The following is a 57,671-nucleotide window of genomic DNA, read 5'->3' as shown; positions in this document are numbered from 1 at the left end:
TCCTATTCTAGTTTACAGCATCTCTTGGATTCCTCACCTGCACTTTAATCCAACTCCCAATTTCTGGCAGATGCAAACGGAAATTTTGACTTATCACCAGCGGATTAAAAGCGGGCCAGATGTACATCCTTACTGTTCCACGTGGTACAGTTGGCCTTTGATGCTGCGCCCCATAGTTTACTTCTACAAAACTGCTAGCAGCAATGCCCAACCAGATCCGGTTTTGCCGCCTTTACCTGAAGGTGCAACTCAGGCAATTTTTGACGTTCACGCGATGGGAAATCCCTTCCTTTGGTGGCTGTCAACCTTAGCTTTACTGTTAGTAATAGGAGTTTTAGTTCACCGGATTTCGGTGTGGTTGAAAACGCGCAGCGAGGCTTCTGTTGACACGCTCGAACAGCAGCAGCCGATTTTGTTTCCGCCGACTGCCCAAATGTGGCTGGCGTTGTATTTAATAGTTAATTGGGCTGCTAATTTACTGCCTTGGGTTAAGGTGACTCGCTGTGTATTTTTGTATCATTATATGGGCTGTTCCGTGTTTGCAGCCTTAGCGCTTGCTTGGTGGGTTGACAGGTGGCTGCACAGCCCTCAAACTAGACTCCGAGGGATGGGAGTAACAATTATTTTTCTGGTTTTGGGTGCTTTTATTTTCTGGATGCCTATCTATTTGGGACTGCCTTTGTCGCAAATGGAATGGAATCTTCGGATGTGGCTGCCGTCTTGGGTTTAAGTTAGAAATAATTCTTTTATTAACGGGCAAGATGCCCGTTCCACAAGAAAATTAAGTTTTGTGGAACAGGCCGGAAAGCCGTTCCACAAGAAAATTAAGTTTTGTGGAACAGGCATCTTGCCTGTTCCTAACGGGCAAGATGCCCGTTCCACAAGAAAATTAAGTTTTGTGGAACAGGCATCTTGCCTGTTCCTAACCAAGGTGCAAGATGTAATTTATAACATTTATGACAAAGGTGAGTTGGCAAAAGCGAGCATTATTTTTGATAGAGTGCTCGATAAACTGGTTCGCCGCGTTTGAGAGTAGCGATTTCTCTTTCTGTAGCCACAGGCAAGGGATTTTCGGCTAACCATTCGCCACCGTTTTGACGTTGAAAACTGGGGTGAGATGAAAAGCGATCGCACATTTCGCTTTCTACTTCTTCAATATCTGACTGGATAAAAACTTCGCCGCCAATTGCCAGATAAGCTGCCAATTCGTTGACTAATTCCTGCTGCACCACCCGCCGTTTGTGGTGCTTTTTCTTGAACCACGGATCGGGAAATTGAATGCTAACTCGCTGCAAAGTGCCTGCGGGTAAAGTTTCTAAAATTGGTTTCAGGGAACTATTAGCATTGCAAAACAAATAGTGCAAATTTGTCAAGCCTTTTTCGTCCCGCCAAAGATTCGCCTCCTCTACCAGCGGTTCCCGAATTTCTAATCCGAGAAAGTTCCAGTCTGTTTGGATTTGCGCCATGTGCCACAAAAAACGTCCTCTGCCGCAGCCGATATCTAAATGCAGCGGTAAATTTAAGTTGGCATAGATTTTAGTCCAATCCGGGGGACTTGCAGATGCTTGATATCTAATTGATAGGGGATTGACGTGTTCCCGCACTCTTACTCTTGCCAATTTTGCTGTCTCCTGAATGTATTTTTTAACCGCTGATGAAGACTGATTAACGTGGATTAACGCAGATCCATATGGATTTTTGCGAGGTTATCTAATACTTTTTAGTTAATGAGCCATTAAAAATTGTTCCTCTGCAATTTTTAATGGCTCATTATTGCATTAGGGTTCTGGTTCAATGCCTGCTGCTCTTAATTGCGCGGCTAGTCGATCGGCTCGCTGTTGAACATTTGCTTTTTCCTGCCGTTCCCTTTCTACCATTTCTGATCCCCACAATAACATCTCTCCCCTCTCATCCCACCACCGCAACCAATATCCTGTTCTTTCGGCTTTTGTTCCCTGCCAAACCCCCAGAAACAACCCAACTCCTGCGATCCAATAACGGTCGTTTAAATCTGGTGGTTGTACTTCATACTTTCCTGCTGAATCCAACTGGTAGACTTCTAACACTCCAGCGGCTGGCTCAAAAAGTGCATAGATTGGAACTCGCAATACTTGTTCGTAAAAAAACCATTTTCCCGGCGGATAAGTTTGTTTACTAGAATATTCATCGTTGGGACTAGCTGATAAAAATTCCATCACGATCGCCGGGACTTCCCCTTCTAAGTTGGGAGTGTAACTGCGGCGAATTTCTGGACTAGAAAGCGGCTGGACGTTGCGGGCATAAAACCAATCTGGAGCTTTGATAACTAGCTTGCCGTTTAATGTAGCGCAAATTCCCATGTTTGGGGCAACTAATATTCCTGTTAAAATTAGCCCTGCGATTTCTAGGATTTCGCGCAAGGCGGCGGCTAGCAAGGGTTGGTCGATATTTTCCACAGGTTCCTCGTCTAAAATAAAATCGTCTGGCAATTTTTCCCAGGTAATTTTTAAGTCTGCTGTACTGACTGTCATTGTATTTCACCTCTCAATGAGATTACTGGAGCGCGGCTCGCAATACTTCGCGATGAAAGAGCGATCGCCCTACTATAAATTTTATCCTGTCTGACGATAAGGCGTCGCCGTTAGCATAGTGTTCGATCCAGGTTTTGCTGATTAAATAAGGATCGTCTGGCAATTCTGATAATAAGTATCCCGGCATTTCTAACTCTTCCATTAACTGGCTGACTTTCGGGTCGTAGCTGAGGGCAAAACAGCGGCATTCTTCGGATGCTGCCATAATTAAACTGTGGTAGCGCATTCCGATCGCCATTTCGACTCCCCGGAACACTCCTTTCAATTTTCTCGGATCGTCTAAACTGAGGATGCGGCTCCTTTTCGGCAGGGCTTCGTGCAAATGTTGGGCAATTTCTAAGTCGTGAGACGCTTGAAAAGGCAGCAGCAAAATTAAGGTGCGAGTTGCTTTTTGAAAGTCAACTAAAGCTTGAGTTAAGATTGACAAACGCGCGGGAGTTAGTGTAGGATGAGAACGCAAACAAACAGCAACTCTGGGCGCAGGTAAATCCCACAAACCCGACACGGGGGAATTCTCTAAAGCCCACACCGGATCGGGCGCTAAAGTAAAGGGAATTTTCCAATCTGCAAGTAAAGTAGCTGAACCTTTATCCCGCACGCTGACGGCGGTGCATCCAGCAAAACACCGCTGAGATAACTTGCGAGTCATTTCGCGCTTCAAAGGCCCAATTCCCTGGGCCCAGGCAACAGTTTTTAAGCCCATCCGCTGCGCTAATCCCATCAAACCCCCATAATAGAAAGGGCTCGCAATGCTAGTAGCGTCTTGGATTAAACTACCGCCGCCCCAAATTAGTGCGTCGGATGTGCGGAGTGCTTCGAGAACTTGGAACGCATTCATGCGATCGCGCGCAGCTACCCCGTACCGCTGATTTGTCTCGACAGGATTGCCAGACAGGACGATCGGCGTCACGCCATCTGGTAACATTTGCAGTAGCGATGCCAACAGCGCCTCGTCGCCGCCGTTGCCTTTACCGTAATAGCCGCACAAAATTGCTCGCATTTCTACTCTTTTGTTTGTTTATGATGGGAATATAACTATTACAATATCTAATTGTTGCGATCGAGCCATAAATTATTTTAACAGTTAACAGTAAACAGTCAACAGTCAACAGTCAACAGTCAACAGTTAACAGTTAACAGTCAACTGCCTTAAACAAATAAATACATCTTCGTTCACCCTACAAAAAATGCACGCTTTGTCAATTCCCACCTGGATTATTCACGTCTCTAGCGTCGTCGAGTGGATTGCCGCCATCTGGTTAATTTGGACTTACGGCGAAGTCACTCAAAACCGAGCTTGGTGGGCCCTTTCCGCCGGAATGCTGCCCGCTCTTGTCAGCGCTATGTGTGCCTGTACATGGCACTATTTTGACAACTCTCCCGCCCTAGAATGGATCGTTACCCTGCAAGCGGCGATGACTCTCTTCGGCAATTTTACTTTGTGGGCTGCAGCTTGGTGGATTTGGCGATCGGCGCAGCCAGCAGAGAAAATTAAAGATTAAAAAAGGGAGAAACTAAGTGAAAAATAGCACTATTTCGGTAAAATTTGTCGCGAGTTTGCTGTTGTTGACAGCCGGATTTTTGCTTCCCAGCAAAGCCAGCAACATTCCCCTGCAAGTCGCCCAACAGCCTAACTGCAAAAATCCTCAAACCACGCTAGACATGAATATGTGTTCTAGTCAAGAGTTTGAGGCTGCCGACAAAAAGCTCAATCAAGTTTATAAGCAACTGCAAGCAAAAATCAGCAGTAGACAAAAGCAGAGATTGACGGTGGCACAGCGTACTTGGATTAAATTTCGGGATGAAAATTGTGATTATGCAAAAGGACAGTTTGAAGGCGGTAGTTTGGCTGCTTCTACCTACGGTTATTGCAGGGCTAGAGTGACGCAAGAACGGATTAAAGATTTGGAAGGTTATTTGAAACAAGCAAATTTGTAAAAGTTCGATCGCCAGCGAGAATAATTTACCCATTAAATCATCTATACCGCAACAACCTCATCTTTTGCACTTCTAGAAGCCCCAGGGTAAACCAGCTCAAGAGTGATATAAAGCTTTGTTTTTTATTTTACCCTTTGACACGCCAATGGTGTAAAATCTAAATTCTCAAATCTTATATTTTAAATCCCTATGTCCTTCGTTGGTTTGCACATTCACAGCGATTATAGCTTACTAGATGGGGCTTCTCAGCTACAACAGCTCGCAGAACGGGCGGTGGAATTGGGGATGCCCGCGATCGCCCTTACAGACCACGGGGTGATGTACGGCGCGATCGAGCTCATCAAAGTTTGCCGAAATAAAAATATCAAGCCGATTATTGGCAATGAAATGTACGTCGTCAACGGCGACATTGAAGTAAAAGTTCGAGGTAGAAGAAAATACCATCAAGTTGTCTTAGCTAAAAATACCCAAGGTTATAAAAACCTCGTCAAACTAACCACAATTTCCCACTTAAAGGGAATGCCTGAAAGAGGTATTTTTGCCAGACCTTGCATCAACAAGGAACTGCTAAAACAATACTCCGAAGGTTTAATTGTTACCAGTGCTTGTTTGGGCGGGGAAGTTCCCCAAATGATTCTGCAAAACAAGCTAGATACTGCCCGTGAAGTAGCCACATGGTATAAAGAAGTATTTGGGGAAGATTACTATATAGAAATTCAAGACCACGGTTCCCCGGAAGACCGGATTGTTAATGTTGAAATCGTCAAAATTGCCCGCGAACTCAAGATTAAAATAATTGCCACCAATGATTCTCACTATATTTCCTGCAACGACGTAGAAGCACACGATGCTTTGCTGTGCATTAACACAAACAAATTGATTGAAGAAGACAAGCGGATGCGCTACAGCGGCACTGAATATCTTAAGTCTGCTATGGAGATGGCGCAACTGTTTCGAGACCATTTGGACGATGAAACAATCAAAGAGGCGATCGAAAATACGCTAGAAGTCGCAAATAAAGTATCGAGATACGAGCTCACAGGAGAAGCTCGGATTCCCACAATTCCAATTCCCCCAGAACATACCGCCGATACCTATGTAGAAGAAATATCTTGGATCGGACTATTAGAACGCCTCAAAGCTCGTACCAGAAATGAAATCCCCCCAGTCTATAAACAAAGACTAGAATACGAGCTGAAAATGCTTCAGCTGATGGGCTTTTCAGAATATTTTTTAGTAGTTTGGGACTACATGAAATATGCTAGAGACAACAATATTCCCGTCGGACCCGGACGTGGTTCGGCCGCAGGTTCTTTAGTTGCCTACGTCCTCAAAATTACCAATATAGACCCTGTACATCACGGATTACTATTCGAGCGATTTCTCAATCCCGAACGCAAATCTATGCCAGATATCGATAGCGATTTCTGCATAGAAAGGCGCGACGACATGATTAAATACGTTACTGAAAAATATGGCGAAGACCGAGTAGCGCAAATTATTACCTTTAACAGAATGACATCAAAAGCTGTCTTGAAAGATGTTGCCAGAGTTTTAGGTATTCCCTACAAAAAAGCAGACGAAATGGCAAAAATGATTCCCGTGTCGCGGGGGAAACCGGAAAAACTAAAAGTGATGATTTCCGATGCAACACCTGCACAGGAATTTAGAGACAACTACGAAAATACAATTTGCATAAATGCAGAAACTGGCACCGAAGTCCCAGTGCGTCAGTGGATTGACATGGCAATTCGCATTGAAGGAACTAACAAAACCTATGGTGTTCATGCCGCCGGTGTGGTAATTTCTTCCGTCCCCCTTGATGAAATTGTACCATTGCAAAAGAATAATGAAGGCGCTGTAATCACCCAATATTTCATGGAAGACTTGGAATTTTTGGGGCTACTGAAAATGGACTTTCTGGGACTTAAAAATTTAACAACTCTCCAAAAAACAGTTGATTATGTTAAGCACACGCAGGATATAACTATCGATGCCGAAGGCTTGCCTTCTAATATAGAACGCAGAGCTCAAGAGACATTTACTAGGAATAACAAGTTGCCCCCTGATGTAGCAAAAACTTATCAACTATTAGAAAAAGGAGATTTAGAAGGTATTTTTCAGCTAGAATCTTCTGGGATGCTGGATGTAGTAAAAAAAATTAAACCTTCCTGTCTGGATGATATTTCTTCTATTCTGGCGCTTTATCGTCCCGGTCCGCTGGATGCTGGTTTGATTCCACAATTTATCGATCGCAAACACGGTAGAGAGGTGGTTAAATATGACCATCCGCTGTTAGAGCCGATTTTAAAAGAGACTTATGGAACGCTTTGTTTCCAAGAGCAAATTATGCGGATGGCTCAAGATTTGGCGGGCTATTCTTTAGGTCAAGCTGACTTGCTGCGTCGCGCAATGGGTAAGAAGAAGGCTGATGAAATGCAGAAGCAAAAGGAAATATTTATTGATGGGGCGACTAAGAATGGTGTCACTCAAAGAATTGCCGAAGACTTGTTCGGGCAAATGCTTCAATTCGCAGAATATTGCTTTAATAAATCCCATTCAATGGCCTATGCCTATATCACTTATCAAACTGCTTATTTAAAGGCAAATTTTCCTGTAGAGTACATGGCTGCATTGCTGACTGCTAACAGAGGCGACCAGGAGAAGGTACAGAGATATATTGCTAATTGTCTCAAGCTGAAGATTGACGTTGAGCCGCCTGATATTAATGGTTCTGAACTAACTTTTACGCCATTGCCGATGGAGATGACTAAAGCTGAAAAACATAAAATTTTGTTTGGAATTTCGGCGGTTAAAAATGTGGGTGAAGGGGCTATTGAAAATATTTTGGAGGCGCGGCAGGAAGGGGGTAAGTTTAAATCGCTTGCTGATTTGTGCGATCGCGTAAATCTCCATTCAGTCAACCGCCGCGCTTTAGAAGCATTAATTCACTGCGGTGCTTTTGACAAAATCGATCCGAACCGCAAGCAATTAGTAAACGACCTTGAAGGGGTGATGAAATGGGCCGGAGACCGCAAGAAAGATAGAGAAAGCGGTCAAGGTAATCTGTTTGACTTGTTAGGTGGGAATAGTTTCGGAAAGTCTGCAAGTACCTATGACTCTGCCCCCAAATCAAAAACTGTCAATGATTATGACAAACAGGAAAAATTGCGTTTAGAAAAAGAGTTGCTTGGCTTTTATGTATCAGAACATCCCCTAAAGTTTCTCCTGCAAGTAAACCCCGATCCAGATGTGGTGACTCTCGAACAGTTAGCAGATAAAAAGGGTAAAGTATCAGTTATTGTCATGCTCAGCGCTATCAAAATGGTAGTGACCAAAAAAGGCGATTCGATGGCAATTTTGCAATTAGAAGATTTGACAGCTCAAATAAAAGCTGTGGTGTTCCCCAAGGCTTACGAACAAGTGAAACCTTACATCGTAGAGAATGCGATCTTACTGATTAGTGGAAAAATTGAGAAAGATGGGGAGGAAATTCAGATAATTGTAGACACTGCTAAGCCGGTGGAAACAGTACAGGTTGCAGAGGAAATTGAGACAGTGGAACCGGAAATAAATAACCATTGGCCAGCCGAACCACTCAACGTTGTACGATCGACAAAACCTGTGGAAGTTTTAGAAATGGTGATTGTCAAGCTGACACCGCAGCAAGTACAAGACGGGAAAAAACTCAATTCCCTCAAAGCTATTTTACAAGAACTTTCCAATCGTGGAGAAGGTGCTAGCGTTTCTGTGGGTGGAATTGTTGTCGGTGAATATTCCTGTCAGCCGCTTCGCATTAACCCTCAATTGTGGGTGCAAGATGGCGAGGGAACTGTTAGCCGTCTAAAGTCGGCTGGATTTGATGCTTGGGTTTTTCCTCTAGACAATCGCGGTGATGCTGCGGTGTTTCGAGAAATGCGATCGCAACTTAATGTACATTCTTGGGCCAGTCGCTTACTTGACACTAACACCGATCGCCTTCACCAGTATCTCAATTATCTCGCCCAATTAAACCGACGCTAGTCAAATGAAAGTTTCGCATTAATCCCGACTACCCTCTCAAGTTTATTCTTGTGAGGATTCTTTGGCTTTAATCACCGCTTCTCTAAAGCCTAAAACTAATAAAATATTGGCGATTGTTAAGAAGAGTTCCGCCGAACCGTGTAGCCAATCGACATTTGCTAGCGACTCGTTGTAAGCAACTTTTGCGTAAATTGCGGCGGGAATCGTCACTCCTACAAAAACGAGAGTCCCGTAAAACCCCATCAGAGCTAAACGGGGTGTTTTTCCCGATCGAGTCAAAAACCAGAGAAATCCCAAGTAGGGAAATAGAGATAGAACAAATAAAGTTTCTTTGGAAATCATGAGTAATTGGTGAGCGACCAGATACTATGATAAATTAAAAAATCAAATATTAGTGTGAATAATTTTTAAGTTTTTATTTTCATAGTATTTTTGCAACTGGCACACGACCATCGACTGGTAGAGAGCATCTCAATGAAAGCAGGCAAGCTAGAAATTGGAGTTTTGAGGCAGGAGTTTTGAGGCTCTCTTGCTGCGGGGAAAGAGTCAGAAGGAAGAAGCCAGAAGAAGTATTTTTACAAATATGAGATGCTCCCGACTTGTAGGGCGATCTACTACTTTGATTATGAAAGGATTATCAAGGTTTTCGGATAGTAGATCGCCTTACTAATTGTGACACGCTTGCCTTAGTTCTGTTTGAATTTTTAATATTTAATTCTACAGATCCACCCGTTTCTATTTAACTGCTATAGAGTCACCCAAGACCATAGCTCTTAACCCAAACCGCAGCAGGTTGGCAGTATTCAAAACCCCTCACCCACGCGGAGACAAAACCCGTAACTTTCCCCTAACACCGTTTTTAGCATAACACATTTTTCACCGTGCCAGTCTGTTAATTGTCTCTCACTCCAAAGCTACACAGCAATTAGAAATAGAGACGGTTCCAAAATTTTATGTCTGCTAGGCATCAAGCAAGCATCGTTCAAAACCTCTAAATCGAAGCCGCCTTTTCTATCTGCTGCCAGAATTTCCTTCAGCTTAGCCTGAAAATCAAAACACGGGCCACAATCCCAAACTTTGAGTTCCAACCGTCCATTAAACACCGTAATTTCCAGTTGAATAGGAGTTTCTACTGGCAGATTTTTGTGAGCGTGGCGAACTGCATTAGTGAAACCTTCAGCCAACGCCAACTGAAACCTCCACCAAACTTCATTGGGGAGCGATAAATCTTTCAACTGCTCAAACCACAACAAAACTTGAGTTAAAGCATTGACATCTGTGTTGACTTGCAGGCTAATGTGTTGAACACAAGTTTCATGCAGCTCTTGTTGCTGCTGTGTTTCAGTCTGCCAATCCCAGGTGTTTAATAAATTCATTAACTCATCTAAAACGCTAGCTTTTTTTATATTTTGGGATCGATTGCGACCTTCTACTTCGTAAGTTTTGCTCAGCGACAAACAGTTTCGATTGTCGAGAGTCCGAGTGTAACTGATCTCGTCTGCAATCTGCCACATGAGTTTGATCCCCCTGCCACCTTCTGCAAGTTGATCTATGCTGTTCGACATCTATTTTCCTCGTCTGAAAGTATTAGCTGTACCCTATTTTCCCACCCGCCGAGACATTTGGTATTTTTTTTATACTTGCTGGCTCGGTATTATTTCGGGGATCACACAAAAATGCTATCTTCTTTATAGAAGGTAGCGCATCAGCAATATGTCTTAAGAGTCTAAGCCAATTGGCTTATTTACCGATCGCCTGTACGGAGAACGATCGCCCTCGGCAGCAAAATCCAACTGCATCGATTACAAATACTTATCCGTTGTCGGAGTCAGCCACTTGCCACAGCCGTCGCCAGCTCCAGAATCCCTGGTATTCAGGGACTCTGGCCCTTCGCTGTTCGCTGCAAGGGAGCCTTGATGTGTGGGCTTTCATCCCCAACGCGTAAGTAATATCCGTGAGCGCGATCGAACCTTACACTGTCGAGTCGCGTCCATCCACTAGACTAGGACTTACGCAAAAACCCAGTTTCTGCTTAGAATATTGGGTTTGACAGCGAGGAATTAACGAGGAAACCGGGTTTTTGGTCCCCCGCACGTAAGTCCAGCAGACAAATCCGTGATGAAAGGCAGTTACAGAACTTACCCAGACTATGACCAAAATCAAACTCAAAATTCTGACTGCAGCGATAATGCTACTCCCATTTTGCGCCGCACTTCCCTTACAAGCTCAAAATCTGTCTCTAGTCAAGCGGTTGCTAGAAACCAGAGGATGTCCCGGATGCGACTTATTTGGCGCTTCCTTGAGCCGTGCAGATTTGTTTGGGGCTTCCTTGAGCCGCGCCACTCTCAGCAGGGCCGACTTAGTTGATGCCGACTTGACTGCGGCTGACTTAATGGAAGCTAACTTAAACAACGCCAACATGAGAAACGCCTTTTTGGCTGACGCCGACCTCAGCAAAGCCGACATGAGCAGGGCAGACATCAGGGGAGCTAACTTAGAAAATGCTAACCTCAGCGAGAGTTTTCTGCGAGACGCATCCCTCCAGTTTGCTAACTTAAAATGCAGTAATTTGAGCGCCGCTAAACTAAGTAGAACCGACCTGAGAAATGCCGATTTAAGCGGTGCAAATCTCACCGGTGCAGACCTCAAAGAAGCCGATTTGAGCGGTGCAAATCTCAGCGGTGCAGACCTTAGATCTGCCGACTTGAGGGATGCGAGATTAAACAAAGCTAATCTCACAGATGCGAATCTCTGCGGAGCCCGGATGCCGAACAGAAAAACATCTCGGCGAGGCTGCGAAGTTAAGAAAGAACCAGCGATCAGCACGAACAATTACTGTAATTACTGCTATGCTTTGAATGACTGGTGGCTGAATGTATTAAGGTTCTACTAAGCAGTATCATCCCCATCACTACTATGTTTAATATGTACTGTTAGAAGTGCGAGTAGGCGGTACAGATATCAAACTCAACCTGTTACCGCCAAGAGCTTTTATCTACTTTGAAGAACCTAAAAACTGGCTCAGTATTTGCAGATATTCTGTGCCCCCGATCTGTGCCACATTATTGTGACCTCCATCAGGAACTATGTACAACTGTTTGGGTTCAGGTGCTGCATCAAACATTTTTTTGCTCATTTCCACTGGAACTACATTGTCAGCAGTCCCGTGAATAAAGAGCACGGGCATTTGCAGGCGATCGACTTTTGAAAGAGAATCAAACCGCTGTGTCAGCAAAAAATCGATCGGAAACATCCAAAACAAGCCTTTTTGGAACTCCACCATCGCCCGCGTCGAAGTAAAAGAGCCTTCTACAATTAACCCGGCCGCCTCCGGGTGACGCACGGCTAGATCGATCGCGATCGCGCCTCCCAAAGAATGACCGTAGATATAAATTTGATTCGGGTTAATCCCCCGCTGTTTCACCAAATAATCCCAAGCAAGTTGAGCATCCTCATAAACCTGAGATTCACTCGGAAAATCGCCCTGGCTTTTTCCATAACCACGATAATCCATCACAAATACCGACAAACCTAATCGATGAAATCGATGAGCGTGTTCGACATTTGCTCCCACATTTGAAGCATTGCCGTGCAGGTACAAAACTACCCCCCCTAACCCCCCCTTAACAAGGGGGGGAACCGGAGCGACGGCTCGTCTCTCACTTTGCCGGGACGTTCCGACTCCTCTAGCTCCCCCCCTTGGCAAGGGGGGGCTGGGGGGGGTATCCGAGTCTCCGGTGTTAACAGAGGGAACAGCCTCCCCCTTTCTTGCTCCACCCCTTGCTAAGGGGGGGCTGGGGGGATTTTCCGAGGCAGGAATCCACCACCCGTGCACGCTTTCCACCGCGCCTGTTTTAGTTGGAATTGGCAGCCAGACATCTTGATATTTCAACTGAAAATCATCTGGCGTAGTTTCGATCGCCCGCGCCGGAAAAAAGATAAACTTACCTTGCGCTACAAATAGGAATACACAAGCAGCAGAATAAGCAACGGCCAAAACTATCCCAAAAGCTATTAGCGATTTAGACAAAAGGAATACTAGCAACTTGTTCATAGATAGAGCACGCGGGAAATTAGAGATCGCTCAAAAGCTAATGGCAAATGATTAATTCAGACAATTAGCCAAGATCGATTACTAACTTCCGCCGCAGCATTCCGCCGATTTTCAAAAATTAATGCAATTCCGGGTGGTGTAAGTGCCAATTCGTAGACTGTTCGTAAGCATGAGCCACCTGAAACAACCGAGATTCTTGCAAAACATTACCAATCAGTTGTATACCCACGGGCAGTCCTTTATCATCAAATCCGCAGGGCAAACTCAAAGCTGGCAAACCAGCAAGATTCACGGGAATAGTCATCAAATCTGACAAATACATACTCAGGGGGTCATTGAATTTTTCGCCTGCCTTAAATGCGGTAGTAGGAGCAGTGGGACAGACTAAAACATCAACTTGAGAAAAAGCTTTTTCAAAGTCTTCTTTAATCAAAGTCCGAACTTTTTGAGCTTTTAGATAATAGGCATCGTAATATCCAGCCGACAATACGTAAGTGCCGATCGCAATCCGGCGTTTAACTTCCGCACCGAACCCTTGAGAGCGGGTTTTGGCATACATATCCAAAAGATTATCGGGATCGGGAGCTCGGAAACCATACTTAACTCCATCATATCGCGCCAAATTTGCCGAAGCTTCCGAGGGAGCAATGATGTAGTAAGTGGGCAAACCGTAGCGGAACCGGGGACAAGAAATGACTTGAATTTCTGCGCCCAATTGTTGAAATTGCTCGATCGCCTTAGTAACCGCTTCTTTAACCCCCGAGTCCAGCCCTACACCAAAAGTTTCTTTAATTACACCAATTCTCATCTGACCCTTCGGTCGCAAACTGGGTCTTAAAGCTTGAGCGTAGTCAGGAATTGGGACATTAAGACTCGTGGAATCTCTCGGATCATAACCGGCGATCGCCCCCAACAAAATCGCCGTATCCTCAACAGTCCGGCCAAAGGGCCCGATTTGATCGAGAGAAGAAGCATAGGCCACCAAACCGTAGCGAGAAACCAACCCATAAGTCGGTTTCAGCCCTACCAACCCGCAAAAAGCAGCAGGTTGGCGGATTGAGCCCCCAGTATCAGAACCCAAACTCACGACGCATTCTCCCGCGGCTACCGCTGCGGCAGAACCGCCAGAAGACCCTCCGGGTACGCGCTCCAAGTCCCAAGGATTCGCGGTAACTTGATAGGCAGAAGTTTCTGTCGAGCTCCCCATTGCAAACTCGTCCATATTCGCCTTACCCACAATCACCGCACCGGCTGCTTGGAGTTTGGAGACGACGGTGGCATCGTAGGGAGGAACAAAATTCTCCAAAATCCGAGAGGCGCAGGTTGTGGGAACGCCCTCGGTACACATATTATCTTTAACGGCGATCGGGATGCCGGCCAACAGGCCAAGTTGCTCTCCGGCTGCGATTTGGGCATCCACTTTATGGGCCTGCGCCAATGCGCTGTCTGCCGTCACGCACAGAAAGCTTTTCAACTTCGGCTCTAGCTGGGTAATTCGGTCTAATGCTTCTTGAGTAATTTCCACAGCAGAGCGTTCTTTATTGACCAGTTGTCGGTGCAACTCGCGGATGGATGGCATGCTCGTACCTTTATCATTTCTACTTTGAGACAATACAGTTAATATAACTGGCAATTGTACCTGCTTACAGCCCGAAGGCAAAGTCGGCTATTTTTGTGGCGAAAGTTCGAGCCTCGAAGAGGGCTCCGCTAACGCGCGATCGGTCATTTTATCTACAATAGATTAAATTCCCAAAATCCCACCAGACACAAAATAGCGATCGAGTTTTTTACCTAATCTTTTAACAAACCAAGAATGCAACTGTATCAAAACTTATGCAACAAGTGGTTGGACGCGCGAATTATATGAGTAAGAGGTAAGGTGTGCAATGCGGCCCCTACATAATTAGGTTCTGCCTCTAAGAATGTGTATGCAAGCTCACAATCATTAGGAAATCAGTCATTCCCAATTCTGTAATCTCAATTCTAAAATATTAGAACCCAGCTTATCTTCGACGCAAGCCAGGATTTATGGGAGAAAAAGATGGCATAAAAAATAAACTAATTCCTGGTTATAACTGCTTTATTTCGGGGAATATTCAGACTACTATAGTTGTCATAAAATACATACCTGTTAGAATTCATTGGTTTTAAAAAGGCTAATTACCAGCATTTAAAGGAAATTATTTCTGAGATGAATCGTATCCTAAAAGTCCAGAAATAAATGAACTGGAAATAGAAAATTATGATAATAAAAAATTAGATTATGGCGGTCTATACCCTAAGAATTAGGGTCAGATTATGAAGATCACTTTTTTAGTCAAAAATGACTGAAAGTTATCAGTCATCCAAGTGAATTAATGGGGGCTGCGCGATCGCAGGAAATAGCGATCGACCTTTTCCGATCCACGCCCCTTGTGCCAGAGGTCAACAAGCCTGTCAGAAATCTGGGGTTCACAAAAAAGCTCGAAACGCTCACCGCCACGCCGAGGTCTTTTGTTGCGCGCACCTGCAAAAAAACAGCAGTCCTTCCTCAAATGTGACTAGCTGCCTGCATCTGCGGTAAAAAAAGCTACTTATTTGCCCGAACGATCCCCAGGAAAATAATTTCATCCGGAATTATCCCCAAAACCCAAGATATATGCTAAGAAGTTCCCGATGCCCCGTTGGAGGAATGCCACCTAAAGCTCACTTAGAATCCCACCTGACGGCAGAGGAACTTAAAATTCGCTACCGGCAGGCACAAAACACCACAGAGTCGCGCCGCTGGCACTTGCTGCTCTTAGTTTCCCGAAATTGGACTATCAAACAAGCAGCCCAAGTCGTAGGCCTCAACTACGACTACGCCAAAGAAATTGTCCAGCGCTACAACCGAGAAGGGCCTAACTCTGTGAGAAACCGCAGCGGAGACCGCCAGCCCCCTCCTGCGAAATCCTTGCTGAATCCTGAACAGCAAGAAGAACTGCGACAAGCGCTGCAAGGATCTGCCCCCGACGGCGGAGACTGGACAGGCCCCAAAGTCGCTCGCTGGATTGCCGAAAAAATCGGTAGCGATCATGTCTGGCCCCAACGCGGCTGGGATTACCTCAAGCGGTTGGGTGCTGACTGGCGACGGCGGCGCAGAAAGTAGATAGTTCGCAATATTTAGAGGGGGTTGATTGCCTTCGTGCGATCGCTCCCTTTATTTTGGTTATTTTGCCACATTGGCGCGATCGAACTATTTTAGATTTTAGATTTTAGATTTTAGATTTTAGATTTTAGATTTGTTCTCCTATCTAAAATCTTAAACCGTTTGACTGATGTAACAATAGCTGCTTATATAGAATTTGGTTGTGTTGAGGATGTTAAATATGCGAGGGATCAGGCGTTTTTTGTCGATCGCCAACAAGATGGCGGCAGTAGTAGCCGGCATTGGACTGGTTCAGATGTTAACCATCGCAAGTTCATTCTCTCAATCATCTAACCCGCGTTCCCTAGACGAACTCTACAAAATTCGCGATCGGCTGATCACCGAATTAGAACAACCCTCATCTCCCTCCCCAGAACCAAGCATCCTTTCCGGCTTAGTTCCCTTCGCAGCTAATCCTCAAGAACAACTGCTACAGCAGTTGCAAGCGGTGGAAGCTCAAATATTAGTAGAACAGAGGGCTAACGACAACTTACAGCAAGCAGTGCGTTTAGCCAACAGAGCGGTAGAAAGTAAACAGCAGCCAAATAAGTCGATCGAATCTTCGCAGCAAACTCAATTTTTCTGGCATCAAGCCCTCAACAACTTGCAGGAAGTTCCTCAAAATTCATTTTTAGCTTCCCTCACCGCCTCAAAAACTCAAGAATACCGGGAAAATTTAACAGCAGCAACCTTTCAAGTGCAGCAAGCAAAATCTGATTTCTTGGGTGTGCTTGCCCGGGAAAGCGGTTTGTCGGCTCAAGCTTCGATCGGCATTTGCAACCTTTCTAGAGAATGCGTAAACCTGCGGGGCGATGTACCTCCTGTCAGTCCAGCCAGCTTAATTAAATTGCCGATTGCTGTCGCCCTGATGCAAAAAGTCGAAAAAGAAAAAATTAGTCTGAACCAGGAAGTATTAGTCACTCGCGGTAATTTCACCGAAGACGCATCGGCAAAGATTAGGTCCAATCGCAATTACCCGCTACAGCTACTGTTAGAAGAAATGATCTATCGCAGCAGCAATATCGCCACCAATCAACTAATCGATTATTTGGGTTCGGATTACATCAATCAATATTTAGATAATAGTGGCTACGAAGTCACCCGCGTCAACTTCAAATTAATGGGGGAAAGAATTATGCCCTCCAACCCCGGTTCTGGTCGCAACCGCCTGACTGCTAACGAACTCACCGAAATGATGGTGCAAATTTACAACGGCGAAACACCCGGTGCTAAACTGTTAATAGAAACTCTCAACCGCCAGTACGATCACGCTCTGGGATTTGCCGCCTTGGAAGGAACTAAAGCTCAGTGGTTGGGGGAAAAAACTGGTCAAAATTCCTGGGTGCTCGGCACAACTTTAGCGATGAGCATTGACGACGAGGCCTATGTGATTACTGTGATTGACAGCCGCAGCGGCGAGCTACAAATGCGCCAGTCTATTTCTAAAATTGCAGATTACATGGTCCGAAACCCCAGCTTTTAATCGCTGGAATATACAATTTATAGCGGGGGAAAACGCACCGCCCAAACAGTTAAAAAATGCCGCATCAAAAACTCAGTGTTTCCGTCAAAGGCAAAGGATTTCCTATTCTCTGCTTGCACGGCCATCCAGGTTCCGGCGATTGTATGTCGGTATTCACAGAACACCTCTCAAAACGCTTCCAGACGATCGCCCCAGACTTGCGCGGCTACGGCAACAGCCGCACCTCAACTTTCTTTGAAATGACCGATCATCTGGTCGATTTAGAAGCACTATTAGACAGATTAGGAGTCGATCGGTGTTTGGTGATCGGATGGTCTTTGGGAGGGATTTTAGCCCTGGAATTAGCCATGAAATATCCCCAGCGAGTCACAGGTTTGATTCTCCTTGCATCCGCAGCCAAACCGCGAGGAAGTCATCCTCCCATTTCTTGGCAAGATAACCTTTACACCGGTTTAGCCGGAATTATCAATTGGGTGATACCGGGTTGGCAGTGGAATATTGATACTTTTGCGAGGCGATCGCTCTTTCGCTACTTGATACAGCAGCATAACGCCACCCCTTACCGCTACTTAGCACAGGCAGGTACCCCCGCCTACCTCAAGACTTCCAACACGGCCACCAAGGCGTTAAATACCGCTCTGAGGGCTGGATACGATCGACTGCTGCACCTGGGCGACATTCAATGTCCCAGCTTGGTGTTGGCCGGAGAGGGCGATCGGCACATCACCTCAGCATCCAGTTTAGAAACCGCCCGCCACCTCCACGATTGTCAGTGGCAGTGCTATCCCAATACAGCCCACTTGTTCCCCTGGGAAATTCCCGATCGGGTAATCGCAGACATCGATCGCTGGATAGAGAGTCACCCCGAAGCAGTGGGCAATTGCGAGTGTTGAGTTTGGAGTTTGTCAGAAGCAATTAATCACCCAACACTCAACAGTGTTGAAGTTATAACTCACAACTCAAAACCGCACAGCGTTGCTAGGGAAGCGTAGGCCTCTCAAAACTCAAAACTCCCCTGTTTCTACTGACCGCTCAAAACCGGCCACAGCCCTCCATCACCAAACTTTCCCAAATCTTCTGCAACAGTCAAAGTAATTGGTTTGCAGCGGTAAATCGAAACACTAACACCTTCTGCCCCTTCATTTTCTATGTCTTCTACATATCCTGCTTTTGCAGCTTCCGCCTCTCCATTGGTTAAGAACGGGCCAAAATAGTAAATGCACCGCGGCGCTGAAGTTTTAACTTCAACCCACCAAGCCAATCCGAAAAAATTGAGCAAGCTAATCAAGAATTCTTTCATGTGCTTTTCTAATGTATTTGACGGTGTTTTCAGGGTGCTGCGAACACGCCTAGGCTTTTGTTATTTACACGTGGCTGACTGCTGCCAAGAACCGATCCAAAACTATTTAAAGCTGATATTTAAATAGATGGGTGTCGAATTCCTGTTTGAACCTAGGGGCAAGGCCCCTTCTATTTTCGCCTGAACAAGTAACGACAGTCGATCGGCTATCCTTACTTGTTCCCGGTGTGGTGCCACTCCATTCTGGGCGACATTCACAATAAGCTACTCTGTTGTGCTCTTTTTTTCAACCACCTTTACGATCCGTGTACGTGAAACTTTTTGGGCCCGCGCTGGCGGTAAATTTCGTATAAAGCCATCCCCGTTGCTACGGAGACATTCAGGCTAGGAGTATGGCCCCTTAAAGGAATTGAAACTAATCCGTCACATCCGCGCTGTATCAAAAGGCTCAAACCGTCAGCTTCACCACCAACCACTAAAACAGTGGGCCCGGAGAACTTGACTGTCTCTACCGATTGACCGACACCTGCTGCAGTGCCATAAATCCAGAATCCAGCCTCTTTGAGTTCTTCCAGCGCCCGGTTAAGATTGACAACCCTCGCCACGGGCAGGCTTTCCAATGCCCCTGCTGCCACTTTTCTCACTGCCGAGGTAATCCCAACAGCCCGTCGCTGCGGAATCACCATGCCCTGAGATCCCAATGCTTCTGCGGTGCGAATAATCGCCCCCAGATTGTGCGGGTCGTTGAGTCCTTCTGCTACCACAATTACTGGATCTTCGCAAGCCGACTTAGCCTTGGCGATCAGTTCGCTCAAATCCAGGTATTCGTAGGCTGATACTTGAGCGGCTACGCCTTGGTGGTTTGCTTTGCGCGTGATGTAGTCGAGGCGCAAATCGTCAACTTCGTCAATGATGCTGCCGTTGGCTTTGGCTTCGGTTAGCAAGCTGTGAAAGCGGGGATCGTAGCGCAGGTGGGGAACAACCCAGATCCGGTTGAGGACTTGGTTTGTTTCTAAAGCTGCTTGCACCGCATGGCGGCCGTAAATCATGTCGTCTGTGTCTGCGTCTGGTTGCACGACTGTATTTGAGGCACTGTCCACAGGGCGAGTGTCTCTGTCCTTGTCTCTGTCTCTGAAATGGTTGCCCCGGAACTCCTGCGGGCTATTGTCTTTGTCTCTGTCTTTGTAATAATTGCCCCTGGATTCCTGCGGGCTGCTGTCTCTGTTTCTGTCTCGGAAATTGTTGCGGGCCGGCTGCGGGCTGCTGTCTCTGTCTCTGTCTCGGAAATTGTTGCGGGCCGGCTGCGGGCTGCTATCTCTGTCTCTGTCTTGGTAATAATTGCCCCTGGATTCCTGGGGGCTGCTGTCTCTGTCTTTGAAATGATTATTTCTGCGAATTTCCGGTTGGCCGTCGGCATCGACTCTCCGTTTGAAAATTGCTCTCACGGGCATTTCTCGCGATTGCGGGGCGAAGGTTGATCGCTTTTGAGGCGCGTCTACTCCGCGAGTGTCGGGACGGGGCTTGCGTTCAAAGCGGGGAGATGATGGTTGTGAGTCCTGACGGCGGCCTTCGCTTTTGAATGGCTTGCTGTCGGAATTCGATCGCGAAAAGTTTGGTTTGGTAAATTTTCTCATTGGTTTCTTGTGGTCAAAACGTTTGGGCTGAAGGCTAGTCGATTGTAGAAGATTGGAGATGTGAGATTATTGATTGAGGGAGCAATCTTTGGGCTTTGAGATTTGAGATATTCTAGGGAGGGAGCAAGGATTTTGCTGTGTTCAAATTGCTAGTTAATAACTGATAAATCCTATTTGCCCGATCGAGATTTTTGCGGTTTTATGTTAGCCGTGCCAGGATGGTTAATTAATCCCTCCCCATTCCCAACTCTTAACTGCTAAATCCTTTAAGTCTCAAGATCTAAAAGTGCCAGAAGTTCGGTCAATCTTTCGGGATCGGTGAGATACAAATATCCGACCAAGGTTTCTAAGCTGCTGGCTTGTTGGTATATCTCTGGATCTGCTCGCTTAGAACGGCCCGCTGCAGCATTGCGGCCGCGCTTGACAATTGCTAATTCTGTACTGTTCAAGTAAGGAGAGAGCGATCGCAAATGACGCGCTTGAGTTTCGGCTCGTACTTGCCCCACCACTAATTCGTGATAAGCTTGCAATCTTCTGGGTGGCACTAAGTAGGAACTCCGAACGTAGAGTTCGTATACTGCATCTCCCAAATATGCCCAGGCTGCGGGCGAAATTCTTTCTATTTCTGCTGGTGTAGCCCTCGCAGGATGCACTCGATTTAAACTGATATCCGTCAGACTCAGTTTGAGCCCGTCATCTGCGATCGGCGACATACTTTTTTAAATAAAACTTCCGCACAGCTTGGTTTTTCTAGTCACTTACTTACTTATTTAGTCTTTCGTCACTTCCGCAATTATAGCTTTTACAGGACTGTTCGCTCTCAGAGCACGAAGCGAGATATATAGGCAAAGCTTGGCGCGACGATCGCACTCCTAAAAAAGGCTTTTTACCAAATCGGGATGCTCTAATTTTTATACCATTTTTCCGCGTGTTTGCCACACATATTTTACTGCCCCTCCACCGAAACTCTAAGCATCGGGGAAATAGCCGCTGGCGCGTGTCGCAGCTTCTGGGACAATCGGTATTATTTTAGCCGCAAAAAAATAAAAATTTGCTATCCAGCGTTGAGAACCGGATAGCTAATTTAATCCACTTTGGCGTCAAGCATCCTTGACGTTTTTTACCGCCTCATCAACCGAAGGCTGCAAAGACAAAAATTTCTCTAAGCGAACCAGTTTAACAGTCTGAGTTACGCGGGGATTTGAGACAATTTGCAATGTCCCTTCCAAGGTTTGGGCTTTTTTGACAAGTTGCACAAGTGCGCCCAAGCCTGAACTATCCACAAAGTCTATCTGAGACAAGTCCAAAATTACGTGTTTTGGGCCCTCGTCAATACATTTGCTTATTACCTTCCGAAAAGTGGCCTCAGAAAAAGCGTCCAGCAGGCCCGTCAGGCGAAATAACTGACAGTTATTCCTGACTTCGCGAGTGCCTCTGAGGCTAACGGTCAGGGTCAATGACTCAGAAATGACACCCTCCTAGCTAGATATGGCTTAAAGTCGAGGCTTCATTATAGGAGTTTTTTGGTCTTTTGTCTACAGTTTTTTAGTTATTAGTCATGAGTCATTAGTCATTAGTCAGAAGCGATCGACACAAACAGCCTCTGATGACTACTGACTAATGACTGCTGACTGCTGACTACTTGCTGCTGGCTACTTTCTGATTGTCTCGCATTGACTGCACGAATCGATCGAATAAATAATCGGCGTCGTGCGGGCCCGGACTGGCTTCTGGGTGGTACTGCACTGAGAACAGTGGCAGAGTTTTATGCTTCAATCCGGCTACGGTGCGATCGTTCAAATTGAGATGAGTAATCTCTACTTCGGGGGCTAGGGAATCGGGGTCGATCGCAAAACCATGATTTTGGCTAGTAATTTCTATTTGCTCAGTTAAACCCGCTGGATGATTCAATCCCCGATGGCCGAACTTAAGTTTAAAAGTTTCTGCACCCAAGGAAAGTCCCAAAATTTGGTGTCCCATGCAGATGCCGAATACGGGTTTGTCCGACTTTAACAAAGCTTTCGCAGTCGCGATCCCTTCCGTTACCGCCGCCGGATCTCCGGGGCCGTTGGACAGAAAAATGCCGTCCGGGTTGTATTTGAGGATTTCCTCCGGCGACGTGTCAGCGGGGACAACGATGACCCGACACCCGTAACTCGCCAGACGCCGCAGGATGTTGCGCTTGATCCCAAAGTCTAGCGCTACCACAGTCCACATTTGGCCGTTAGCAGGTTTGACTGTAGGACTGAACTCCCAAACCGAGTCCGTGGCTTCAGACCACTCGTAAACCTCGCGAGTGGTGACTTCTTGGACTAGATTCAGCCCGTCCATGCTGGGGGCGTCTTGCACTAGCTCCAAAAGCTCTGCCTGGTCGAGAATCGTGGTCGAAATGCCACCGTTGATCGCTCCCACCGTGCGAATTTTGCGAGTGAGGGCGCGGGTGTCGATCCCGTAAATTCCGGGGATATCGTACTGTTTCAGGTAGTCTTGCAGAGATTGCGAGCAGCGCCAGTTGCTGGGGCGGCTGCATACGTTCCGGGCGATCGCACCTCGAATTTGCGGGCCCGAGGATTCTTCGTCTTCAAGATTTACCCCGGTATTGCCCAATTCTGGATAAGTAAAAGTTACAATTTGACCGCAATAGCTGGGATCAGTCAATACTTCTTGGTAGCCCGTCATTCCCGTATTAAATACTACCTCGCCAACGACGGTGGCGTCAGCGCCAAACGACCAGCCGCGGTAAGCAGTACCGTCAGCCAGGACTAGGAGAGCGGGTTGTGCAGTTGAAAGTGACATGGCATCCTTAATTACTTTCGTTTGGTTTAATTCTTACCACTGCCAGGGATTTGATGCTAGCCGGCAATATACAGATATTATTTGAATTTGTGCAATGGTTCGGAAAAGCAAGGCACTTATGCCCGAAGCCCGATGCCGGAGGCACTTATGCCACAGGTAATCAAAAAGCAGCAATAAGTGCAAATTCTTCATCTCCCCCTGGGCCATAAATTTATTTGCCAGCAGCTTAGGAGGGCCCAAAGTCTAAATCTATACCAAAAGGCAGTTGTCGCTGTTACGATCGAGCTACAGCGTTTAACGAAACTATGGCTAGTAAATCTCCCTTGCCTTTACTCTCAAACTTATACAAGCCTCTACAGAACTCTCAAAAACTGTGCAAACCGTTACTGGTTGTAACAACAGTTATTTCTGTGAGCAGTTCAATTTTAGTAGGGACTGTTGCCAACTCCTCGCGAGCAGTGGCTCAAGAAAGTGAGGGATGCTTCATGCGGAGCTCGTCAGGCCGAACCCTCAACCTCAGCCAATCAGTCTGCGGTTTTCTCCCCGAAGCATTGAATCCCGCTACTTCGCCCTCCGCCAAGTCTGGAGTATTTCAGGCAAAAATTAAACGCCGAGAGGCTAATATCCCGGTCATAGAAGTCACATTTAACGGCAAACAAAAGTTCGAGATGATGGTAGATTCTGGAGCTAGTGGCACAGTAATTACACCAGCAATGGCTAAAGCCTTGGGCGTTGTTCTCCAGGGAACAGTGCAAGCACAAACTCCCAACGGAGTAGCTACTTTTCCCCTCGGTCGTTTGACTTCTATGGAAGCAGGTGGTCTGGCGGTTAACAATGTAGTTGTTGCCATCTCGCCGTCGCTAGATATCGGACTATTGGGTCACGACTTTTTTGGTAATAAAGATGTGACTATTAAGCAAGATGTGATTGAATTTCGATCGCGATCTTAAACAGAGGGAAGAAGGAAGAAGGAAGAAGGAAGAAGGAAGAAGGATTTTTTTGAATAACCAACAAGAAGAGAAAAGAGAAAAAAGTTTCCCAACTTGAAAAAGTATGAATGCAGAAAGAAGGCTGAGTTGTAGACGGTTTGAGCGGGAAGATTTTGGCATTCTAAATTTTTCTTTCCTTGTTCCTTCTTCCCTCTTTCCTTCTTCCCTCTTCCCTCTTCCTTGTTCCTTCTTCCTTCTTCCCTCTTCCTTCTTCTTTCATTTCAAAAACTCAATCAACTGCTGCAACTTCAACCAAGATTCACCGCTCAATAAAATCTCCTTAGCCAGAGAAACTCCTGCTGCGTGGGAACCCATAGGAATTGCACCTCCCACCTGAAAAGCCAAAGACGCATTCAAAGCTACAACATCCATTTGTGCTGGGGTACCTTTGCCTTGCAAAACGTTCCGCAAAATCTCGGCGTTTTCCTCAACATTTCCGCCTTTTAACGAGCCGATCGCACTTGGTGTCAATCCTACCTTTTCCGGGTCTAAAGTAGTGAGTTCCACTTTGCCATCCGACAAAACCGCCAAATCAGTCACATCACCCAACCCCGCCTCGTCCAATTTTTCTCTGCCGTGAACGACTACAGCTAACTCAGTCCCCAACTCGCCCAAAGCTTGAGCAATAGTTGATACCAGACTAGGATCGAACACCCCGATTATCTGCCCTGTAGGGCGCATGGGATTCACAAGGGGCCCTAAAAGGTTAAAAATAGTCCGCACCTTCAAAGTTCGCCGGAGCGGCGCTACAGCCTTAAGTGCGGGATGCCACCCAGGCGCAAATAAAAAGGTGATGCCCACAGAGTCTACCGCAGCTTTTACCTTCGCGGAATCGGCGTTGAGGTTGACTCCGAGTGCTTCCAACACGTCAGCAGAACCCACTTTGCTCGATGCGGAGCGATTTCCGTGTTTCGCGACTCGAACTTTGCCGGCGGCGGCCACAAAAGCTACAGCAGTGGAAATGTTAAACGTGGAAGCGCCGTCGCCGCCTGTGCCGCAAGTATCAATTAATTTGAGATTGGAGATTGAGGATTTGGGATTGAAAATGCTCTCCGACTCGCCTGCAAGGGACTGAGAATGCAATACCTGAGCCATTCCTGCCAATTCTTGAGCAGAGATGCCTTTGGCTTGGATAGCCGCTAAAATGGCTCCTGAGAGGACGGGGGGAATAGCTTCTGCTAGCCATCCCTGCATCAAGTCGGCTGCTTGGGTGCGTGAGAGAGATTGTCTGTCTAATAGTTGTTGCAGGAGGGCTGGCCACACAGGAGAATCCGCCGTCTGGGTTGAAGCAGGGGATAACTCTGGCGTTGCTAGTAGAGGAGAATCTGTCATTAATATTAGTTTCTAGTCAAATTTAGCTCGATCGAGCTTTGTGGCCAAACTGAGAATCGATCGGGATTTTACCAGACTTGCCGACCACATTTTGCGCGATCGGGCCCAGATTTTTGCCTAAATGCCAGCACCGCTACAGCATTTTTCCGCCCGCAGTAGCAGAATATGAATTTTTTGATACAACAATTACCCTATTGTTGTGCCAACTTTACATAGAAACCCCCGATCGTACAACTGCTAGCACTCTGCTGTATTATCTATCAGCAATAATACTTAACACTAACTCAGAGCAGCCAAATACCGATAAAAGTTTCCGACAGGAGTTGTGGAGACCAAAAAATTTTAGACATTAGGGAGCCCCAGATTCATCTGTGGAGTCAATTCTTTAATCTAAAATCTCAAATCTCCAATCGACTGACAGCAAGGACAGCGAGCGTTTAGCTCATGCAGGCGGGTTTGTGGCATTGGGTAAGAGTCGATCGTACTCTCACCCAAATCCTAAAAATAGGTTCTTGCGGTTGTAGAATTGGCTGCCTTTTATTGTAAAAACATCCTTGCTACTAACTTATTTCAGGGTATTCAACTGCTAATATATTCAGGGAGATTTCAAGGAGCGGGTTTTGCTAGAACACCTGCACCGCAAGCCGATCGATGTGCCAATGCGATCGTGACAGCCAGTCAAGCATCAAATAAATACCGGATTAGCTAAACTTTCCGCAACAATCACTAATAACTAACAGTCCAGTAGGACAGAGGAATAAACACACTCGTCTCCGGCTGTGACACAACATCTTTTAGCCTAAATAACGGCTCAAATTTAACAGGCGGTAGACCAAAAATATTCAACTCACACACAAGAGCAGGGTATTCACAAGTGGGAAATCAAAAATTAGGAAATAAAGCGATAGAATGCCTGAATGTCGCGGAGGCACTGCACCAAATGGAAGCAAAATATTATAGTATGTTTGAAAATGCTGTGTCGGGTATTTTTCAAACAACCCAATCCGGTCGCTACATCAGCGCTAACCCAGCTTTGGCTCGCATCTACGGATATAATTCCGCCGAAGAATTAATGGGCTGTCTGACTGATATCAGCGATCAGCTTTACGTCAATCCCAATCGGCGCGATCAATTTGTTTCTGCCTTGCAAGAACAGGGCGTCGTGTCGGATTTTGAGTCGCAGATTTATCGCCGAGACGGAACAATAATTTGGATCGCTGAAAATGCGCGGGCTGTCTGCGATGAAGCAGGGAAATTGCTCTACTACGAGGGTTTTGTAGAAGATATCACCCAGCGTAAGCAAGCAGAATCGGGACTTCGAGAAAGCGAAGAACGCCTGCGCTTAATAATTGAAGGCGTTAAGGATTACGCTATATTCATGTTAGATCCTGATGGGTATGTAGCTAGCTGGAATTCTGGTGCAGAACGCATTTTTGGATACAGATCTCATGAAATAGTCGGCAATAATTCGGAGTGTTTTTTCACTAAAGAAGATCTTGAAATCGGCAAGCAAAAAGAAAAATTAATCCTGGCGGTGGCAGAAGGTCGATACGAAAATGAAGGCTGGCGGCTTCGTAAAGACGGATCGCGATTTTGGGCGAATATTATTGTTACTCCTTTGCGTGATGAAAGGGGAAAGTTGCAGGGCTTTTCTCAAGTAATGCAGGATATTACTGACCAAAAGCGGGCGGCTGAGGAAAAAATGCAGTTGATTGCTTCTTTGCAGGCGTCGGAAAAAAAGTTTCGCACTTTGTACGAATCGACGACTGATGCGGTAATGCTGCTAGACGAAGAGGGGTTTTTGGATTGCAATCCGGCTACTTTAAAGTTATTTGGATGCAGCACTGAATCCGAGTTTTGCGGCAAGCATCCTTCGGAGTTCAGCCCGCCGTTGCAACCGGACGGACAAGATTCTAGGAGTCTTTCTCAAGAGCGAATTAATACGGCTTTGCGATCGGGAAATTGCCGTTTTGACTGGCGGCACTGCCGTTTGGATGGTTCTGAGTTTCCGGCGGAAGTGCTGCTAACTTCTATGGATATCGGCGGCAAAATAGGGCTGCAAGGCGTGGTGCGCGATATCACTTACCGCGTGCAGGCTGAGGAAGCCCTGAAGCAGGCTAATGAGGTATTGGAATGCCGGGTTAAAGAGCGGACAAGTCAGTTGGAAGAGGCTATTAAAAAATTGAGTTTATCGGAAGAAAAGTTTTCTAAGGCTTTTCGATCAAGCCCAGATCCGATGATTATTACTACTTTTGCTGAGGGTCGTTTTATTGAAGTTAATGATAGTTTCTTGTCGATGACTGGTTACGATTTAGAAGAAACGACCTGGAATACAGTACCGGGGTTAAATATTTGGGTAAGGCCTGAAGACAGACTTAATTTTAGACAAAGTTTGTACGAACAAGGTGTTGTTCGCAATCAGGAATGCGAGTTTCGGATGAAGTCGGGATCGGTGGTGGTATGTTTGCTGTCAGCAGAGTTGATTAATTTGGACGGCGAACTCTGTATGCTGGCGGTGATGACGGATATTACCGATCGCAAACACGCCGAAGAAGCCCTACGGGAAAGTCAGCGGGCCTTGGCGACGCTGATGAGCAATTTGCCGGGAATGGCCTACCGTTTTCGCAACGATGCCGATCGCAGTATGGAGTTTGTCAGCGAAGGTTGCTATCAGTTAGCCGGCTATTCTCCTGAAGAATTTATCGGCACTCGGCAAGTTTCTATATCGGAATTGACTCACCCGGACGATCGCGATAATTTGTGGAATGCCGTGCAAGTTGCTTTGCAAGAAAATCGACCCTATCAGCTAAATTACCGAATTACTTCTAAAAATGGCGAATTAAAATGGGTTTGGGAGCAAGGTTTGGGAGTGTTTTCAGACTCGGGAGAATTGATAGCTTTGGAAGGGTTAATTACTGATATTTCCGAGCAGAAACGCAGTGAAGAAGCTTTACTGCGATCGCAAACAGAGTTAACCCAACAAAAACTTCAACTCGAAAATACTTTGCACGAATTGCAGCAAACTCAAGCTCAATTGATTCACACTGAGAAAATGTCTACTCTCGGTCAAATGGTAGCCGGTGTCGCTCACGAAATTAACAATCCTGTTAGCAGCGTTTGTGGCAATCTCGTCCACGTCGGCCACTACACGGAAGATTTGCTGAATTTGCTCGATATGTACCAGAAGCACTGCCCGCAGCCGCCGGCAGCAATTCAAAATAAAATTAAGGATATCGAATTAGAGTTTCTGCTAGAAGATTTGCCGAAAGCAATGTCTTCGATGCAGGTTGGGGCCGATCGCATTCGGGAAATCGTGCGATCGCTCAGAAATTTCTCCCGCAAAGATGATTCTCAAATGAGCAAAGTTAACCTGCACGAAGGGATTGAAGGAACGCTGCTGATCCTGCAAAGCCGCCTGAAAGCCAGAGGCAACTATCCCGAAATTGCGGTAATTAAGGACTATGGAAATTTGCCTTTGGTTGAGTGTTATGCTGGGAAAATCAATCAGGTATTTATGAATTTGATCGGAAATGCGATCGACGCGATCGAGGAATACAACGAAGGGCGTTCAGTTGCCGAAGTCAAAGCTAACCGCAGCAAGATTAAAATTAGGACAGAAGTCCAAAATTCCAATGCTGTAATTAGGATTTCTGACAACGGCCCGGGTATGCCAGAAGAAGTTTCCCAGCAGTTATTCGAGGCTTTTTTTACCACCAAACCCGCCGACAAAGGCACCGGTTTAGGCCTGTCAATTTCCTACAAAGTTCTCCAAGAACACGGTGGCAAACTGAGCTGCGTGTCTGCACTAGGCCACGGAGCCGAGTTTATCATAGAATTGCCGATCGAACAATCGATCGAACAACCGTAAAGTGCGATCGGGGCGATCGCATCGAGATAACGAGTCGAGGTTTGTAGTGAGGACTAAAGTCCTCATAAAACTCGATCGGACTAAAGCGGTAAGGTGCCGTGGGTATGGCCCCTACATAGAGAAGTTTTGCTTATGTTCTGTATTGCTGAAACCCTGGCTTTTATCACAATTAGAATTACTGCCCGCACTGACGATTGGTAATGATTGAGAAAGCGACTAATAATACTGGCACTTACTGTTTAAAAATGGTTAACATTGACCTATCTGATGGTTTATACGCCCTTTCTTTCACATTTTGGGATAAAATTCAAGGGCTAGTTGAGAATGGTGCAAGATGTGAGATACAACTGAGATATTGCACCATTCTCGCTTAACAGGCTTTTCGGCCTGTTCTACAAGGAAATTCACTCTTTGTGGAACAGGCCGAAAAGCCTGTTCATAAAAGCTTATTGACATTGGTGCAACATTTCAGATACAACTAACTATTTTTGACAAGGACTAAAAGATTGTCGGTGAAAGACAGATACACCCCAGCGTTCCAAAGCCAATTTATGTTTGGCTGTTCCATATCCCTTGTTATTTGTCAAGTCATATTCAGGATACTTAACAGCCAAACGTACTATTAATTCATCGCGCCAAACCTTCGCCACAATACTAGCAGCGGCAATCTGAATCGATCGCGCATCACCCTTGATCATTGTCTCTTGCTCGATCGCCAAATGGGGAATCCTTTGATTCCCATCAACCAAACACAAATCCGGCGTCACCTTCAACTTCAAAATCGCCCGTTTCATCGCCAATAAAGAAGCCTGCAAAATATTGAGGCGATCGATCTCCCGCACCGAAGCCACACCAATTTGACAGTCAACAGCCACAGCCCGGATTTTCACAGCTAACCGACTCCGGGCTGCGGCACTCAACTGCTTGCTGTCGCGCACCCCGCAACTTGCTAATTCATCGAGAACTTCGTCGGGCAAAATGCAGGCGGCAGCCACTACCGGCCCGAACAAAGCCCCTCGTCCGACTTCATCCACACCCGCAATTACCAGAGCGTTCGAGGGAGAGGGGGAAAGGGGAAGATGGAAAGATGGGAAGAGAGTAAAAATTTCTACTTCTTCCTTCTTCCTTCTTCTTTCTTCCCTCTTCTCTCTTCCCTCTTCCTTCATAACTATTCATCCAAAAGGGCAGATGAGCGGCGGCGGCGGCGGCGGTTGATAGCAGGCTCCTCGGGTTCGCTTGATTCGATCGGCTCCTGAGATTCGATCGGCTCCTGAGATTCGATCGGCTCATGGGATTCGATCGGCTCATGGGATTCGATCGGCTCATAGGATTCGTCCATCACATCGCTGGGTTCCTCAATCCGATCAAAATCATCAGTTTCGTCGATCAAACTCTCGCCATAAATTTGGACATCATCATCATCCTCATCATCATCCTCATCATCATCCTCAGAAAAAACAGGCTCAACTACCGACCTTTCTGGATAATAATCCCGTTCCTCATCCTCAACATTCTGTGGAGGCGTCGTCGCTTCAAACTCAAATTCGAGCTGCTCGAAAGGCGGCTTGTTCGGGGCCGCTCCCGGGAGAGTCACCGAAATGATCGCATTCTTAGGATTTTTCACGCTGCGATCAGTAAGCACCAAAGGAGAAACCCCCATCAGAGCATAAACATCCTGCTCCTCCGCCGTCATTTCCACCGAAATCACCTCCGGAGGCTCCACCATCGGCTTCATCAACTCAGACTTAGCCGGACGCACACGCTCGAAATCCTCGCGCCTGCCAACAGTAGCCATATTCACCAGCCCGAAGCCCTCCGAAGCCGCCCGGATGCCGGGGGGCGCCAGATACTCAGAGCGCGTATCCGCGACGGGCGCGCTCGAAGTATTCGGCAGCCGCAACTTGCTACGTACCGGTTCCTCCTCCGCCGGGAGAGCAAAAGGCTCTTCGCCAATCCGGCGGCGGCGGCGGCGTCTAGTTCCGTTCCCCAAATCCTGATAGCTGGGATGGTTGAGCAAGTCCAAAGACGAGGCGTTGCTGCCGGTCTCAAAATCCAAACTTTCGCTTTGAGGTTCCCAAGCAGCCCGAGCAGGTTCGGGGGGGCGTTCATCTCGCACCGGTGCAGGAGTTGCAGCCGCCACAGGCGTCAAGCTGCGACGTTCCAATCCTTCTGGCAAATTCAACAAAACGCGGTTCGAGGTAGCAACAGTACGATCGCCCGATTCCCGCACCGCTGCGGCGAAGTCTTCTTCCCCGGGGAGTTGCACCAGATGACCCAACCCGTTGCAAGTAGGGCAACTGTGGCCGAACAACTCATAAATATTTTGACCTTGGCGCTTGCGGGTGAGTTCTACCAGTCCCAATTCCGACAGTTGAGCGATTTGTGGCCGAGCTTTGTCAGCTTTGAGAGCTTTATTGAAATGTTCCAGCACCTGCAACTGATCGCGGCGGGATTCCATGTCAATAAAGTCAACAATAATCACCCCGGCAATATTGCGTAACCGCAGTTGTCTAGCAATTTCCGTGGCTGCTTCGCAATTTGTCCAGAGTACCGTTTCCCGAGCCGTCGCCGATCGAGTAAACGAGCCAGAGTTGACATCGATCACAGTCAGCGCCTCAGTCGGCTCGATAATCACATAACCACCCGAAGGCAAATCAACCCTTGGTCTGAGGGCTTCTCGAATCGCAGCGTTAACCCGGAAAAATTCTAAAATCGAGGCGCGCTCTCGGTGGTGGTCGATCAAAACTCCCGCAGGAAGTTTACCGCCGTTCCAGCTCATCAACTGCTGCTTCACCCGCTTAATTCCATTTTGCGAGTCCACCACAATCCGATTCACGTCACCGCTGAACATATCTCGCAGCACCCGCTGGATAAAATCGTCATCCCGGTTGAGCAGTGCCGGCGCCCGCGAAGTACCGCCTTCGAGTTGAACGGCTTCCCACTGTTTTTGGAGGACTTCCAAATCTTCCATGATCGCTTCTTCGGTCATCCCTTCAGCTTCAGTGCGTACCAGCAGCCCCATCCCGGCCGGTTTCACCAAAATAGCCAGGGCTCTGAGGCGGTTGCGCTCGGCTTCCGACTTGATCCGCCGCGAGAGATTGACTCCCCTGCCGTAGGGCATCAGTACCAAATAGCGGCCCGGCAGGGTAATGTTGCCTGTCAGCCGGGGGCCTTTGCTGCCCGTCGGTTCTTTCATTACCTGTACCACCACTTTCTGCTGGGGGGTCAGGAGTTCTGTAATTGCTCCTGCCGAGCGTTTAAGGCGCAGCGGGCCGAGGTCTGTGACGTGCATAAACCCGTTACGTTCTGGATCGCCAATATTGACAAATGCCGCATCTATCCCAGGGAGTACATTTTCAACAATTCCCAAGTAAATGTCACTGACTTGATGGCTGCCTGTGGCTACCACAAGTTCTTGGATTTGATCTTCTGAAAAGACGGCAGCAATGCGATGCTGCTCTGCTATAACTATCTGCTTTGTCATTCAATTTCCTCAAAAAACTGGCAGCAAGTTAGAGACACTTACGCACTCATAGTGCCTCTGACTTAGACTGTAATTAGTAGTAGCTTGAAGAGTTATTAGCTGTGAGTTGGTGCAGGGTGGAAGGAAAGTTAACTGTTGACCGTTCACTGTTAACTGTTAACTGTTAACTGTTGACTGTTCACTGTTAACTGTTAACTGTTACAGATAAAGTAGTTAAACCCGCCCGTACAGAGTTATGAGTTATGCTCAGCAGATAAATCTGAGAGATAGAAATAAGGAGGCTTTTATCGAGTTAGCAATATTGAGATTTGAGTTGACAATTGCGAAATCAATACTCAAAATTCAACACTTACAACTCTTCCTTTGAACGAGCGCGAATAAATTCATTGACACCGTACCAATTTCTTAACACACAACTTAACACTACGAACTGATAACTCCGCTTGCGTGGTGGTTGAGGGCTGGTTTTGAGCGAAAGTAGGTAGGAGTGAAAGCGCCTAGACTTTTGTTGAATTCTTGCGCGATCGCACTCAACATACCCCAGCTTGGCATTCGACTGCAACCTCCGCCCCTGCCAACCCTAAAACCTCGTCAGTCGATTTTAGATTTTAGATTTTAGATTTTAGATTTACTCCACAGATGAATTTGGGAGATTGAAATTTAATCTAAAATCTAAAATTTTGGTTCTCCACGAATTAAGTCGGGGGCTTATTTCCGTTTTTTGACGGGTCAGTCGATTTTAGATTTTAAATTTTAGATTTTAGATTTACTCCACAGATGAATCTGGGACATTGAACTAGAGTCTAAAATCTAAAATTTTTGGTTTTCCACGAATTAAGTCGGGGGCTTATTTCCGTTTTTTGACGAGTCAGTCGATTTTAGATTTTAGATTTTAGATTTTAGGTTTGAGATTTACTCCACAGATGAATCTGGGAGATTGAAATTTAATCTAAAATCTAAAATTTTTGGTTCTTCACGACTTAAGTCGGGGGCTTATCTCCGTTTTTTGACGGGTCAGTGGATTTTAGATTTTAGGTTTTAGATTTTAGATTTACTCCACAGATGAATCTGGGAGCTGGAACTTTAATCTAAAATCTAAAATTTTTGGTTCTCCACGACTTAAGTCGGGGGCTTATCTCCGTTTTTTGACCCGCCAAAAACATCTATTGTTGAATACCCGCTGTGCGGTTTGAACCGTGAGATTTTTGAATAAGCCGACCACCGACAACCAGTCGATCGATCGAAATTAATCGCTAAATTTGGTTCAGACCCCGCTCCTGCGGGTTTGGCGCTAGATTTAGCCCGTGAATGTACAACAAAAAGGCTTGAAGTCTTGAACAGAAGCAATTTGCACCCAGCCCGCGTTGCTGGTTGACGAGGGCGGCGAGCGACTAAAGCGCTCGAGCCGCCGCGGCTTCCATAACAAGCGATTATAGCGTGAAACGACACATCCCGATCGAGAGCCGAAGGTGAAATATTCCACCACGGCTTCCCTATTTTAACCATAACCCAGGATTAGCTGACTACGCTCAACCTGTAGAAGCTGAATTTCCTGCTGGCTGACTTGTTCGAGCATGAACACAATATGTTCTGGCTTGAGCAAGTTGCCGTCGCTGCGACAACTGCCGGTAAAGCGCAAGACGGCTTTACCTTCGGATGTAGCACCACAGGCAGAGGTGCTGCTGTCTGGTTTCTGTTCTACAAGTTCTAGTTTGTGCAGCCGATCGCGCAAATTGACATCCTGCGTCTTTCCCGACTTAGTAGTATGCACCCGCCAAAAAGCCTCGGTTTCGGCGATCGTCTTGACCCAAGCTTCCCAGTTGGCATCAGGAGCCACGGAGACAGGAGCAGAATTTTCATGGTCTAATTCGCCATTTTCTGTCAACGAGTCCCCTACAGCCACAGTAATCACGTACTCCGCTGCTTCTAACAACTGGTTAGCAGAAGGAGCCTTGAGATCGATCGACTCAACCTTGTAAATCGGAATATTTTCCGGCAACTTAGCGGCCAACTTTTCCCGAAAACTCTCAATATCGATCGACTCAGTGAGCTCAAAGTCGGCAATTTCCCCAGTGCTGGTAACGCCCAGAGGCAGAGCATTTGCCAGAGAAATCCGAGGGTTCGGGTGAAACCCGCCCGTAAACGAAATCGGCAAATCTGCTCTGCGGACTACTCGATCGAACAATCGGATCAAATCCAAATGACCAACCAAAGCCATATCGCCCACCTTCCCGAACCAAACCCGCAAACGCTGTTTCCGCTCCGTATTCGGGACAAACTCCCCAGCAAACTCAGGAATTGGCAGCGCATCCACAACCACATTGTGTCCGAAATCAGTGCCACAAACCCCGCAGCGCGAACACCCTTCAAAGGAACAGTCGGGAACCGTCGCTGCTTCCAAAGCCTTTTGCAAGTCAATTTTCAGCCAGTTTTTGTCGATTCCCGTATCTAAGTGATCCCAAGGCAAGGCCTGATCGAGAGAGAGAGGGAGAGAGGGGGAAGGGGAGAGGGGGAGATCCGGAGAATTGGAAAAATCTTCCTTGATTTCTCTTCCTTCTTCCTTCTTCCCTCTTCCTTCTTCCTTCTTCCTTCTTCCTTCTTCCTTCTCAAAAAGATTCCACTCGCCGCTTTCGACTTGGCGGTATTTCCAGGTAAGGCCCGACTCATCTATGGCTTGAGTCCAAGCTTTGTAAGCCTGATCCAAGCTTTCCCACCACGCATCCATACCCGCGCCAAGTTCCCAAGCGCGGCGGACTACAGCAGCCAAACGTCGATCGCCCCGTCCGACAAAATCCTCCATTGCCGAAATCCGCACATCAGTGTAATTCACCTTGACGCCCCGCATCCCGCGAAACTCTTCCTTCAGGAGTTTTTGCTTGCGGGAAAACTCAGCAGTAGAAACCGAGTGCCACTGAAAAGGAGTGTGAGGCTTAGGCGTAAAATTAGAAATTGTCAAGTTAAAATTCAGTCCCCGCCTGCCATCGATCCTGCATTCCCTGTGCAGCCAGCGGACTGTTTCGGCGATGCCGAGAACATCCAAATCTGTTTCTCCCGGCAAACCGATCATAAAATACAGCTTGATTTTATCCCAGCCGCGATCGACCGCAGTTTTGACACCCCGGAGCAATTCTTCGTTGGTCAAACCTTTGTTAACGATGTCGCGCATCCGCTGAGTACCAGCTTCCGGTGCAAAAGTCAAACCGCCTTGTCGCGTACCGCCGAGAATGTCGGCAATATTATCGTCAAATCTGTCAACCCGCTGGCTGGGTAGAGACAGAGAAATATTTTTATCTTTCAGGCGATTTTTGATTTCCATCCCGACTGCTGGGAGTGCCAGATAGTCGGAACAACTCAGGGAAAGCAGGGAAAACTCGCTGTGCCCGGTGGCTTGCATCCCCTGTTCGATCGCCTCTACGACTTGCTGCGGTTCGACATCGCGCGCTGGGCGAGTCAGCATTCCCGGCTGACAGAAGCGACAGCCGCGGGTGCATCCCCGGCGGATTTCTACTGTCAGTCTGTCGTGTACTGTCTGGACGTAGGGAACCAGGCCGATCGAATAAGCTGGTATGGGAGTTGCCACGCGGCGCAGAATTCGTTGTGGAACTTGCGGGCGGTTGGGATGAACCGAACCGTCGGCCGCCATATCGTAGAATTGCGGGACGTAGACGCCTGGAATTTGCGCTAAATCCAGCAGCAATGCTTCTCGGCTCAAATTATTTGTTTTGCCTTCTGCCAAAATCAAGCCAATTTCTGGCAGCAATTCTTCTCCATCTCCCAAAGCGATGAAGTCAAAAAAGTCAGCGTAGGGTTCGGGGTTAGAAGTTGCCGTTTGCCCGCCAGCAAAAATCAGCGGCATTTGACCGTTTTGGTCATTTGTCGCTCTTTCTTTCCAAGTTAGGGGAATGCCGGCTAAATCCAGCATTTCCAGAATGTTTGTGGCTCCGAGTTCGTAGCTGAGGCTGAAGCCTAGAATATCAAATTCTGTGAGCGATCGCCTGGATTCTACCGCAAACAGGGGAGTTTTGGTCGATCGCAGTTTTGCTGCCAAGTCTGGTGCGGGCAAATAAGCTCGATCGCACAACTGCCTCGGCAAAGCATTCAAAATGTTGTAAAGGATGATGTGCCCCAGATTGGAAGCACCAACTTCATACACTTCTGGGTAAGTAAGAACCCAGCGCACAGAAGCCCCGTCCCAAGGCTTGTGCGTAGATCCCAATTCGTTTCCCAGATAACGAGCAGGCTGATTAATGTCTGCTGTAAGTAATTCTTCGACTTTTACTGCCACGGCTCGACTCGCTAAATATTTGCGACTCTTAAGCAGCCTACCTTAAAATCTGCCAACACGCCAACGACAGTCGTCTGTCTTTTCGGGCATTTAACCGAATTTGCTGTGTTTTGTTGCCTGTTCTCGTCGCCCAGGAGGCTCTATCAGTGTTGTTTTACGCAGGAGTTTTCGGCTTCAAAGCTATCGACATTTTCAACTATCTCAAAAACTCGATCGAGTTGACTGAGTTCCAGAATCATCCTAATCCCGGGGGATACCGAGCAAATACTAAACCTGCGCCCCATTCTTTTCGCCTGCTTGAGGCCCGAAACCAATGCCATCAAACCGGCACTGTCAATAAATGTTACTGCGCCCAAATCTACGAGTACCGCTACAACCCCGGGGGCTGCAATTGCTGTGATGAGTTCCCGTCCGAATTCTCCGGAAGTGGCTGCATTCAGGTGGTCTAGGGGTCGAATCACCGTAATTGGTTTATGGGCAAGAAGTGTCTGCATATGTCAAACCTATGATTGCTACGTATTTTCAACTACTGCGCTGGACGGATGTAAGCCTAAACCTACTTGATTACTCTGAGACTAACTTGCTCTGAGGGAAATCGACCACTTGTTTTCAGTGATTTTACTGAATCTTTATTTATTGACTCTTTTTTATGAAATTTTGTGCAAGATTTGCGGAGGAAACGTAAGCTACTATACTAATTTTTTATCTAGGCTAGCAAGTTGAGTCTTGAGAATTCTAAAAAATGCGATCGACTGTCCCCTGGCTGTTAGATAAAATTGAATAATGTAATTGAAATCACTTGTTAGTTCTGATTTAGATCACGCGCGCGATCGACTGTTCAGATAATAATTAAATTGTACGGAGTTCTCCGAGCTACTATGCAAGCAACCTATGCTATTCGTCATCTTGTAGAAAAAGCCCTCTACATTAAGCAGTTAACGCCTGACATTGAAAACGAAATCAACTACGAGCTCACCCGTTTGGGCTACATCTCGGATATCGATTATGAGGCTTTAGAGTTATTAATGGATGAAATGGATGCCGGTCGGGTGCAACTGGTATCTAGTCGATAGTTGAAGCCAGGGCCCAGAAAAATCCAAGATCGACACAAAATCCTTGTAGGGCGGGAAATAGAGGAGTGCGAGAAGCATTGACCCCGACACGGCATTTTTCAATTGAAGCACGTATTTGCTGAACTTGATATTTGAGGAGATACAGTTAATGACGATCGTCCGTGCAACTCATACAATTTTAGATTTTAGATTTTAGATTTTAGATTTTAGATTTTAGATTTTAGAAGTCGGACTACTGATGATTATCAGGGTTTGGAACTTGTCTACAGTTGCATTTCTTTGAGAAACTGCTATCTGTATCAAAAATTACCAAATTTGAGGCAAATTAAATTTATAACTGTTGGGGCTTGACAAGTTAGCTAGAGTTGTGATTTCTACTAAGAAAAACGTTGTTCTGCCGAATTTTCCGATCGCTCGAATGCAAGAAAATTGATGTGTAGTTACGACATCCGTCATGGCGGAGTCAATCTAAAATCTAAAATCTAAAATCGTTCGATCGCGCCGCCAAACTTGCCACCACCGCCACCAACTCAGCAGGCTCGATCGGTTTGGGTACGTAAATTTGAAAACCTTGCTGCAGCGCCCGTATCCGTTCCTCTACCCTACCAACCGCCGTGAACGCCAAGGCCGGAATTTCCCTGTCCACCATCCGCGATCGCACTTGCCGCAGCAGAGCCTCTCCATCAGGGGCCTGCATCTCGATATCGATCGCCAACACATCCGGATTCAGCCTTTCAATCGCCTCCAGGGCAGCCATTCCAGAGCTAGCAGTCTCCACCTGAGCTCCGCAATCTTCGAGCACTGTACAGGCAAAATCCAGGGAATCGGCGTCGAGAGCGATCACCAACACCCGCACTCCAGAAAGATTGCTGCTGACAAAAGACTCCTTTACAGGAGCTCGCGCCTTGCTTTGAGGAATCGCCCACTCCCCGAGTCCAGTAACAGACAATCCGCCGTCGCAATGATGCTGTTGAATTGGCAATTTCACCAAAAACCTCGAGCCTTTTCCCTTCCCGGCAGATTCGGCTTGCACCGTCCCCCCGTGCATTTCCACAAAATGCCGTACTAGGGCCAAACCCAAACCCAATCCGTTGTACGATCGCCTTATAGAGCTGTCAGCTTGGCTAAACCGCTCGAAAACGTGCGGCAAAAACTCTTCTGAAATCCCTTGTCCAGTGTCGCTAACCTCAATTTCGACACTAGCGGGCGACAAATTTTTACAGCAAGCGGATTCCTCACGGGCAAAAGTCCTCTCCATCTTCCGCACCTCCACCCTCACCTGCCCGCCATCGGGAGTAAACTTAATCGCATTCGACAGCAAATTCCACGCCACCTGCTGCAAGCGGCCGGCATCGCCAAAAATCCGCCCCACAGTTGGATCGAAATCCGTCACCATTTCAATATTTTTGGCGGCAATCGCGGGCGCGAGAGTATCGATCGCAGCCTCAACAGTCGAAATCACATCCACCCACCGCAAATTCAGCGACAGTTTCCCGGTAATAATCTGCGACACGTCCAGCAAATCCTCGATCAGAGTTGCCAGCGATCGTGTATTGCGGTCGATCGTTTCCAGAGCCCGAACAGTCGTTTTTTCGTCAAACTTGCGGTTTCGCAGCAGTTGCGCCCATCCCAGCATCGCATTCAGCGGCGTCCGCAATTCGTGGGACAAAGTTCCCAGAAACTCGTCTTTAATCCGGTTCGCCCGCGCCAATTCCTGGGCTCGATCGTGTAGTTCTCTTTCCAACTGCTTGCCCACCGTCAAATCGAGAATAAAAGCCACAGATTCTTGTCGCTTTTGTGCCAGCAAAACATATCCGATCAACACCGGAATCCGGCTGCCGTCTCTCCTCCAGAATTCCTTTTCGTAGGGAGTGCAAGCCCCCGTTGCTTGTGCCTCTGCCATCCCCTTCTTGTCGAGAGACTGGTACTCCGGCGGCGTGATGTCAATCGAGTTTAATTCCCCGCGCTGCAACTGTTCCCGCGTGTAACCAACTATCCGCAAAAATTCATCGTTAGCCTCGATGATACCGCCGTTCACATCCCCGAAGATAATTCCCATCAAGTTAGCTTCGGCTAACATTCTCAGCTTTTCTTCGCTAGCTTGGAGTGCAGCTTCTGTTTGCTTGCTATCGGTAACGTCTTGAATGTAAGCCGACAAACCAGAATCGGAAGGATAAAAACGCACCTTCAACCACTTATTCCATAACGGCACAAATTCTTCATACTCGATTGTTACCTTTTCTGCTAATGCTTTGGTAGCCATTTTGTAACACTGTAAATCGACCGCCCAGGGAAATATCTCCCAAACCTTTTTACCGATCAGTTCAGCTTGTGACTTGCCTAAAAGCTCTTGAGCTTTTAGGTTGACATAGGTATAGTTCCAATTTAAATCTACTGCGATAAAAGCATCGGTAATGCTTTCGAGAATGTTAGTAATTTGATCGTTTGCCGATTGCAGCGCTTTAGCAGTTTCTTCTGCTTGCAACCTCGCTGCTTGTTCGCGGGACAAAGCGGCAGCGCGTTCTTGTTCTGCCTGTTTTCGATCGCTAATATCGATGTAAGAACCGATGTAACCTGCAAAAGTGCGATCGGGCCTGTACCGGGGTACGCCTGTACCCAAAACCCAGCGGTATTCCCCGTCATAGCGTCTCAGGCGGCATTCCAGCCGATACTCGTTGCCAGCTTTGAAGGCTTTTTGGTAAATATCCAGACATTCTGGCAAGTCATCTGGGTGCAAGTTTTCCATCCAACCCGTGCCAATTTCTTGCGCCAAAGTTCTACCGGTAAACTCCAGCCAAACTTTGTTAAAGTAATCGCCAAGTTGGTCAGTGTTCGACATCCAAATCATTACCGGCGCGGTATCCGCCATAATCCGAAATCGAGCTTCGCTTTCCTGCTGCTGTGCTTCGGCTTGCTTGCGCTCGTTCCGTTCTTGAACTTCCCGCAGGGCCCGCTCAATCGACGGCACTAGGCGTATCAAACGGCGTTTGAGAACATAATCAGTAGCGCCGCTTTTCAAAGTTTCGATCGCCACTTCTTCGCCCAAAGTAGCCGAAACAAAAATAAACGGCACTCCCGGACAAGTAGTGTGGGCGATTTCCAATGCAGCTATCCCGTTAAAACAAGGCAGCATATAATCTGCCAAAATAATGTCAAAACGTTGTTTTTCCAGTGCCGTGGCAAAGTCTTCTCGAGTTTCCACACACACCAGAGAAAATTGGAGCCCGCCATCCATTAGATATGCCTCAATCAGTTCGGCATCTAGGGGACTGTCTTCTACTAAGAGGATACTGAGCGTTTTCACAAAAATTCCTTTTACTTAAATATTAATGATCCGACACAAAATTTGATCGAGCTGCGGCGGGTTAAGTTAAGCCCAAAAAAGTCTTGCGTTTTGAATCGCCTAAAAAAATGTAAAAATTAATTGGTTTCCTGAGTTGAGCATTCACATCTCAATTCTAACTTCTCATCAAGTCTATTACTGCTTGCTGCGAGGTGAATCCCCCCTCTGACTTGATTGGCTAGTACGCTTGTTTTTCCTTCACTTTCGTCTGCTTCCAAGGAATAGGCACGGCTGGAATCTTGCTTCTGTTTAGCAGTTTAGCTATACCCTGTCGAACAAATAGTTTCGCGCTTCTGGCTAGAAACAACTAGCTATATAGTAATTTATCTCGCTTCTACTAAATACTGCTACCTCGTTTGGCAGATTATTATTTTTGTAGTGATGCCCGAGTTAATTCTATATTGCTTTGCCGCTCCTATCAAACTCGAATTCGCTTGAATTCTGCCCTTATTTCGTGAATATCGATTAATCCTGTCAAAAAAAGTCAAAGTTGCTGGTCTGTCTGCTTTACTTTTTGCCGGAGTTGCCTACCATGCAACAGTTGCAACCGAGATCACAGTTGGCTTTTCGAGCGCTGTCCACCATCCAAAATTACCCTCATATACTAATAACACTGGTTACGCTGCATCTATCTTTAGATAGACTTTTGCCCTGACACTGCACTCAACCTGCATAGGTTGCCCTGAATTCGGTAGAACGAAGTGCCACCCAGCCGAAAATCTGAGAAAGCTCGATCGACCAATTAATTTCGGATACAAATCACAGAAAATTTTATTTGGACTCGCTACACTTCGACTCCCAGGCAGCCTCTGACCGATCGGCTTATTGATTTATCCCGCGCCAAATTGTCTTAAAATATACAATACGGTGAGCTGCTGCACAGCCCGCATATATTAAAACTAAGCGCCAACTTGCAATAATTCTTTAAAATAAAGGTACAGCACCGGCGATCCCTAACTCTTCCCCCTCAGAAAGGGTAGGGTTTAGCAGAATTGAAGACGATCGTCTATGGTGACTTCCAGTAAAGCCCGTGCAGTTGCTTTAGTCTCAGGTTTATTCAGGTTATTGGCAACCAGTTACGAGGAGATTTGACCCGCCGTGCTCCAACGCATCAAACAAGACTTAAAAAACGACCTGATCGCAGGACTATTGGTAGTGATACCCTTAGCTACCACCATCTGGCTGACAATTACCGTCGCCAGTTGGGTGATCAATTTTCTGACCAAAATTCCCAAGCAGATCAACCCTTTTGACGGACTCCACCCGATTTTGGTGAATCTGCTAAATCTTTTAGTAGGGCTGGCTGTACCCCTGCTGAGCATTTTAGTCATCGGCTTAATGGCCCGGAACATTTTCGGCAAGTGGCTGCTAGACTTTGGCGAACGGCTGTTGCAGGCAATTCCCCTAGCCGGTTCGGTTTACAAAACCCTCAAACAACTGCTGGGAACCCTCCTCAAATCAAATGACAAATTTCGCCGCGTGGTGTTAGTGGAATATCCCCGGCGGGGAATCTGGACTTTAGCATTTGTGACCGGTACGATCGAGAGTAACGATATCCCGCCTCACCTTTCCGGTGAAACCCCGATCGGCATTTTCATCCCCACCACTCCCAACCCCACCACCGGATGGTACGCTATAGTCCCGGAGGCAGATTTAGTCAATTTGTCAATGTCGATCGAAGATGCCTTTAAAGTCATCATCTCTGGCGGCATCGTCAACCCCAACAACTCAATTGCAGCAACCCCCGAAAACATCAAGGGCAAAACACTCGAACCCTTGGTATCCGAATCAAGATACCAGCCTGTCCCAGTCGAAGAAGAGTGAACCAAGACATCTTTAGTCGCCCGTAAGACCGTGTAAACTTTCCCCATAGCAGATAATATTTCGACAAAACCAGCCCAAACCGAGAAAGCCTATACTCAGAAACCCGGTTTCTAGCATAAATCTTAGGTTTGACAGCCAAGTATCTGTAAACTACCCGCCACTGGCGAGTCAGGCGGCTGGTCTTGTACCGCTTTTAGTCGAGTTTTCTGCTAAAGTTCAAGTCCGCACGCGATCGAAAAACTTCCTAAATTCTCAATTCCTATCTAAAAATTATGAAAAAAGCCCGCGAAACAGCACGCGAACTCGCACTCCTCGGCATCAGCCAACTGCCGACGAATCCAGAACTCTTAGAAGCGAAGAAACTGCAAGATGTTCTCCTCGCCGCCATCCGTACCCTGACCACAGAAGTTCAAGAAGCCCTAGAAGCAGCAGCATCCGAAGTGCAGCGGAGTAGCGACAAACTGCTTGCCAGCGAAATCCGCGCCTCCGATATACAAAGTGCTAGAACAATGGTGCGGGAAGCAGTCGAACTCACCCAAACCGCAATCAACCGTCTCGGTTCAGCAATGGAGTTTCCAGAACTGATCCAGCTAGCCAACCAGCAAGATGTCCGCACCTATGCTTTGCAAATCCTGACGAAAGTCAGCGCCAACCGTGTTCAAATTGATGAATTGCTCTCGGAAGCGCTTGTAGACTGGCAAATAGAACGGTTGGCCCGGATCGATCGAGATATCATGAGAATCGCGATCGCCGAAATGCTATATCTCGGCTTACCCGAACAAGTCAGCGTCAACGAAGCCGTCCAACTGGCAAAACGCTACAGCGGCGACGAAGGACATCGCTTCATCAACGGAGTCCTCCGCCGAGTAGTCGATAAAATCAACGCAGAAGTTGTTAGTCCGTAGTCCTTAGTCAGTAGTCCTTAGTCAGCAGTCATTGGTCATTAGTGATTGGCAATCCGCAATCGGCTCTACACTAGGGACTGAGGACTAATGACTAATAACTATTCTCTATTCCCCATCAACTATGGTATTTAATTGGTTTCGTCGCCAGTACAGCGAAAGCAAATCTTCAGAAACAGAGGCAACCCCCGAACAGCCGCAAGATGAGTCGGCAAAATCCGCACCGGTTGAGCCTCAAACTGATGCAGCAGAGCAAGGTTCTCCTGCTGTAGCCGAAGATTATCTCAATTGGGCAAAAGCTGCTTACAAAAATATTCAAAAACAGCAAAAACCCGAAACAGAAGTTTCTGAGACAGCAGCGCCCGATGTTCCAGCAGCCGAAGCAGAAATCGCGGCAGTTGCAGAAGTTGCAGAACCGGCGAGTATTGAAGCAACGGAGGCGATCGAACTTGAACCAGCATCCACAGCACCAACTGTTGCAGAAGTTCCAGAAGTTGCAGCACCAGCAACAGTTGAAGCAACCGAGGCGATCGAACTCGATGCAGCCAACCCAGCAGAAATTGCAGAAACTCTGCAACCCACAGCCGGGGCAATCGACATTGCACCTATTGCTCAACAATTAGAAGTTACAGCAGAAAATATAGAAATTGCCGAACCTGCAACAGAGGTTGTAGAAACCGAATCACTCGCATCCGACGGCGAAGCAGCCGAAGCCCTGCCGTTTTGGGCCAGAGCTCAGGCCGATCGCATGGAGCGCATCGAACGCCTCAAAGAAACCGCCCTTGAAGAACCAGAGGTAATTGCAGCCGCCGCCGAGAGAGCGGCAATTATCGAAGAAATTCCCGGTTTCGCCTTTGACGAAGGCTTCCTGTGGTCCTCAGAAATCTTAGCCAGTCAAGGCCGCCGCCCAGACCAAGTATCAGTCGAAGAAATCACTTGGCTGCAAAAACTGCGGAAAGGCTTAGAAAGAACGCGCCGCAGCTTAATTAATCGACTAAAGGCGATCGTCGGTCAAGGCCCGCTCAATCAAGACGCAGTAGCCGAAATTGAGACTTTGCTCCTGCAAGCCGATGTCGGAGTCGCAGCCACCGACATCATTATCACGCGCCTCCAAGAAAGACTCACACAAGAAGTGCTGCCACCAGAACAGGCTCTAGCCTACCTGAAAACCATCCTGCGGGACATTCTTGACGCTCCTTGTGCCGAAACCGCCGCCGGCAATCCCGCCTACAGCCTGACATTTGCCCCGGAAAAAGACACTTTTAACATCTGGTTAATCGTAGGAGTCAACGGTGCGGGCAAAACTACGACGATCGGCAAACTTGCCCATATTGCTCAAAAATCCGGCTACAAAACCCTAATTGCCGCCGCCGACACTTTCCGCGCCGCCGCCGTCGAACAAGTGAAAGTTTGGGGTTCCCGCAGTGGGGTCGAAATTATTGCCAACCCAGGGAAAAATACCGATCCGGCTGCTGTCGTGTTTGATGCGATCGCCGCCGCCAGCGCCCGAGGCACAGAACTCCTGATCGTAGACACCGCAGGCCGCCTGCAAAACAAAAAAAATCTGATGGACGAATTAAGTAAAATCCGTCGCATTGTAGATAAAAAAGCCCCAGGCGCTACCGTAGAATCTCTACTGGTCTTGGATGCCACACTGGGTCAAAATGGTTTGCGACAGGCAGAAGTGTTCGCAGAATCGGCAAAATTAAGCGGAGTAGTATTGACAAAACTCGACGGTTCTGCTAAAGGTGGTGTTGCCCTAGCAGTAGTGCAGCAACTTGGTCTGCCAATCCGCTTTATTGGAGTGGGGGAAAGCATCGAAGACTTGCGTCCGTTTTCTAGTTACGAATTTGTGGAAGCCCTACTCGATTTTAGATTTTAGATTTTAGATTTTAGATCGATCGGGTATCTGTGGTCGTCCCGATTTTTGGAGGCGGATACAGAGGTTCAAAATCTCAAATCCTTAACCTCAAACTACCATCGCAGGACTTGCGCCACCACGGGCGGCGAGTGAAAACTAAATACCTAGAAACAATACCTTCCCCCTGTTCTTGCTGGGTTGGGTTTAAAGCGCCAGTAGTGTGTCAAATTAAGCTCAAATTTAGTATCAGTCTGCTGTCTGATTGCACAGTCTTCCCAATACCCCTGACCCTCCCCTTAAGAAGGGCGACAGCAAATGGTTAAAGTCCCCCTTCTTAAGGGAAGTCGCTGCGGTCTTGGGGCCACCCAAGTAAAGCAAGCGACGTGGATTTAGGGGGTATCTAAGGTCAGCTATAAACGAGATTTCTGAAGAATTTTAGACTTAAGTTGATACTAATGTCCTAGTGCCCAACTTACTCGATCAAACCAAACTACTTGCTCGAAAAAAAAACGGGTTTCTGTTCAAGTGGCCCGTAAGTCCTCAATCATTACTCCGTCTAAGATCGAAAATCACAAATTTAAAATGACTGCTGTGCCTTTGCCTCGCCCCTCACCTCAACCTGCTGACCGCCCTTCGGGTCGCAATTCCACCGACGCGACGCCAGTATTTGCCCTCAAAGAACTGGTGGCGCGTTTGCACCGATATCAGCACAACGTTCAAGATATGTTGGGTTCGCTGGGATTTGCCCTGCGAAGTTTTAACAATCTCAACCAATTTTTGGAGTTGGTGCCTTTGGTGGCGACTCGCGTTACGGACGCCGACGGGGGAGCTTTAGTGCTGTTCAAACCCAACGGTCAAGTCAGGTTCCAGCAGTTGCATTGTCAGGAAGGACGGCAGTGCCAAGATATGCGAAAAGCGCTGGAAATAGCCACCAGGCAAGCTACAGCAGGTGCGGGCGCTACTGCTGGATCTTTTTCGGAAACCCCTGGGCAAACTTCTAGTCTAGACTTGCAAGTCGGTCGTTATTTGGGCCCGGATGTTCATTTGTTTGGGGCGCCAATTTTAGTCAACAATTTGGAACGCGGGCGGCTTTATGTTTTTAGCAGTGATCCGCAATATCTCTGGACTCCCAGCAGACAGAAATTAGTTCGGTTGGTGGCGGATCAAACCGCCGTGGCTATTTGCAAAGACGAACTTACTGTTAAGTTGGCGGAAAAAGACCGCTTAGACAGAGAGTTAGAAATCGGGGCGGAAATTCAATTGCGGCTGCAACCCCGTAGTTGTCCGAAAATTCCCGGCCTTGACGTGGCCGCCCGCTGCCAAACTGCTAGCAGAGTCGGCGGAGATTATTATGATTTTATTCCCGCTGACTATGACCCGATCGGCAAGGAAAATGAGGGGGAACACCCCCCATCCCTGATTAAGAATCTCAAGTCAAAAATCGACAAGGGCCGCTGGAGCATTGTGATCGGCGACGTGATGGGCAAAGGAGTACCGGCTGGCCTGTTGATGACGATGACACGGGGTATGCTGCGGGCGGAGGTTTTGAACCGCCACTCGCCGTCGAGAATTTTGCAACATTTAAACCGGGTTATGCACGCGGATTTGGAAAATTCCCACCGTTTTGTGACTCTGTTTTATTCGGAGTATGATCCGAAAACTCGCGTTTTATCTTACAGCAATGCTGCTCACCACCCACCTTTGCTGTGGCAAGCTGCAACTAATTCGATTCTTCAGCTTGATACTTTGGAGGGGATGTTAATTGGCCTGGATGCTGATTCGCATTACCAAGAAGCTCAAGTGCAATTGCAGCCAGGAGATACTATTATTTATTACACAGACGGATTTACTGATGCTGCTAATCAAAGGGGCGATCGGTTTGATGAGGATAACTTGACCTCGGCTTTTCAGTGGGCTTGTCAAAATTATCAGCAGTCTGAAGAAATTTTGGATTATTTGTTCGATCGCGTACACCAGTTTATCGGCATCGGCAATCGTAACGAAGATGACATGACACTGGTTGTACTTAGGGTAACACCTTTAGCAGGAGAAAATCACCATGATAGTTAATTTAATGCCGGAAATTACTGCTGGATTAACCAGTTCCATTACTTGGAACGATGTCGCTCATGTGGTAGTTTTGAAATCTCATTTGAGTTCGACGGTGGTTTTGGCTCAAAGTTACGAAATTTTTACTAATTTCCAGAAAGCTTGGAACCATTTTGTTTCGACTGGTCAAATAGCAGCTTTTTTTATAGGTATTTTTGTTGGCTGGTTCTTGAAAGGGATTTTTCGTTAGAGTTCTTGTCGCATAAGCTATCGGAAAGAAATTTAAGATTGAAAAGGTTTGTCGCTAACCCAAACTTCACTTCTTTGTGATGCAGCAAAAGTTTCACAATTTTGTAGTCCAGACTTCAGTTTTTTCTGGTCAAAAGATGTATAAAAAGTTTGTAGTCAGGAGTTGAGTTTTTTCTTGCCGAATTGGGAATGGAGGACTAAAGTCCTGACTACAAACCGGAGGAAGGACTAAAGTCTTTGCTACAAATCGGTTTTTATAGACTTCTGCAACAGAGATATAATCTAGTTTTAGCTTCAGCAATGACAACACAACAAAAAACTTGGAGTCAAAGATTTGAATCGGCGCTGCACCCGGCGATCGCCCGATTCAATGCTAGTATTGGCTTCGATATTGAATTGATTGAGTATGACTTGACTGGTTCTGTCGCTCACGCTAAAATGCTGGCAAAAACGGGGATTATTTCCGCAGCAGAAGGCGAACAGTTAGTCAATGGTTTGGAACAGATCCGCCGCGAATACCGCCAAGGACTTTTTGTTCCGGGAGTTGATGCAGAAGACGTTCACTTCGCTGTAGAGAAACGGCTGACGGATATTGTGGGTGATGCGGGGAAAAAGTTGCACACGGCCCGATCGCGCAACGATCAAGCCGGCACGGATACTCGCTTGTATTTGCGCGATCGCATCGCCGAAATTCGTGAGCAATTGCGGGAATTTCAAGGGGTTTTGCTCGATCTTGCCGATCGTAATGTGGAAACTTTAATTCCCGGTTACACTCATTTGCAGCGCGCTCAGCCGATCAGTTTGGCTCATTATCTTTTAGCTTATTTTGAAATGACCGATCGCGATTGGGAACGCCTCGGCGATATCTGCAAGCGGGTGAATGTTTCGCCTTTGGGTTGTGGCGCGCTGGCGGGGACGACTTTTCCGATCGACCGACATTATACGGCAGAACTATTGCATTTTGACAAGGTTTATGCTAATAGCTTAGATGGAGTGAGCGATCGAGATTTTGCGATCGAATTTCTCGCTGCAGCCAGCTTGATTATGGTACACCTGAGCCGCTTGTCAGAAGAAATGATTTTGTGGTCTTCTCACGAATTTGGATTTATTACGCTCAAAGATAGCTGCGCTACGGGTTCTAGCATCATGCCCCAGAAAAAAAATCCCGACGTGCCGGAGTTGGTGCGGGGCAAAGCGGGACGGGTGTTCGGTAACTTGCAAGCCTTGTTGGTAGTAGTGAAGGGACTTCCTTTGGCCTACAACAAAGATTTGCAAGAAGATAAAGAGGCTTTGTTTGATACCGTCAAAACGGTACAAGGTTGCTTGGAAGCAATGACCATTTTGCTGCGGGAAGGAATCGCCTTTAATGGCGATCGCCTCGCCGCTGCTGTTACGGAAGACTTTTCTAACGCTACAGACGTAGCCGACTACTTGGCCGCCAAAGGCGTTCCCTTCCGGGAAGCTTACAACCTTGTCGGCAAAGTCGTCAAAACTTGCCTTTCGGGGGGCAAACTCCTCAAAGATTTGACACTTGAGGAGTGGAAAGACTTGCACCCAGCCTTTGAGACAGACATTTACAGCGCGATCGCACCTCAGCAAGTGGTGGCGGCTCGCAATAGTTACGGGGGTACCGGGTTTGAACAAGTGAGAAAATCACTTATCGCTGCGCGCGATCGGATCGCCTAAACATCGTTGAATTATTTGACAAATTCCGGCTGGCTATCTCTCCTTAGAACGATCGTGTTTTTCACTCTGGTTCTAAGTTCGGCAGATAGCCTGACTCAATTAATCTTCAGCAGCAGCCATGTCTTTGTCTCTGCCGCCACCGCTCATGGCGCCCATGCCACCGCCGTTACCGCCGTCAAATCGTCTTCTCTTGTTGGAGAACATATCTTGATTTCTCCGCTTGCGAAACTTGCGAGCGTATGCTTGATTTCGTTGTGCCTTTTCTTTCTTGAGATTGCGGCGCTTAGCCATTCTGACCTCACTAATAAACATTGACAGTCCCCGGGCTTTCACGCACGGGGATTCTTAAGTTGGACACTCTGTGCACTCTTGGTGACTGAGATTCTTGCTTGGGCGAAGTCACTTGCTTGTGACAGGATTTCTCCAGCCAAAATATAGGTGTCTTCTCCCCAAGCGTAAATTCCGGTATGTCCTACCGTACTCGATCAGTTCTCTTTCTGTAGCTAGGTTTTGTTCAAATTTAGCTTTCGTGACGCTGCCACAACAATCGCAAGCGATATGGTTTAGGCTTCTGAGTCCTGTTAAGGAGATCGAGAACTTCCTTCAAGGTACTCCAATCGTTTCCCTCTACGGCGTTTTAAAGTGAGGAACACGTCCAGCCCCACTGATATTATAAAAAGGAATTGGTTCGTCTCGTTGTCCACCCCTCCACGGCTCAAAGCTATGCTTATGAGATTATGAACGGGTGGAATCAGGAGTTTGACGCGCCTTTGATCCCACACTAACCTTTAATCGGTATAGTGTGGGGATTCCTGTCTGCCTAGCTAAACCGCAACACCGTTAGGTGAGACTACGCACTCAACTAATCCAGTTAAGTTTTTACGTTGGCTAGTTATACTCAATTTTAGACCGATGACGATCATAGCACACCCGGTACAAGACCCAGAAAAAAGAACACGGGGATTCAAGTCGCTGGTGGGAATCTGGGTGCGATCGGAACGCCATGTTTTGAATCTTCCAGAATATTTCTATAAACTATTGACAAATACGACAAATGACTATCAATCCCGGTGACGTAGCTCCTGTCTTCAGCCTGCCCGACGCGCAAGGCAATGTCGTCCGCCTTGCAGATTTTCGAGGGCGGCGAGTTGTACTGTATTTTTACCCTAGGGACAATACGCCTGGCTGTACCAAAGAAGCTTGCGGCTTTCGCGACATTTACTTAGACTACCAGTCGCGCAATATAGCAGTTCTCGGCGTCAGTACAGACGGGGCCGGGGCCCACGCCAAGTTTGCAGCTAAATATCAACTGCCTTTTCCGTTGCTGTGCGACTTAAACGCCGAAGTTGCTACCGCCTACGGCTGTTACGGACTCAAAAAATTTATGGGAAAAGAATTTATGGGAATTACTCGATCGACCTTCGCGATCGACCCTGATGGTAGGATTGAAAAGGTTTATCGGAAAGTCAAACCAGAAACTCACGCAGCCGAGATATTAGCAGACTTGCCAGACCTCTCGCCTGAATGAAGAATTAAAAATTAAGACTTTTGAGCTGCCAGCTAAGAAACCTGAAATTACTTTCCCCTAAACAAGCTTTTGAGTTTATGCGTCGATTGTGGCAAATTGTACAAACTGTGCTGGGACTGATTTTTCGACATCCCGTCACTGGTACTGCGGTGATTCCCGTATTGCCTGACGGGCGAATTGTGTTAATTCGCCGCCGCGACAACGGTCGCTGGGCACTGCCGGGAGGGATGGTGGATTGGGGAGAGGATATTCCCACAACTGTGCGGCGGGAATTAGCGGAGGAAACAGGACTCGATTTAGTCAAAATCCGTCGCTTGGTGGGTGTTTATTCGGCTGCCGATCGAGACCCTCGCCTGCACTCGATTTGTATCGTGGTGGCAGCAGAGGTAGAGGGAAAGATGGAAGTTCAGGATACGCTTGAAGTCAGCGAGGTTGAGGCTTTTTTGCCCGCATCGCTGCCGGAGGGCGCACTCAGCCACGATAACGACCAACACTTACAGGACTATTTTCAAGGCCTGACAACTTTGGCGTAAATCGGCGGGGCATCCAATTTTGAGAAAAGTCGGAAATTACCTCGCCGTCAAAAGTTGTCTGTTATGAATGTGGAATTAATTTTCACTGTTTTCCTACTTTTATTCACAAACTCTGAACATTAAATTAATCATCTTTTTATTACTAAATATTTAACCGGATGTACTCACCGCTACGCAATTCTCGGGTCAAACTCTCTGTAGGGCAAATCTTTTGGCACGAAGTCGGTCAAGGCCCGAATTTAGTATTTTTGCACGGTTCTTGGCACGACAGCAGTCAGTGGCTGAGGACGATCGAACATTTGAGCCCCTACTACCACTGCTTCGCACCGGATTTGCTGGGGTTTGGCGACTCGGAACGCCGGAATCTTCATTATTCGATCGACTTGGAAGTAGAATGTCTCGCCCAATACCTCGATACTTTGAAGTTGCGACAGGTTTATTTAATCGCTCACTCTCTGGGTGGCTGGGTGGCCACCAGCTACGCTATCAAATATCCCGATCGAGTTCAGGGTTTGGTGTTATTAGCCCCAGAAGGCGTCAAGGTTGGCAACCGGCGGGCGCGGTGGCAGACGGCTAGCTGGCTCATCGGCCAACCGCCGCTGGCTTTCTGGTGGCTGCGATCGATCTATCCAATTGCTAAGTTGCTGGGTAGCCAAAAAAAGATTGACGGATTGCTAAATTTCAGACAGCAGTTGATGCAGTCCCCTGTTGCCGTGCAGTTGCTGTTCCAGCGGCGGCGGGCTGAAATTACAGCGGAATTAGTTGATGAGAATTTGCCTTTGCTGAAAGCGCCTGTTTTGCTGTTGCACGGTTCTGAAGATACTCCCGCAGCTTCGTCTCTGTGTCAATCCTATGCTGCTCTGGCTCCTAATGCCGAACTACAATTAGTCAGTCCGGGGGAAAGCAATTTGCCACAGGAAGTCCCGGATGTTGTTGCTAACTATATTCGCGAGTTTGCTAAGTGAATTGGGAATTGGTAATTATTGGTAATTATTGGGAATTGGGAATTGGGCATTGGTCATTGACAACAGTTAACAGTCAACAGTCAACAGTCAACACTTAACACTTAACAAGCTAATTCCCCAAAAAATAGCCTCTGGTGCGTCAATTAAGCCTGCCGCTGTATCAGGAAAGGCGGCGGTGAGGTATTTTAAAAGCATAGTGCGATCGCCCCCCGTGACCGCAATTTTGCTATCAGGAAACAAACACCGCCAATCTTCAATAAAATCCCTAACTCCTGCCACCGTCGCATACACAACTCCGCTTTGAATTGCCCCAGCAGTGTCTTTCGCCCAGCGGTGCGGCAGATTTTGTGGTAAACTAATTAAAGGTAATGCAGCAGTTTTTTTACCTAGCGACGATAACTGCAAACCCAAACCTGGTAAGATTGCGCCCCCAACTAAATACCTATTGACATCAGCCCCAGTAAATGTTAAAGCTGTACCAGCATCTATAAGTAAAACTGGCCAACCCAATTGGTTGCCAGCGCCCAGTACAGCCAAAGCTCTGTCAATTCCCAGGGTAGGATAGAGTCCCCCGATCGGCAACTGGTCTAAAGTAATAATTCGGACATCAGGATAACTCTGCCAAATTGCTGTTTGCTGGGTAACTACTGATGCCAAAATTAGAGGCAGCGGCACTAAAGAAAGTGTGTGAGGATTAGAAAAAGCGGGAGTAGCAGGAAGACAAAGGAGATTTTGAGAAGATATTTCCTCGATCGACCTCATTACTATTTGCACCAAATATTCTGCTTTTTCCTCCTCCGAGAGCCGGGAAACAGCATCAGCATTGAGATGCTCTGTATCCCATGTTTTCTCCAGGGTTTTGCCCACAAATAATCCCCAGTGCAGCCGGGAATTGCCGATCGCTAAAGCTATTTTAATCTGGCCTTTACCTGTCAATCCAGAAGTAATGTTGTCGGTGCTTGCTGGCGAACTAAAATTGTCGGCAATTGAGTTTTCCATGTTGATCGATCGCGCGCAAACATTAAACTAAAGATAGATTTTAGATTAATTTTGTTCGCTTAGCCGGGCGGTTAACTCTATTTGACATCTGACCAAGTTCCATGCCGCGCGCCAATTAGTATTGTGGGCGGCAGAGGGCATACTTGCTAAATATAAATATTTGTAAAGCAAATAATTGCTTTGCTCAGGCGGCATCCTTTATAATGTCTTAAGATATTCCAAAAGTCCTGGTAGCTGCGATGGGGCTGTTGGCGGGGTAAGCATAGGTTTAAAAAACCAGACTCAATCAAAATACTGTACAACTCCTGAGTAAATATGTCTTTAAAAATACAAGAACACGAAAACCCCTGGCAAAGAGTAACTTCGCGGTTGCCTGAATCTGAAAGCTGGAGGCAGGAAGAAAGTCTTTCGCTGCCAGAAGTAGACCAACAAAAAGCCCTAATTGTGCAGATGCAGCAGCAAGTTCAGCTATCAAACTTGCTGAACCAAATTAATAACGAAATTCGCAGTACACTTGACATAGAAGAAATTTTGACATCAGCCTGCAGATTGCTGGGGCAAGCATTACAGTGCAGTCGCGTGAGCATTTTAGTCAAAGAATCAAATACAGAAAAAACTTTAGTCACGCGGGGAGAGTACAACGCGGGGGATTATCCGATCCAACTGGGCATGAAAGTACCGATTACTGACAACCCGCATTTGGCTGCCGTCGTATCCCAGCAAGAGTCGCTAGCATTGACGAAGTTTCTGGATTTTCCCGGATTGAACCCACAAACCCGAAAAATTGCCGAAGCTTTGGAGATTAAGTCAATGCTGGCAGTAGCTACTCGCTATCAAGGTGATGTGAATGGGATAATTGGCTTGCATCAGTGCGATCGCGAACGGGAATGGACTGATTGGGAAAGGCAGCTTTTAGAAGGGGTAGCATCGCAATTGGCGATCGCGATCAATCAAGCCAAACTCTATAGCAAAACCAGGCGCCAAGCCGAACGAGAATCGCTGCTACGGCTGATCGGCAACCAAATTCGCAGTACCCTGGATCTGGAAACTATCCTGGAAACAGCGGTGAGGGAAGTCCGCCAAATGTTGCAGTGCGATCGAGTAATTATCTATCAGTTTCAAGACAACTGGCAAGGAAAAGTTGTTGTTGAAAACATGACGGTTCCTTGGCCTTCAATTTTAGGAGATATGGGGGCTGATAAGTGTTTCCGGGGAGATTACGCCGATCTTTACCAGCAAGGGCGAGTCAAAGCAATTAATGATATTTTTAATGCTGGTTTAGAGCCTTGTCACGTCGATTTCTTAGATAGTTTGCAGGTAAAAGCTAATCTGATTGTGCCAATTGTTACATCAAGAACTGAAGAAAATACCCCCGACACAGCCGGAAGCTATAATCCTAAATTTCCCGGTAGGCTGTGGGGTTTGCTGATTGCCCACGAGTGCCGGGATACCCGCAATTGGCAGCGGCAAGAAATGGAGTTGCTATCCCAGATCGCCAACCAAATGGCGATCGCCATTCAGCAAGCAGAACTTTATAGCCAAGTCCAAGATGCTGCGGTAAAATCTCAAGCTCAAACCCAGCAGTTGCAGGCTGCGTTAGAAGAATTGCGATCGGCACAGCAGCAATTGATTCAAAGCGAAAAAATGTCAGGTTTGGGGCAAATGGTAGCGGGAATTGCTCATGAAATTAACAACGCCAACAATTTTATCCACGCTAACTTGTTTCACGCTAAAGAATATTTTAAAGCCTTGAACGAAGCTCTAGAACAGGCCGGAAATGCCTGCCCGGAAGCAGCAGAGGCAATTGTCAGAATCAATGAAGAACTAGAACTCGATTACATTCGAGAAGACTTTGGTAAACTGCTCAATTCAATGCGGGAAGGCAGCGGGAGGATTCGCTCGATCGTGATGACGCTGCGAAATTTTTCTCGTTTAGACCAAGCTGAATTAAAACCAGTAGATTTGAATGAAGGTTTAGAAAGCAGTTTCTTGATGCTGCAAAATAAGCTAAAAACCCATATCAAAATAGACAAGCAATACGGCAGTTTGCCACCCGTCCAATGTCATGCCAGTCAAATCAACCAAGTATTTTATAATTTGATTGACAATGCTTTAGATGCGCTCCAGTCTACGAGCAAACCGGGGGAATTAACTATCCGCAGTTGGCAAAGCGACCCTGACTGGGTAACAATCTCTGTCCGCGACACGGGATCTGGCATTCCTACAGAAATTCAAGACAAGATTTTTGACCCATTTTTTACTACTAAACCTGTGGGGAAAGGCACTGGTTTGGGACTTTCAGTGTGCTATCAGGTAATTGTTCAAGCTCATGGTGGTAAGCTGAGCTGCGTCAGTCAGGTTGGCGAAGGAACTGAGTTTATTGTAGAGTTGCCGCTGACAAATCAGAGGGTAAGTGCATAATTCCTGCTTGAGTCAGATTAATCACCCATGCCCCATGGCCCATCCCCATTTCCCTATGGCCTATGCCCGTGCATTGGTAGAACACATTTGACATCTTTTAGCGATCGTCAATCACGTTACGGATCGGCAATAAACTTGGTTTTTACCGATCGCATTTTTAATGAAATCAGATTTAACTTATGCCCGAACCTCAATTTTCAGGAATTCCCAACTGGCTTATGCTTAGAGATATAAATTTGGGAGTATTTATACTCACTGTTGTCTGTCCTGATTCACTTTTTTCCCCGGAAGCACTGTAGGCTGTCGATTGGGGGTGCGGAGTCTGGGATTTAAGCTCTCCTCTACAGATGTGGAAAACCCACTTTTTAGAGGGGTGAAAAAATTATCGGAAAATCTTCCGGATCAAAGTTATTGATGATGAAAGTAAAGAATAAGCATCTGTATAAGTAGTATGTGCAAGTAATAATTACACTCAACATTTAATCACGCAGGGGCAATAAAGCATTCAACTGCTTATTGGGCAAGCATTGGGGCAGCCTAAGCGTTTTTACTTGATTTACCTGCACGTACTACGTACTTAGGACGAAATTTTTCTGGCAGTGACCGATCGCTATCAAGAAAGCCCAACCTCTGGTTTTCCGTCACTTCTAATCCTTAATTACTCATCATCAAAAGAGAAGCTATGGCTACTTCAATCACTGGTTCTTTGGGTACAACCACTAATTACAGCAATGTCAGTGACCTAATTACACAATGGCCTACTGCCGCCCAGAATCAAGGCATCCAACTGTCTGGGATAGCTTTTGATGGCTTTGAAACGAACTACACTAACCCTACTCCCATCAGCAACCTCACGTTAGCAACGAACGAAACCCCTAAAAGCGGGTTGAGCTACGGCGCTGTCCCTGGTATTGGTGTCATAGGCTCTTATGGTGGTTGGTTTACCGACGCCACTAAAATTCGGGCGGAAATCAACTATGACCCCAACACCAATCAATCTCAAGCGCTGAAGGTGAAATGGGCAGATAACAAAGACATCACTAGCGCCACGATCGGCGTGAGTGCATTGAGCGTCAAAACAGCTCCTGGAGTGGGCGATCAAGGCAATGAAGTTGGTTTGCTGCAAATCTTCAATAATGGGGTTGTGGTACCGGCTACCAATTTTACGATTACTCGCCTCAACGCTCCGATCACTCCCAAACCGCTCTCTGTGTCTTCAAATGGAGTGACTTTTATTGCCGATCGTACCGATGGCAATCTCGAATTCAAGGTAGAATCAAATTCCACTAGCGTCGCTTTTGACGAACTGCGGTTCT

Annotated in this window: 44 protein-coding genes (2 of these 44 cut by a window edge); 23 read left to right on the top strand and 21 right to left on the bottom strand. The window is 46.9% G+C overall.

Annotation, left to right across the window (positions count from 1 at the left end):
• Window positions 1–730, top strand: partial view of a phospholipid carrier-dependent glycosyltransferase gene (locus QUA43_RS10100; protein ID WP_333373463.1) — the end only. Its footprint begins 785 nt before the window's first position; only the last 730 of its 1,515 coding nucleotides appear in the window; its start codon lies beyond the left edge, outside the window; it ends in the stop codon at window positions 728–730.
• Between the two features lie 256 nt (window positions 731–986).
• On the opposite strand, the gene trmB is transcribed toward QUA43_RS10100, so the two are convergent.
• The 3 genes from trmB to csaB form a co-directional block, all read right to left on the bottom strand.
• On the bottom strand, window positions 987–1,619 hold the full coding sequence (trmB, locus tag QUA43_RS10095) for a tRNA (guanosine(46)-N7)-methyltransferase TrmB (protein ID WP_333373461.1): 633 nt from the start codon (window positions 1,617–1,619) through the stop codon (window positions 987–989).
• Window positions 1,620–1,778: 159 nt separating this feature from the next.
• Window positions 1,779–2,510 carry a Uma2 family endonuclease gene (locus QUA43_RS10090; protein WP_333373458.1) on the bottom strand — a complete coding sequence of 244 codons (732 nt, stop codon included), beginning with the start codon at window positions 2,508–2,510 and terminating at the stop codon, window positions 1,779–1,781.
• Between the two features lie 22 nt (window positions 2,511–2,532).
• Window positions 2,533–3,570, bottom strand: a complete 1,038-nt coding sequence (csaB, locus tag QUA43_RS10085; protein ID WP_333373455.1) for a polysaccharide pyruvyl transferase CsaB — start codon at window positions 3,568–3,570, stop codon at window positions 2,533–2,535.
• Window positions 3,571–3,757: 187 nt separating this feature from the next.
• On the opposite strand from csaB, the gene QUA43_RS10080 reads away from it, so the two are divergent.
• The 3 genes from QUA43_RS10080 (at window position 3,758) to QUA43_RS10070 (ending at window position 8,531) form a co-directional block, all read left to right on the top strand.
• Window positions 3,758–4,072: a DUF2499 domain-containing protein gene (locus tag QUA43_RS10080; RefSeq protein ID WP_242715849.1), complete on the top strand. Its 315-nt coding sequence runs from the start codon at window positions 3,758–3,760 to the stop codon at window positions 4,070–4,072.
• A 16-nt stretch (window positions 4,073–4,088) separates the two neighbouring features.
• Window positions 4,089–4,508, top strand: a complete 420-nt coding sequence (locus QUA43_RS10075) for a lysozyme inhibitor LprI family protein (protein ID WP_333373453.1) — start codon at window positions 4,089–4,091, stop codon at window positions 4,506–4,508.
• 189 nt (window positions 4,509–4,697) lie between these two features.
• Window positions 4,698–8,531, top strand: coding sequence for a DNA polymerase III subunit alpha (locus QUA43_RS10070; RefSeq protein WP_333373451.1), 3,834 nt, complete (start codon window positions 4,698–4,700; stop codon window positions 8,529–8,531).
• Between the two features lie 42 nt (window positions 8,532–8,573).
• On the opposite strand, the gene QUA43_RS10065 is transcribed toward QUA43_RS10070, so the two are convergent.
• Both QUA43_RS10065 and QUA43_RS10060 read right to left on the bottom strand, forming a co-directional pair.
• Complete coding sequence (locus tag QUA43_RS10065; RefSeq protein ID WP_333373448.1) at window positions 8,574–8,873, bottom strand: DUF3593 domain-containing protein; 300 nt, start codon at window positions 8,871–8,873, stop codon at window positions 8,574–8,576.
• 572 nt (window positions 8,874–9,445) lie between these two features.
• A complete protein-coding gene (locus tag QUA43_RS10060; RefSeq protein WP_333373445.1) occupies window positions 9,446–10,096 on the bottom strand; it encodes an ATP-binding protein in 651 nt (216 codons plus the stop codon).
• 584 nt (window positions 10,097–10,680) lie between these two features.
• On the opposite strand from QUA43_RS10060, the gene QUA43_RS10055 reads away from it, so the two are divergent.
• Window positions 10,681–11,424, top strand: a complete 744-nt coding sequence (locus QUA43_RS10055; RefSeq protein WP_333373442.1) for a pentapeptide repeat-containing protein — start codon at window positions 10,681–10,683, stop codon at window positions 11,422–11,424.
• 102 nt (window positions 11,425–11,526) lie between these two features.
• Here the strand turns inward: QUA43_RS10055 and QUA43_RS10050 are convergent, their stop codons facing one another.
• Both QUA43_RS10050 and gatA read right to left on the bottom strand, forming a co-directional pair.
• Window positions 11,527–12,585: an alpha/beta fold hydrolase gene (locus QUA43_RS10050; protein WP_333373440.1), complete on the bottom strand. Its 1,059-nt coding sequence runs from the start codon at window positions 12,583–12,585 to the stop codon at window positions 11,527–11,529.
• 118 nt (window positions 12,586–12,703) lie between these two features.
• The gene (gene gatA / locus QUA43_RS10045) at window positions 12,704–14,164 is read right to left on the bottom strand and encodes an Asp-tRNA(Asn)/Glu-tRNA(Gln) amidotransferase subunit GatA (protein ID WP_333373437.1); all 1,461 of its coding nucleotides are present in this window, start codon (window positions 14,162–14,164) and stop codon (window positions 12,704–12,706) included.
• Between the two features lie 1,092 nt (window positions 14,165–15,256).
• On the opposite strand from gatA, the gene QUA43_RS10040 reads away from it, so the two are divergent.
• The 3 genes from QUA43_RS10040 to QUA43_RS10030 all read left to right on the top strand — a co-directional run bounded on the left by QUA43_RS10040 (window position 15,257) and on the right by QUA43_RS10030 (window position 18,127).
• Complete coding sequence (locus tag QUA43_RS10040) at window positions 15,257–15,712, top strand: helix-turn-helix domain-containing protein (protein WP_015176621.1); 456 nt, start codon at window positions 15,257–15,259, stop codon at window positions 15,710–15,712.
• Window positions 15,713–15,932: 220 nt separating this feature from the next.
• Complete coding sequence (locus QUA43_RS10035) at window positions 15,933–17,234, top strand: serine hydrolase (RefSeq protein ID WP_333373434.1); 1,302 nt, start codon at window positions 15,933–15,935, stop codon at window positions 17,232–17,234.
• A 56-nt stretch (window positions 17,235–17,290) separates the two neighbouring features.
• Entirely contained in the window at window positions 17,291–18,127 is an 837-nt protein-coding gene (locus QUA43_RS10030; protein WP_333373431.1) for an alpha/beta hydrolase, read from the top strand.
• 128 nt (window positions 18,128–18,255) lie between these two features.
• Here QUA43_RS10030 and QUA43_RS10025 read toward each other — a convergent pair whose 3' ends face one another.
• From QUA43_RS10025 to carA, 5 genes are all read right to left on the bottom strand, one after another.
• On the bottom strand, window positions 18,256–18,534 hold the full coding sequence (locus QUA43_RS10025) for a DUF1816 domain-containing protein (RefSeq protein WP_333205115.1): 279 nt from the start codon (window positions 18,532–18,534) through the stop codon (window positions 18,256–18,258).
• 296 nt (window positions 18,535–18,830) lie between these two features.
• The gene (gene rlmB / locus QUA43_RS10020; protein ID WP_333373428.1) at window positions 18,831–20,168 is read right to left on the bottom strand and encodes a 23S rRNA (guanosine(2251)-2'-O)-methyltransferase RlmB; all 1,338 of its coding nucleotides are present in this window, start codon (window positions 20,166–20,168) and stop codon (window positions 18,831–18,833) included.
• A 266-nt stretch (window positions 20,169–20,434) separates the two neighbouring features.
• Window positions 20,435–20,881 carry a Mini-ribonuclease 3 gene (locus tag QUA43_RS10015; RefSeq protein WP_015176626.1) on the bottom strand — a complete coding sequence of 149 codons (447 nt, stop codon included), beginning with the start codon at window positions 20,879–20,881 and terminating at the stop codon, window positions 20,435–20,437.
• A 387-nt stretch (window positions 20,882–21,268) separates the two neighbouring features.
• Complete coding sequence (locus QUA43_RS10010) at window positions 21,269–21,625, bottom strand: STAS domain-containing protein (RefSeq protein ID WP_015176627.1); 357 nt, start codon at window positions 21,623–21,625, stop codon at window positions 21,269–21,271.
• Window positions 21,626–21,806: 181 nt separating this feature from the next.
• Window positions 21,807–22,964: a glutamine-hydrolyzing carbamoyl-phosphate synthase small subunit gene (carA, locus tag QUA43_RS10005; protein WP_333373425.1), complete on the bottom strand. Its 1,158-nt coding sequence runs from the start codon at window positions 22,962–22,964 to the stop codon at window positions 21,807–21,809.
• A gap of 305 nt (window positions 22,965–23,269) precedes the next feature.
• Between carA and QUA43_RS10000 the strand changes: the two genes are divergently transcribed.
• Entirely contained in the window at window positions 23,270–23,914 is a 645-nt protein-coding gene (locus QUA43_RS10000; RefSeq protein ID WP_445301959.1) for a retropepsin-like aspartic protease family protein, read from the top strand.
• A gap of 255 nt (window positions 23,915–24,169) precedes the next feature.
• Here QUA43_RS10000 and trpD read toward each other — a convergent pair whose 3' ends face one another.
• Window positions 24,170–25,285, bottom strand: coding sequence for an anthranilate phosphoribosyltransferase (gene trpD / locus QUA43_RS09995; RefSeq protein ID WP_333373419.1), 1,116 nt, complete (start codon window positions 25,283–25,285; stop codon window positions 24,170–24,172).
• A gap of 526 nt (window positions 25,286–25,811) precedes the next feature.
• On the opposite strand from trpD, the gene QUA43_RS09990 reads away from it, so the two are divergent.
• Complete coding sequence (locus QUA43_RS09990) at window positions 25,812–25,994, top strand: hypothetical protein (protein ID WP_333373417.1); 183 nt, start codon at window positions 25,812–25,814, stop codon at window positions 25,992–25,994.
• A gap of 165 nt (window positions 25,995–26,159) precedes the next feature.
• Window positions 26,160–29,153, top strand: a complete 2,994-nt coding sequence (locus QUA43_RS09985) for a PAS domain S-box protein (RefSeq protein WP_333373414.1) — start codon at window positions 26,160–26,162, stop codon at window positions 29,151–29,153.
• A 482-nt stretch (window positions 29,154–29,635) separates the two neighbouring features.
• Here the strand turns inward: QUA43_RS09985 and QUA43_RS09980 are convergent, their stop codons facing one another.
• The 5 genes from QUA43_RS09980 to QUA43_RS09960 form a co-directional block, all read right to left on the bottom strand.
• Window positions 29,636–30,319 (bottom strand): ribonuclease HII, encoded by a 684-nt coding sequence (locus QUA43_RS09980; RefSeq protein WP_333373412.1) that lies wholly within the window; start codon window positions 30,317–30,319, stop codon window positions 29,636–29,638.
• A gap of 2 nt (window positions 30,320–30,321) precedes the next feature.
• Window positions 30,322–32,637: an Rne/Rng family ribonuclease gene (locus tag QUA43_RS09975; RefSeq protein WP_333373411.1), complete on the bottom strand. Its 2,316-nt coding sequence runs from the start codon at window positions 32,635–32,637 to the stop codon at window positions 30,322–30,324.
• A 423-nt stretch (window positions 32,638–33,060) separates the two neighbouring features.
• Complete coding sequence (locus QUA43_RS09970; protein ID WP_263053612.1) at window positions 33,061–33,189, bottom strand: hypothetical protein; 129 nt, start codon at window positions 33,187–33,189, stop codon at window positions 33,061–33,063.
• Between the two features lie 946 nt (window positions 33,190–34,135).
• Entirely contained in the window at window positions 34,136–36,922 is a 2,787-nt protein-coding gene (locus QUA43_RS09965; RefSeq protein ID WP_333373408.1) for a TIGR03960 family B12-binding radical SAM protein, read from the bottom strand.
• Between the two features lie 143 nt (window positions 36,923–37,065).
• Window positions 37,066–37,416, bottom strand: coding sequence for an STAS domain-containing protein (locus QUA43_RS09960; protein ID WP_333373405.1), 351 nt, complete (start codon window positions 37,414–37,416; stop codon window positions 37,066–37,068).
• A 384-nt stretch (window positions 37,417–37,800) separates the two neighbouring features.
• Here QUA43_RS09960 and QUA43_RS09955 point away from each other — a divergent pair, with 384 nt between their 5' ends.
• Complete coding sequence (locus QUA43_RS09955; protein ID WP_193975465.1) at window positions 37,801–37,995, top strand: hypothetical protein; 195 nt, start codon at window positions 37,801–37,803, stop codon at window positions 37,993–37,995.
• Window positions 37,996–38,470: 475 nt separating this feature from the next.
• Here QUA43_RS09955 and QUA43_RS09950 read toward each other — a convergent pair whose 3' ends face one another.
• Window positions 38,471–41,299: a PAS domain S-box protein gene (locus QUA43_RS09950; protein WP_333373403.1), complete on the bottom strand. Its 2,829-nt coding sequence runs from the start codon at window positions 41,297–41,299 to the stop codon at window positions 38,471–38,473.
• Window positions 41,300–42,436: 1,137 nt separating this feature from the next.
• Between QUA43_RS09950 and QUA43_RS09945 the strand changes: the two genes are divergently transcribed.
• The 6 genes from QUA43_RS09945 (at window position 42,437) to argH (ending at window position 49,909) form a co-directional block, all read left to right on the top strand.
• Entirely contained in the window at window positions 42,437–43,162 is a 726-nt protein-coding gene (locus QUA43_RS09945; RefSeq protein ID WP_333373401.1) for a DUF502 domain-containing protein, read from the top strand.
• A 272-nt stretch (window positions 43,163–43,434) separates the two neighbouring features.
• The gene (gene nusB, locus QUA43_RS09940) at window positions 43,435–44,067 is read left to right on the top strand and encodes a transcription antitermination factor NusB (protein WP_333373398.1); all 633 of its coding nucleotides are present in this window, start codon (window positions 43,435–43,437) and stop codon (window positions 44,065–44,067) included.
• A 121-nt stretch (window positions 44,068–44,188) separates the two neighbouring features.
• Window positions 44,189–45,946 carry a signal recognition particle-docking protein FtsY gene (gene ftsY, locus QUA43_RS09935; RefSeq protein ID WP_333373395.1) on the top strand — a complete coding sequence of 586 codons (1,758 nt, stop codon included), beginning with the start codon at window positions 44,189–44,191 and terminating at the stop codon, window positions 45,944–45,946.
• Window positions 45,947–46,507: 561 nt separating this feature from the next.
• Window positions 46,508–47,995 carry a PP2C family protein-serine/threonine phosphatase gene (locus QUA43_RS09930; RefSeq protein ID WP_333373392.1) on the top strand — a complete coding sequence of 496 codons (1,488 nt, stop codon included), beginning with the start codon at window positions 46,508–46,510 and terminating at the stop codon, window positions 47,993–47,995.
• Complete coding sequence (locus QUA43_RS09925; RefSeq protein ID WP_333373389.1) at window positions 47,985–48,224, top strand: hypothetical protein; 240 nt, start codon at window positions 47,985–47,987, stop codon at window positions 48,222–48,224. Before QUA43_RS09930 ends, QUA43_RS09925 begins: the two co-directional genes overlap by 11 nt.
• Window positions 48,225–48,523: 299 nt before the next feature.
• Entirely contained in the window at window positions 48,524–49,909 is a 1,386-nt protein-coding gene (argH, locus tag QUA43_RS09920) for an argininosuccinate lyase (protein WP_333373386.1), read from the top strand.
• 99 nt (window positions 49,910–50,008) lie between these two features.
• On the opposite strand, the gene QUA43_RS09915 is transcribed toward argH, so the two are convergent.
• A complete protein-coding gene (locus tag QUA43_RS09915) occupies window positions 50,009–50,200 on the bottom strand; it encodes a hypothetical protein (protein WP_190738786.1) in 192 nt (63 codons plus the stop codon).
• A gap of 763 nt (window positions 50,201–50,963) precedes the next feature.
• On the opposite strand from QUA43_RS09915, the gene bcp reads away from it, so the two are divergent.
• The 3 genes from bcp to QUA43_RS09900 all read left to right on the top strand — a co-directional run bounded on the left by bcp (window position 50,964) and on the right by QUA43_RS09900 (window position 52,935).
• A complete protein-coding gene (gene bcp, locus QUA43_RS09910) occupies window positions 50,964–51,437 on the top strand; it encodes a thioredoxin-dependent thiol peroxidase (protein WP_333373384.1) in 474 nt (157 codons plus the stop codon).
• A 77-nt stretch (window positions 51,438–51,514) separates the two neighbouring features.
• On the top strand, window positions 51,515–51,970 hold the full coding sequence (locus tag QUA43_RS09905; protein ID WP_333373381.1) for an NUDIX hydrolase: 456 nt from the start codon (window positions 51,515–51,517) through the stop codon (window positions 51,968–51,970).
• Between the two features lie 158 nt (window positions 51,971–52,128).
• Window positions 52,129–52,935 (top strand): alpha/beta hydrolase, encoded by an 807-nt coding sequence (locus QUA43_RS09900; RefSeq protein ID WP_333373378.1) that lies wholly within the window; start codon window positions 52,129–52,131, stop codon window positions 52,933–52,935.
• An 87-nt stretch (window positions 52,936–53,022) separates the two neighbouring features.
• Here the strand turns inward: QUA43_RS09900 and QUA43_RS09895 are convergent, their stop codons facing one another.
• Window positions 53,023–53,934 (bottom strand): pantothenate kinase, encoded by a 912-nt coding sequence (locus QUA43_RS09895; protein ID WP_333373376.1) that lies wholly within the window; start codon window positions 53,932–53,934, stop codon window positions 53,023–53,025.
• Window positions 53,935–54,249: 315 nt separating this feature from the next.
• On the opposite strand from QUA43_RS09895, the gene QUA43_RS09890 reads away from it, so the two are divergent.
• The gene (locus QUA43_RS09890; protein ID WP_333373373.1) at window positions 54,250–56,355 is read left to right on the top strand and encodes a GAF domain-containing protein; all 2,106 of its coding nucleotides are present in this window, start codon (window positions 54,250–54,252) and stop codon (window positions 56,353–56,355) included.
• A gap of 682 nt (window positions 56,356–57,037) precedes the next feature.
• Window positions 57,038–57,671: the start of a Calx-beta domain-containing protein gene (locus QUA43_RS09885; RefSeq protein WP_333373370.1), read on the top strand. The gene runs 1,214 nt beyond the window's last position; the window shows 634 of its 1,848 coding nt (coding positions 1–634); it begins with the start codon at window positions 57,038–57,040; its stop codon lies off the right edge, out of view.

The organism is Microcoleus sp. N9_B4 (assembly GCF_036701635.1).
GTDB lineage: Bacteria > Cyanobacteriota > Cyanobacteriia > Cyanobacteriales > Microcoleaceae > Microcoleus.
Note: the sequence above shows the minus strand (reverse complement) of the source record. Positions and strands in the feature narration are given on the sequence as shown.

What these genes read in the sequence shown, in the direction of transcription:
- carA (WP_333373425.1), bottom strand. Translation starts at nt 22,964, where the DNA reads ATGTCACTTTCAACTGCACAACCCGCTCTCCTAGTCCTGGCTGACGGT.
- nusB (WP_333373398.1), top strand. Translation starts at nt 43,435, where the DNA reads ATGAAAAAAGCCCGCGAAACAGCACGCGAACTCGCACTCCTCGGCATC.
- QUA43_RS10070 (WP_333373451.1), top strand. Translation starts at nt 4,698, where the DNA reads ATGTCCTTCGTTGGTTTGCACATTCACAGCGATTATAGCTTACTAGAT.
- QUA43_RS10090 (WP_333373458.1), bottom strand. Translation starts at nt 2,510, where the DNA reads ATGACAGTCAGTACAGCAGACTTAAAAATTACCTGGGAAAAATTGCCA.
- rlmB (WP_333373428.1), bottom strand. Translation starts at nt 20,168, where the DNA reads ATGAGAAAATTTACCAAACCAAACTTTTCGCGATCGAATTCCGACAGC.
- QUA43_RS10030 (WP_333373431.1), top strand. Translation starts at nt 17,291, where the DNA reads ATGCCGCATCAAAAACTCAGTGTTTCCGTCAAAGGCAAAGGATTTCCT.
- QUA43_RS09980 (WP_333373412.1), bottom strand. Translation starts at nt 30,319, where the DNA reads ATGAAGGAAGAGGGAAGAGAGAAGAGGGAAGAAAGAAGAAGGAAGAAG.
- QUA43_RS09960 (WP_333373405.1), bottom strand. Translation starts at nt 37,416, where the DNA reads ATGCAGACACTTCTTGCCCATAAACCAATTACGGTGATTCGACCCCTA.
- QUA43_RS09900 (WP_333373378.1), top strand. Translation starts at nt 52,129, where the DNA reads ATGTACTCACCGCTACGCAATTCTCGGGTCAAACTCTCTGTAGGGCAA.
- gatA (WP_333373437.1), bottom strand. Translation starts at nt 14,164, where the DNA reads ATGCCATCCATCCGCGAGTTGCACCGACAACTGGTCAATAAAGAACGC.
- argH (WP_333373386.1), top strand. Translation starts at nt 48,524, where the DNA reads ATGACAACACAACAAAAAACTTGGAGTCAAAGATTTGAATCGGCGCTG.
- QUA43_RS10060 (WP_333373445.1), bottom strand. Translation starts at nt 10,096, where the DNA reads ATGTCGAACAGCATAGATCAACTTGCAGAAGGTGGCAGGGGGATCAAA.
- QUA43_RS10065 (WP_333373448.1), bottom strand. Translation starts at nt 8,873, where the DNA reads ATGATTTCCAAAGAAACTTTATTTGTTCTATCTCTATTTCCCTACTTG.
- QUA43_RS10055 (WP_333373442.1), top strand. Translation starts at nt 10,681, where the DNA reads ATGACCAAAATCAAACTCAAAATTCTGACTGCAGCGATAATGCTACTC.
- bcp (WP_333373384.1), top strand. Translation starts at nt 50,964, where the DNA reads ATGACTATCAATCCCGGTGACGTAGCTCCTGTCTTCAGCCTGCCCGAC.
- trpD (WP_333373419.1), bottom strand. Translation starts at nt 25,285, where the DNA reads ATGACAGATTCTCCTCTACTAGCAACGCCAGAGTTATCCCCTGCTTCA.
- QUA43_RS10050 (WP_333373440.1), bottom strand. Translation starts at nt 12,585, where the DNA reads ATGAACAAGTTGCTAGTATTCCTTTTGTCTAAATCGCTAATAGCTTTT.
- QUA43_RS10015 (WP_015176626.1), bottom strand. Translation starts at nt 20,881, where the DNA reads ATGTCGCCGATCGCAGATGACGGGCTCAAACTGAGTCTGACGGATATC.
- csaB (WP_333373455.1), bottom strand. Translation starts at nt 3,570, where the DNA reads ATGCGAGCAATTTTGTGCGGCTATTACGGTAAAGGCAACGGCGGCGAC.
- QUA43_RS09895 (WP_333373376.1), bottom strand. Translation starts at nt 53,934, where the DNA reads ATGGAAAACTCAATTGCCGACAATTTTAGTTCGCCAGCAAGCACCGAC.
- QUA43_RS09930 (WP_333373392.1), top strand. Translation starts at nt 46,508, where the DNA reads ATGACTGCTGTGCCTTTGCCTCGCCCCTCACCTCAACCTGCTGACCGC.
- QUA43_RS10040 (WP_015176621.1), top strand. Translation starts at nt 15,257, where the DNA reads ATGCCACCTAAAGCTCACTTAGAATCCCACCTGACGGCAGAGGAACTT.
- QUA43_RS09955 (WP_193975465.1), top strand. Translation starts at nt 37,801, where the DNA reads ATGCAAGCAACCTATGCTATTCGTCATCTTGTAGAAAAAGCCCTCTAC.
- ftsY (WP_333373395.1), top strand. Translation starts at nt 44,189, where the DNA reads ATGGTATTTAATTGGTTTCGTCGCCAGTACAGCGAAAGCAAATCTTCA.
- QUA43_RS10025 (WP_333205115.1), bottom strand. Translation starts at nt 18,534, where the DNA reads ATGAAAGAATTCTTGATTAGCTTGCTCAATTTTTTCGGATTGGCTTGG.
- QUA43_RS09975 (WP_333373411.1), bottom strand. Translation starts at nt 32,637, where the DNA reads ATGACAAAGCAGATAGTTATAGCAGAGCAGCATCGCATTGCTGCCGTC.
- QUA43_RS09915 (WP_190738786.1), bottom strand. Translation starts at nt 50,200, where the DNA reads ATGGCTAAGCGCCGCAATCTCAAGAAAGAAAAGGCACAACGAAATCAA.
- QUA43_RS09890 (WP_333373373.1), top strand. Translation starts at nt 54,250, where the DNA reads ATGTCTTTAAAAATACAAGAACACGAAAACCCCTGGCAAAGAGTAACT.
- QUA43_RS09925 (WP_333373389.1), top strand. Translation starts at nt 47,985, where the DNA reads ATGATAGTTAATTTAATGCCGGAAATTACTGCTGGATTAACCAGTTCC.
- QUA43_RS10000 (WP_445301959.1), top strand. Translation starts at nt 23,270, where the DNA reads ATGGCTAGTAAATCTCCCTTGCCTTTACTCTCAAACTTATACAAGCCT.
- QUA43_RS10080 (WP_242715849.1), top strand. Translation starts at nt 3,758, where the DNA reads ATGCACGCTTTGTCAATTCCCACCTGGATTATTCACGTCTCTAGCGTC.
- QUA43_RS09970 (WP_263053612.1), bottom strand. Translation starts at nt 33,189, where the DNA reads ATGCCAAGCTGGGGTATGTTGAGTGCGATCGCGCAAGAATTCAACAAA.
- QUA43_RS09905 (WP_333373381.1), top strand. Translation starts at nt 51,515, where the DNA reads ATGCGTCGATTGTGGCAAATTGTACAAACTGTGCTGGGACTGATTTTT.
- QUA43_RS10035 (WP_333373434.1), top strand. Translation starts at nt 15,933, where the DNA reads ATGCGAGGGATCAGGCGTTTTTTGTCGATCGCCAACAAGATGGCGGCA.